We start from the raw sequence: 56,310 nt of genomic DNA, 5'->3' as shown, positions 1-56,310 counted from the left end.
AAGATCGACACCATCGTCAGCCTGAGCAAGCGCCGTGGCTTCGTATTCCCCTGTAGTGAGATCTACGGCGGTCAGCGCGCCGCTTGGGACTACGGCCCGCTCGGTGTCGAGCTCAAGGAGAACCTCAAGCGCCAGTGGTGGCGCTACATGGTGACGTCGCGCGAGGACGTCGTCGGTATCGACTCGTCCGTGATCCTGGCCCCCGAGGTCTGGGTCGCCTCCGGCCACGTCGCCACCTTCACGGACCCGCTGACCGAGTGCACCTCCTGCCACAAGCGGTTCCGCGCGGACCACCTGGAGGAGGCCTACGAGGCCAAGCACAACCGCCTGCCGGAGAACGGCCTGGCCGACGTCAACTGCCCCAACTGCGGCAACAAGGGCCAGTTCACCGAGCCCAAGCAGTTCTCGGGCCTGCTGTCCACCCACCTCGGCCCCACGCAGGACTCCGGCTCCGTCGCCTACCTGCGCCCCGAGACCGCGCAGGGCATCTTCACCAACTTCTCGCAGGTGCAGACCACCTCGCGCCGCAAGCCGCCGTTCGGCATCGCCCAGATGGGCAAGTCCTTCCGCAACGAGATCACGCCCGGCAACTTCATCTTCCGCACCCGCGAGTTCGAGCAGATGGAGATGGAGTTCTTCGTCAAGCCGGGCGAGGACGAGAAGTGGCAGGAGTACTGGATGGAGCAGCGCTGGAACTGGTACACCGGCCTGGGCCTGCGCGAGGAGAACATGCGGTGGTACGAGCACCCGAAGGAGAAGCTCTCCCACTACTCCAAGCGCACCGCCGACATCGAGTACCGCTTCCAGTTCGGCGGCAGCGAGTGGGGTGAGCTGGAGGGCGTGGCCAACCGCACCGACTACGACCTCGGCGCCCACGCCAAGGCCTCCGGCCAGGACCTCACCTACTTCGACCAGGAGGCCGGCGAGCGCTGGACCCCCTACGTCATCGAGCCCGCGGCCGGTGTCGGCCGCGCGATGCTGGCGTTCCTGCTGGACGCCTACGTCGAGGACGAGGCGCCCAACGCCAAGGGCAAGATGGAGAAGCGCACGGTGCTGCGCCTCGACCACCGCCTCGCCCCGGTGAAGGTCGCCGTGCTGCCGCTGTCCCGCAACCCGGAGCTGTCCCCGAAGGCCAAGGGCCTCGCCCAGGCGCTGCGCCAGCACTGGAACATCGAGTTCGACGACGCCGGCGCCATCGGCCGCCGCTACCGCCGCCAGGACGAGATCGGCACGCCGTTCTGCGTGACCGTCGACTTCGACACGCTCGAGGACAACGCGGTCACCGTCCGCGAGCGTGACTCGATGAAGCAGGAGCGCGTCTCCCTCGACCAGATCGAGGGCTACCTGGCGGCCCGCCTGGTCGGCTGCTGACCGCTTTCTTCGCCCACGACGGTGCCGGGTCCCTCCCAGGGGGCCCGGCACCGTCGCGTTGTGGCGAGTGGTCCCCCAACGGCGGTTGCGAATGGTCCTGTTGCCGCCGGGCCGGTGACGCGAGGGTGGGGGCCATGAGCATCGCCTTCCTGCTGACCACCCTGATCGTCGTCGCCACGCCGGGCACCGGCGTCGTCCACACCCTCGCCGCCGCGCTCTCCCGGGGCCGCCGCGCCGGTGTCGTCGCGGCCGTCGGCTGCACCCTCGGGATCGTGCCGCATCTGCTGGCCACGGTCAGCGGCGTGGCCGCCCTGCTGCACGCCAGCGCGACCGCCTTCCAGGTGCTGAAGTACGCCGGCGTCGCGTACCTGCTCCACATGGCCTGGGCCACCCTGCGCGACAAGGACGCCCTCGTGGCCGGGGAGGGGGAGACCGCGCCGGTCTCCGCGCGGCAGGTGATCGTGCGGGGCGTGCTGATCAACATCCTCAACCCGAAGCTGACGATCTTCTTCTTCGCGTTCCTGCCGCAGTTCGTGAGCCCGGCCGAGCCGCACGCGGTGGTGCGGATGGCCGCGCTCGGCGGGGTGTTCATGGTGGCCACCTTCCTGGTGTTCGCCGCGTACGGGCTGCTGGCCGCGTCGGTGCGCGGCCAGGTGCTGGGCCGGCCGCGGGTGATGGCGTGGCTGCGCCGGGGATTCGCCGGGTCGTTCGTGGCGCTGGGCGCGAAGCTGGCGGTCACGGCCCGGTGAGCCATGCCAGGCGGCTGACAAATATTGAATGACAGATATTGAAATCTGTCAGCTGTCATGTCATCGTGGAGGGCATGACGATGCGAACGCGCTCCCTCGGAACCACCGGCCCCCAGGTCTCCGCCCTCGGTCTCGGCTGCATGGGCATGTCCGCCCTGTACGGCGAGGCGGACCGGGCGGAGTCCGTCGCGACGATCCACGCGGCGCTCGAAGCGGGCGTCACCCTGCTCGACACCGGCGACTTCTACGGCATGGGCCACAACGAGCTGCTGATCGGCGAGGCCCTGCGCACGGCCCCCGCCGCCCGGCGTGAACAGGCCCTGGTCAGCGTCAAGTTCGGCGCCCTGCGCGGCCCGGACGGCAGCTGGGCGGGCTACGACGGGCGGCCCGCCGCGGTGAAGAACTTCGCCGCGTACTCCCTGCAGCGGCTCGGTGTCGATCACATCGACGTCTACCGCATCGCCCGGCTCGACCCGGACGTGCCGGTCGAGGAGACGGTCGGCGCGATCGCGGAACTGGTCGAGGCCGGTTACGTACGGCACATCGGACTCAGCGAGGTCGGCGCCGCCACCGTCCGCCGGGCCGCCGCCACCGCGCCGGTCTCCGACCTCCAGATCGAGTACTCCCTGATCTCCCGCGGCATCGAGGCCGAGATCCTGCCCACCACCCGTGAGCTGGGCATCGGCGTCACCGCCTACGGGGTGCTCTCGCGCGGTCTGATCTCCGGCCACTTCACGGCCGACCGGCAGCTCGGCCCGGGCGACTTCCGGGCCCTGTCGCCGCGCTTCCAGGGCGACAACCTCACACACAACCTGGGTCTCGTCGAGGCGCTGCGGAAGATCGCCGAGCAGAAGGGCGTCACCGTCGCGCAGATCGCCATCGCCTGGGTGCTCAGCCGCGGCGAGGACATCGTGCCGCTGGTCGGCGCCCGCCGCCGCGACCGTCTCACCGAGGCGCTCGGCGCCCTGGACGTGACGCTGGACGAGACCGACCTCGCCGCGATCGAGGAGGCCGTGCCGGCCGGGGCCGCCGCGGGCGACCGCTACCCGGCGGCGCAGATGGCGCACCTCGAAGCGTGAACCGGGCTCCGGGTACGGTCAGGGCATGGCACCGACCAGCGAGACACTGACCGCCGAGCGCATCCTCGAAGCCACCGAGGAGGTGCTGCGCCGCCACGGCCCGGCCAAGGCCACCGTGGTGGACGTGGCCCGCGCGCTCGGCGTCAGCCACGGCAGCGTCTACCGGCACTTCCGGACGAAGGCGGCGCTGCGCGAGGCGGTCACCAAGCGCTGGCTGGACCGCACCTCCGGCGAGCTGTCCGGGATCGCCGCCGGCGACGGCCCCCCGGAGGCCCGGCTGCGCGACTGGCTCGCCGCGCTGTTCGCCGCCAAGCGCCGCAAGGCGGGCGCGGATCCGGAGCTGTTCGCCACCTACACGGTGCTCACGGGCGAGAACGGCACGGTGGTGAGCGAGCACATCGACGACCTGACCGCCCAGTTGACCCGCATCGTCCGGGCCGGCGTGGAGACCGGCGACTTCGCCGCCGCCGACCCGGAGGCCACGGCCCGCGCGGTCTTCCAGGCCACGGGCCGCTTCCACGACCCCTGTTACGCCCGTGAGTGGGAGGAAACGGGGGCGGAGGCGGACTTCACGGCGGTCGTCGACGTGCTGGTGCGGGGGCTCAGGGCTTGACGGCAGCCGCCCGCGCGGGCCGGTCCCCTCGCGGCGCCGTCGGGTCCACCGTCGCCTGATGGGCCTGGGCCAAGTGCTCCTCCGCCTTCAGCCAGGGCAGGAACTGGGCGCGTCTGCGCCAGCCGCAGGTGTCGCACCTGATCGTGCGCTGCACGCCCGTGCGCCGCACCCGCACCACGTGTTCGCGGCCGTGCTGGTCCCAGCGGCGGACCTTGCTCGTGTCGTTGTGCGCCATGACGCCTCCCGCGTTCGAGAACCCGGCCGGTCCGGTCCGCTCACCACCAGCAGTGTGCGGCAGGACCGACATCAACGGGGTTACCCCGGGATCCCGTTGTCAGGCCGTGGGCGACGCGGCCATCCGAGCCCCCCGGCCCGTCGACCGCCGGATCGGCGGTGCCGTCGAGCACATGGGCGCCCGGCGGGCCGTAGAGCACATGGGGGCGCGGCGCCCCGTACCTCCCCCCGAGCGGCTCGGCCGGCGCCGGCGGGCTGCGGCCGTCGTCCTCCGGACCGACGCGGTCCGGCAGTTGCCCGGCGGTCGCCTGCATGGGGTCCGCGGCGGCCTGTGCGGCGCACCCCGGTGGCAGCGCGGCTGACCCGCGGTCAGGCCCGCTCCGCGGTCACCGCCACGTCCCGCACCTCCGGCGACGACAGCCTCTCGGCCGTGCGCTCGGCGGTCCCCCGGGCCCAGCGTCCACTGGTCACGGCCCCGAGCACCAGCACCGCGAACCCGCACGCGGCCAGGATCCACCAGCCCGGCCGCGCGGCGGACACGAACGCCTCCCGGTACGAGGACGCGCCCACGCCCGACGCGAGCACCGCCCCCACCACCGCGACCCCCAGCGTCTGCCCGAGCTGCCGGCTCGTCGAGGCGACCGCCGCCGCCACGCCCGCCTGGGCGCGCGGCATGCCGGAGACCGCCGTGTTGGTGATGGGCGCGTTGACGAAGCCGAAGCCGACGCCGAACAGGACGTAGCCGAGGAAGAGCGTGACGTTCGACGTCTCGGCCTCGAACGCGGCGAAGAGGACACCGCTCGCCGTCATCGCCAGGCCCGCGATCACCAGGGACAGCCGGGGTCCGCGCGTGCCGACCAGGCGGCCGGACAGCGGCGCGCACAGGAACGTGGGCACGGCCATGGGCAGCATCCACAGACCCGCCTCCAGGGCGTCCAGACCCCGCACGTTCTGCAGGTACAGCGTCGACAGGAACAGGAAGCCGCCGAGCGCCGCGAACGCGCTGACGGCGACGACCGTCGCCCCGCTGAACGGAGCCGAGCGGAAGAAGCGCAGGTCGATCAGGGGCTCCGCGCGGCGCGGTTCGTACAGCAGCAGGGCGGCGAGGGCCGCGGCGGCCAGCACCACGAGCGGGGCCAGGGACGTGAAGGGCGTGCTCGGCGCCTCGATGATCGCGTACGTCAGCGAACCGAACAGCGCGATCACCAGCACCTGCCCGACCGGGTCCGGGCGGCGGGCCCGGGGCGCGCGGGACTCGGGGACGAAGCGCAGGGTGAGCAGCAGGGCGGCCAGCCCGACCGGCAGGTTGATCCAGAAGATCGAGCGCCAGCCGACCGACTCCACCAGCAGGCCCCCGACCAGCGGGCCGGCGGCCATGGAGATGCCGACGACCGCGCCCCACGCGCCGATCGCCCGGGCCCGTTCGCGCGGATTCGTGAAGGTGTTGGTGATGATCGACATGGCGACCGGGTTCAGCATCGAGCCGCCCACCGCCTGGACCATCCGGAAGGCGACCAGCGCCTGGAGGTTCGGCGCGAGGGAGCACAGGACCGAGCCGAGGGTGAAGACGACCAGACCCGCCATGAAGACCCGCCTGCGGCCGATCCGGTCGGCGGTGGAGCCCGCGAGCATCAGCAGCGACGCCAGGACCAGCGTGTAGGCGTCGATCGTCCACTGCAGGCCCGAGGTACTGGCGTGCAGGTCCCGCTGCATGGACGGCAGGGCGACGTTCAGGACCGTGTTGTCCAGGCTCACGATCAGCAGGCTCATGCAGCAGATCGCGAGCACCAGCATGCGGCGGCGGGGGCTGGGCTCGGGCATGCGTTTCATCGTACGCCGACTTCGATAGTGTGGCTAACTAATGAATTTTGCCATTTCATTGCACGGCACAATGGAGGCATGTCCACGCCCCTGCAGATCGGCCCGCACACCGTCCAGCCGCCCGTCGTCCTGGCTCCCATGGCCGGGATCACCAACGCGCCCTTCCGCACCCTGTGCAGGGAGTTCAGTGGCGGCAAGGGACTGTTCGTCAGCGAGATGATCACCACCAGGGCGCTGGTCGAACGCAACGAGAAGACCATGCAGCTCATCCACTTCGACGCGAGTGAGCGGCCCCGGTCGATCCAGCTCTACGGTGTGGACCCGGTCACCGTCGGCAAGGCCGTCCGCATGATCGCCGAGGAGGACCTCGCCGACCACATCGACCTGAACTTCGGCTGCCCGGTGCCGAAGGTCACCAGGAAGGGCGGCGGCTCCGCGCTGCCGTACAAGCGGAACCTGCTGCGGGCGATCCTGCGCGAGGCCGTCAGCGGCGCCGGTGAGCTGCCCGTGACCATGAAGATGCGCAAGGGCATCGACGACGACCACATCACCTACCTCGACGCCGGCCGCATCGCCGTCGAGGAGGGCGTCACCGCCATCGCGCTGCACGGCCGCACCGCCGCCCAGCACTACGGCGGCACCGCCGACTGGGACGCCATCGCCCGGCTCAAGGAGCACGTCCCGGAGATCCCGGTCCTCGGCAACGGCGACATCTGGTCGGCCGAGGACGCCCTGCGGATGGTGCGCGAGACCGGCTGCGACGGCGTCGTCGTGGGCCGTGGCTGCCTCGGGCGGCCGTGGCTGTTCGCGGACCTGGTCGCCGCCTTCGAGGGCCGCACCGAGGACATCGCCCGCCCCACCCTGCGCGAGGTCGCCGACGTGATGGTCCGGCACGCCACGCTGCTCGGGGAGTGGATCGGCGACGAGTCCCGGGGCGTGATCGACTTCCGCAAGCACGTCGCCTGGTACCTCAAGGGCTTCGCGGTCGGCTCCGAGATGCGCAAGCGTCTCGCGATCACCTCGTCGTTGGAGGAGCTGCGCTCCGGCCTGGACGAGCTGGACCTCGACCAGCCCTGGCCGGCCGGCGCCGACGGGCCCCGCGGCCGCACCTCCGGCAACAACCGGGTGGTGCTCCCGGACGGCTGGCTGAAGGACCCCTACGACTGCGCCGGCGTGGGCGAGGACGCCGAACTCGACACCTCCGGCGGCTGATCAGCCCTTGGAGGGGTGCGGTGTCGAGCCGTACGCCTTCAGGAAGCGGTCGCGGAAGGAGTCCATCCGCCACACCGGCGCGCCGGAGGCGGGCCTGAGGCCCTCCGTCCAGTTCCAGTCGGCGACCTTGTCCAGGACCTTCCGGTCCCTGGCGACGATCGACACCGGTACGTCGCGGGAGGCGCGGGCGCCGCTGACCCGGGCGATGGGCTGGTGGTCGCCGAGGAAGACCAGCACGGTGTCGTCGGTGCCGTAGCGCCGCAGCCACTGGGTCAGGCTGGTGACCGAGTACTGGATCGACTTCCCGTACTCCTCGCGGGACTTGGTGGTGTCGGTGAGGACGTCCGAGGCCCTGTTCCCGGCCTTCTGGATCGCGTCGAAGACCGAGCCGTCGCCGAGTTCGTCCCAGCCGACCATCCTCGGCAGGGGTGCCCAGGGCTGGTGACTGGAGGTCAGGATGACGAACGACATCAGCGGCTTGTCGCGCTTCCTGCCGTGCACCAGGCGCTGGAACGCCTCCAGCGCGTACTGGTCGGGCATGGTCGACCAGCTGAACTTCGGCCCCCGGTAGCCCAGGTCCCGGGAGTCGTAGAGCTTGTCGAGGCCGTACCACTCCTCCTCCGGCCAGCCCTTCTGGACGCCCGGCATGACGCCGACCGTGTCCCAGGCGCCCGTCTTCTGGAACGCCTTGGTGAGGGTCAGGTGATCGCCCGCGGTGACCGTGCGGTAGCGCCGCTGGTTGTCGATCCACAGGCCGGACATGGTCGTGGAGTGGCCGAGCCAGCTGCTGCCGCCGAAGGTCGCCGAGGTCAGCCAGCCGCTGCGGGCGTGGAATCCGGCCTTCGCCAGGGCCTCGGTGCCGGTGTCGAGGGTCCGGCCGACGCCGGGGGCCATGACCGGGTCCGCAAGCGCGCTGCGGCCGTAGCTCTCGATGAACGTGAAGATCACGTCCTTGCCGCGCAGGTCGGGCAGGAGCTGACCGGGCGGGGTGGCGCCGAAGCTGTCCGCCTTCGCCTGCCGCACGAAGGCCGCCTCGTCCCGCAGCGAGTCCACGGTGCGCTGGGCGTGCACGCGCAGGGCGCCGGCCGCCCGTTCGGAGGCGACCGGCCCGCCGAACAGCGTGAGCCCGAGGGCGGAGCAGGTGACCCAGACGGTGCCGGCGGCCAGGGCGCCCCGGGTCGCCCGGACCCGGTGGCGCGCCAGCGTCTCCGCGAGCCGGACCGCCGCCGCGACCAGGACGGCGGCGAGCAGCAGGATCAGCACGACCGCGCCGACGGCGGCCGCGGTCGCGACGGTTCCGCCCAGCGTGTCCGCCACGTACGCCTGGGCGTCGGGCAGCAGGTCCCAGTCGAGCGCGGCGTTGAAGCCCCGGCCCAGGTACTCGTTGAAGCCCATGTCGAGCAGGTTCACGGCCGTCAGCGCGGTGAGGCCGAGCCCGTAGAGCACCGCCGCGGCCAGCCGGGGCCGGCGCGGCAGCGCCAGCACGACGACGGCGCCGATCACCGCCTCCGCGGGGATGCGCGTGAAGCTGACCGGTGCCAGCGCGGGGAGCGAGTTGGGCAGCAGCAGGGCACCGACGACCAGGACGGCCGCCAGGGCGGTGGTGGTCAGGCGCAGGGCGCGGGCGGCCCGGGGGTGACGGGTGCGCCAGGCGCGCAGGTGCGCGAGCCGCAACCCGGGGGCGGCTCGGCCCGCCTCCGCCGTGAGGACGTCCTCCTCGAGGGGCTCCGCCGGCGGCGACTGGCGCAGGCGTGTGAAGACAGGCACCCGGAGGTCCTTCCCGTACGAAGCCGGTGAGACGGCGGACCCGCGTGGGGGGACGGGTCCGCCTCCGTTCCGTACGGGACGGCCACCGGTTGCGTTCAGCCCGCCGGGCCGGCGCTCGGCGAACTCCCGGCAAACGAACGGCCAACCGGCCTCTCAGGCGCCGCCGACCGCCGTGAGCAGCGCCAACGGGGCCGACGCCGACCGGGATTCGCGCACACAGGCGTGCGGGTACGGCACCGGCTCCGGATGGGTGTCACGGCCGTACCCGGCGAGCACCTCCGGCAGCCGGTGCCCGGTCACGGCCGCCGCGTCGACCAGGCCGTGGGCGACCGCGCGGGCCTCGTCGTGCAGTCCGTAGCGGGCCAGGCCCAGGGCGATCAGCGCGTTGTCGTGCGGCCAGACCGAACCGCGGTGGTAGGACAGCGGGTGGTACGCCGGCTGCCCGGCGGCCAGGGTGCGCACGCCCCAGCCGGAGAAGAAGTCCGGCTGCAGCAGGCGCCGCCCGACCTGTTCGCCGTACTCCTTGTCCAGCAGGCCCGACCACAGCAGGTGCCCGGCGTCGGAGGCGAGCGCGTCCACCCGGGCGCCCCGGCCGTCGAGCGCGAGCGCCGGGAAGGAGTGCTCCGGCATCCAGAAGTCCCGCTGGAACCGGTCGCGCAGATCACCGGCCGCCTGCTGCAGCAGGTCCGCGTAGGTCCCGTCCTGCCAGACCGTGCGCGCGAGCCACGCCGTGCGGCGCAGCGCGTCGTAGGCGTAGCCCTGGGCGCCCGCCGCCGTGACCGGGCCGTGTGGGCGGGTGCCGTCGGCGGAGCAGATGGCGCCGGGGGAGTCCTTCCAGTTCTGGTTGGCGAGGCCGCCCCGGTCGGCGCGGTAGACCAGGTAGCCGCGCGAGGTGAGGCCGCCGTGGTCGAGCATCCAGCCGACGGCCGCACGGGCGTGGGGCTCCAGGCGGCGGGCCAGGGCCGTCTCGCCGGTGTGCTCGGTGTACGCGCCGAGCAGGACGAGGAAGAGCGGGGTGGCGTCGACCGATCCGTAGTAGCGGCGGTAGGGGACCTGGCCGAAGTGGGCCAGCTCGCCGTGGCGCACCTCGTGCACGATCTTCCCCGGCTGGGCGACCTCGTCGGCACCGGCCCGGGTGGCCTGGGCCGCGGCGAGCGCGGGCAGGGTGGCGGCGGCCAGGCCCGGCCGGTAGGGCAGCGCGAACAGGGAGGTCAGCAGGGCGTCCCGGCCCAGCAGGGTGAGGAACCAGGGGGCACCGGCGGCCGGGACGCGCAGTTCCTCGCCGTCCGGGCCGGTCGCCGGGACCTGGAGCGCGGCCAGGTCCGCCAGGCCCCGCGCGCAGGCCGCGGCCAGCTCCGGCCAGCCGCTCGGGAACGCCACTCCCTCCATGAACGCGCCCTCCCGGGCGATGAGGTGCCGCTGGACGGCGGCGGGGGAGCGGGGCACGCGCAGGGCGCGCCGGTCACCGTGCGGACGGGCGATGACCCGCAGCACCAGCTCGGCGGTGCCGTGCGGGGCGAGGTCCACGCTCCACACCAGGCGGCGGGCGCCGGTGCCGGTCTCCTCCACGGTGTCCGGCCGGGGCTCGGCCGTCACGCTGGTCACCGAGCGCCACTCGCCGCGCCGGTAGACGAACTCCACGCCGTGGCCGAGGACCTGGCGGGAGCGGACGGCACCGGCCTTGGTGTAGGTGCGGTGGTCGGAGCGCAGCTCGAACTGGTCGGTGAAGTCGGCGTCGGCCGTGACGGCCAGGCGGACCGTCGTCGGCACCGGGCGGTTGCTGGTGACGCGCAGCGACTCCACGAACGAGGCGTCCGCGACGGCCTGTTCGCGGAAGAGCGTGTACGCGGGCGGCTCGTCACGGCCGCCGCGCGGGACGAGGACACAGCGCGCGGTGTCCCCGTCGGCCACCGGCGTCAGCGTCTCCGGCACGGCACCGTCGACGGTGAGCTGCCACCGGCTCAGGTGCCGCGCGTCCCGTACGAACAGGCCGTCCGGTGCGCTGCCGCCCCGGTAGCCGCTGATGTCGCCGCGATCGCCCACGGCGGCGAACGTCTGGCCGTGCACGAGCAGATGATGCCGGTCCGTCATCCCCGGTCCCCTCCCTTGATCGCCGTGAGGCCGTTCCGGTCCCCTGTGGGACGGTCGTGCAGCAGGTCGAGCGTGAGCGCGGCGGTCCAGCCGAAGCCGGTGGCGCCGCAGGACTGTCCCGTGTACGGGTCGACGTACTCCGCGAAGCCGGAGGCCCCGGCGGTGTGCAGGATGCCCCTGCGCAGGGCGTCGGCCCGGCCGTGCTCGCCGTGCAGCCGCAGCCCGCGCTCCAGCAGCCAGTTGGTGTTGAACCAGGCCGGGCCGCGCCAGTAGCGGTGCGCGTCGAAGGCCTCGTCGAGCAGGTCGTGGCTCGGGACCAGGCGGGTGGTGGAGCCGAGGCCGAAGTGCGGGCCGCAGACCGTGCGCACCAGGGCGGCCGCGAGGTCGCGCGGCAGGTCCGGCAGCAGCAGCGGGATCAGCCCGGAGACCCCGCGTGCGGGGATCAGCTCCCCGGCGCGCACGTCCCGGCACAGGAACATCCCGGCGGCCGGCTCCCACAGCCGCTCCACCAGCGCCGCCGTCAGCCGCGCGGCACGGGCGGCCGGCTCCCGGCCGGATGCGCCCAGCTCGTCGGCGATCCGGGCCAGGGCGTACTCGGAGGCGATGAGCAGCGCGTTGAAGGCGGGGTCCTCCACGGCGAACTCGCCCCGGCCGTCGGCGTATCCGCCGTCCCGGTAGTCCGCCGCCAGCCGCACGTAGCGCCCGTAGTCCAGGTCCGTCGGCCGGTCCTCGGGCGCGCCGTGGGCCAGGTCGGCGCGGCGGAAGGAGCCGGCCGGGGCCGGAGTGACCCGGGACAGCGGGCGGTCCCAGCAGGGGCTGTTGTCCATACCCTGTTCCCAGGGGTGCACGACGGACACCAGGCCGCCGCCGCCCAGGTCGCGCCGGTGCAGCAGGTACCGGTGCCAGGCGGCGAGCCGGGGACGGGCCCGGCGCAGGAAGCCGCGCGCTCTCGACAGGCCCGGGTCGGCGAGGTGCACCAGCCACACGGCCAGCGCGTGGACCGGTGGCTGCACGATGCCGGAGGTCTGTACGGTGCGCGGGGCCCCGGCGGAGCGCCCCGCGGCCGACGAGCGCCAGAAGTCGGGGCTCGGGAAGTACGCGTCGAGCGGGACGGAGGGGTTGAAGACGATGTGCGGGATCCGCCCGTCGCCCCACTGCGCCGCGAGCAGCGTCTCCAGCTCCGTCTGGGCGCGTAACGGCGACAGGTGCCGCAGGCCGATCGCGATGAACGCCGAGTCCCACGACCACTGGTGCGGATACAGGCCCCGGGAGGGCACGGTGGACCGGCCCGTCCAGTTGCCCTCCAGCACCCGCGCGGCCCCGGCCGGTAAGGAGGGCGGCGCGGCGGCCGGGCCGTACGCGATCTCGCGCCCGGTGGCACGCGTGGCGAGCCGGGCGATGCGCTCCACTCGGGGCTCTCCCAAAGACGTACTCCTGACCAGGATCGACAGGGCTACCGTAGAGTTACGTCTATTTAACACGCAAAACCCAATATGTATTGCAGAGTTGGGAAACACAAGGGGGTGCGCATGACGGGACGTGTTCAGGCCAGCGCCGGCGATCTGCTCGAACTGGTGCGCAGCCGCCGCGCCACGACCCGCGGTGCGCTGCAGCAGGCGACCGGACTGTCCCGGGCGACCGTCGGGCAGCGCCTGGACCGGCTCTTCCGCGCGGGCTGGCTGCGCGAGGGGGCCGGCGGGCCGGTGGACTCCCCGCTGGGCGGACGGCCCTCCATCACGCTGGAGTTCGACGACGAGCACGCGGTGGTGCTGGCCGCCGACCTGGACACGCGGCACGCCCGGGCGGCCGTGCTGTCGCTGAGCGGCGAGATCCTCGCCGAGCACTCCGGCACCCTCGTCGTCGAGGACGGGCCGGACGCGGTGCTCGGCGAACTGGGGCGCTGGTTCGCCGAGTTGCTGGAGAAGGCCGGCCACGGGGCGCAGGCCGTGTGCGGGATCGGCCTCGCGGTGCCCGGGCCGGTCGACAGCGAGACCGGCCGCGTCGTGCAGCCGCCGATCATGCCCGGCTGGGACGGCTACGACATAAGGGGCCGGACGGCCCGCGCCCTCACCGAGCACACGGGCGCGGGCCCGGTGCCGGTCCTGGTGGACAACGACGCCAACCTCATGGCGTACGGCGAGCAGCGCGCCGGCTATCCCGACTGCTCCGCCCTGGTGCTGGTCAAGGTCTCCACCGGCATCGGCGCCGGGGTCGTGGTCGACGGCTCGGTGTTCCGGGGCGTCGACGGCGGAGCCGGGGACATCGGGCACATCAGGGTGCCCGAGGGCGCCCAGGCGCTGTGCCGCTGCGGCTCCTACGGCTGTCTGGCCGCCGTCGCGAGCGGCGGCGCGGTCGCGCGGCGGCTCTCGGAGGCCGGGGTGCCGGCCGCCTCCGGTTCGGACGTGCGCGACCTGCTGGCAGCGGGGCACCCGGAGGCGGTCGGACTCGCCAGGGAGGCCGGACGGCGCGTCGGGGACGTCCTCGCGACCGTCGTGACCCTGCTCAATCCGGGCGTGCTGATGATCGCCGGAGATCTGGCCGGAACCCCTTTCCTCACGGGCGTGCGCGAGCTGCTCTACCAGCGGGCGCTGCCCCGCTCCACCGCCCGCCTCGACGTCGTCACCGCGCGGCTGGGCGAGCGGGCCGGGCTGGTGGGGGCCGGTGCGATGGTCGTGGAGCACCTCTACGCGCCCGAGCGGGTCGAGGAGCGGCTGCGCGCGCTCGGGGTGTGACGAGCGGGTTTCGGTCCGAGGACGCGTCCGCATGGTGAAATCCGGTCGGCTGTGGCAGCGTGATTCTCGCCACCCTTGATATGGGTCGCGCTCAGATGAGCGGATCTTGAGCGGCTGCACTTCTCCAAAGGGTGGCACTGAGTGCCACCCTTTGATCGTTCATCGAGCGAAATCAAATGTGCGGAAACTCCGCTCACATGAGCGCTTGATGGAATGCGAGGAGGTTCTTGCGTTCAAGAAGTGAAAACATGCGGCTGTGATCGCTTGCCGAGCCTTGACTTTCGATCCGCTGGCGGACGAGTGGTTACGGGCGCATGACGCGCGAGTGGACCTCCCCAGACGCCTTTGATCTGGGTATGTTCCTCGCCGTCAGGGCAGCCACCGCGTCCTCGAGGAGTCGAGACCCGTGTCGGAAAACAAAGATCCCCACGTAGCTGAGCACGGTAAGAGTGTTGAGGGCGTGAAGTTCGTCTACGACTTCACCGAGGGCAACAAGGACCTCAAGGACCTCCTCGGCGGCAAGGGCGCGAACCTCGCCGAGATGACGAACCTGGGCCTTCCGGTCCCGCCCGGCTTCACCATCACCACCGAGGCATGCAAGGTCTACCTGGACAGCGGCGAGGAGCCGGCGGCACTGCGTGACGAGGTGAGTGCGCACCTCGACGCGCTTGAGGCCCGCATGGGCAAGAAGCTCGGGCAGCCGGACGACCCGCTGCTGGTCTCGGTGCGGTCGGGCGCCAAGTTCTCCATGCCCGGCATGATGGACACCGTCCTCAACATCGGGCTCTCCGACAAGTCCGTGCAGGGCCTGGCCGAGCAGGCCGGCGACGAGCGCTTCGCGTGGGACTCCTACCGCCGCCTCATCCAGATGTTCGGCAAGACCGTCCTGGGCGTCGACGGTGAGCTGTTCGAGGACGCGCTGGAGGCGGCGAAGGCGGCCAAGAAGGTCACGGACGACACCGAGCTGGAGGCCGCCGACCTCAAGAAGCTCGTCACCAAGTTCAAGAAGATCGTCAAGACCGAGGCCGGCCGGGACTTCCCGCAGGACCCGCGCGAGCAGATGGACCTCGCCATCAAGGCCGTCTTCGACTCCTGGAACGGCGAGAGGGCCAAGCTCTACCGCCGCCAGGAGCGCATCCCGCACGACCTGGGCACGGCCGTCAACGTCTGCTCCATGGTCTTCGGCAACCTCGGCCCCGACTCCGGCACCGGCGTCGCCTTCACCCGCGACCCCGCCTCCGGCCACCAGGGCGTCTACGGCGACTACCTGCAGAACGCCCAGGGCGAGGACGTCGTGGCGGGCATCCGCAACACCGTGCCGCTCGCCGAGCTGGAGCGCATCGACAAGAAGTCGTACGACCAGCTCATGCAGATCATGCAGACCCTGGAGAACCACTACAAGGATCTCTGCGACATCGAGTTCACCATCGAGCGCGGTGTGCTGTGGATGCTGCAGACCCGCGTCGGCAAGCGCACCGCGGGCGCGGCCTTCCGTATCGCGACCCAGCTGGTGGACCAGGGCCTGATCGACGAGGCCGAGGCGCTCACCCGCGTCAACGGCGCCCAGCTCGCGCAGCTGATGTTCCCGCGCTTCGACGAGAGCGCCAAGGTCGCGCAGGTCGGCCGGGGCATCGCCGCCTCGCCCGGCGCCGCCGTCGGCAAGGCCGTCTTCGACTCCTACACGGCCGTCAAGTGGTCCCGCTCGGGCGAGAAGGTCATCCTGATCCGCCGCGAGACCAACCCCGACGACCTGGACGGCATGATCGCCGCCGAGGGCATCCTGACCTCGCGCGGCGGCAAGACCTCCCACGCGGCCGTCGTCGCCCGCGGCATGGGCAAGACCTGTGTCTGCGGCGCCGAGGAGCTGGAGGTCGACACCAAGCGCCGCCGGATGACCGTCCCCGGCGGGCACGTCGTCGAGGAGGGCGACGTCGTCTCCATCGACGGCTCCACCGGCAAGGTCTACCTCGGCGAGGTACCGGTCGTGCCCTCCCCGGTCGTGGAGTACTTCGAGGGCCGGATGCACCCGGGCGCCGACGACGCCGACGAGCTGGTCGAGGCCGTGCACCGCATGATGGCCTTCGCCGACCGCAAGCGCCGCCTGCGCGTGCGCGCCAACGCCGACAACGCCGAGGACGCGCTGCGCGCCCGCCGCTTCGGCGCCCAGGGCATCGGCCTGTGCCGTACCGAGCACATGTTCCTCGGGGACCGGCGCGAGCTGGTGGAGCGGCTGATCCTGGCCGACACGGACGCCGAGCGCGAGGAGTCCCTCAAGCAGCTGCTGCCGCTGCAGAAGCAGGACTTCGTGCAGCTCTTCGAGTCGATGGACGGCCTGCCGGTCACCGTCCGCCTCCTGGACCCGCCGCTGCACGAGTTCCTGCCGGACATCACCGAGCTGTCCGTCCGCGTGGCCCTGGCCGAGTCCCGCCAGGAGCCGCACGAGAACGAGCTGCGCCTGCTCCAGGCCGTGCACCGGCTGCACGAGCAGAACCCGATGCTCGGCCTGCGCGGTGTCCGCCTCGGCCTGGTCATCCCCGGCCTGTTCACCATGCAGGTCCGCGCGATCGCCGAGGCCGCGGCCGAGCGCAAGGCCGCCAAGGGCGACCCGCGCGCCGAGATCATGATCCCGCTCGTCGGCACGGTCCAGGAGCTGGAGATCGTCCGCGAGGAGGCCGACAAGGTCATCGCCGAGGTCGAGGCGGCCTCGGGCGCCGAGCTGAAGCTGTCCATCGGCACGATGATCGAACTGCCGCGCGCCGCGCTGACCGCCGGTCAGATCGCCGAGGCGGCCGAGTTCTTCTCCTTCGGCACGAACGACCTCACCCAGACGGTGTGGGGCTTCTCCCGCGACGACGTCGAGGCGAGCTTCTTCACCGCCTACCTGGAGAAGGGCATCTTCGGTGTCTCCCCGTTCGAGACGATCGACAAGGACGGCGTCGGCTCCCTGGTGAAGCTGGCCGCCAAGGCCGGCCGCGAGACCCGGCCCGACCTCAAGCTCGGCGTCTGCGGAGAGCACGGCGGCGACCCGGAGTCGGTCCACTTCTTCCACGAGGTCGGGCTCGACTACGTCTCCTGCTCCCCGTTCCGCATCCCGGTCGCCCGCCTGGAAGCGGGCCGGGCGGCCGTCCAGTCCCAGGGCAGCGACCACCGCTAGCCCGGGGCACCGACCCGGAGCCGCCGACGGTCCCCGACCCTCACCGATCGCGGCGGCTCCGGTCCACGAAGGGAGCGGGTCCCACCTGGTGCGGAGGTGGGGCCCGCTCTCGCGTTCCGTTCGGGTGGGCGTGGGTTCCCCACCGCACGCCGGGCGATCCGGTCGTCACGGCATTGGAACGCGCCGCGCATCCGCTGCGCACCGCCGAGCCTGGCGGGGACGCACGTGACCTGGGCCCGGTCGGCGGGGGCGTCCGGGACGCCGTCGTGGTGGGGACGGGGGAGGCGACGCACGGCTCGCACGACTTCCGCGTGTGCCCGCCGACGACGGCGGGTCGAGGGTGAGGGACAGCGCGAGGGCCGCCAGGGCGGCCGCGAGGCGGCGCACGGGAGTCACCGCGGCGTGCCTTCCCGCAGCTGCACGACGGTGCCGGTCAGGGCCGCGGTGTGCAGGGCGGTGAGGGAGGGCAGCGGGGGCAGCAGGGCGGTGCAGCCGAGCTCGTCGAGGGCGAACAGGCCGTGGTCGTCGTGCTCGCCGCTGCGCCGGACGGCGGGGGCGGCGGGGAGGCGGCCGCCGTAGTAGTAGAAGTCGATCACCGGCCCGGTGCCCTTCACGTCGGCCCGGTGGTCGTAGCCGATGAGCCGGGGGGTGCCGTCCAGCACGATCCCGGTCTCCTCGTGCACCTCCCGGCAGGCGGCGCCGAGCGGGTCCTCGCCGTGGTCGAGCATGCCGCCCGGCAGTCCCCAGAGTCCGGCACCGGGCTGGCCGGCGGCGTAGCGCAGCAGCAGGATCCGGTCCTCCGGGTCGAGCAGCAGGACGCAGGACGCGACGACGGTCTGCGGCAGCGTCTTGATCCACTCGGCGCGCGGCAGCACACGCGGTACGTCGGTGGCGGGCGCGGTCGTGTCCACGGTGATGTCCCTTCCGTCGGCAGGACAGCCCGGACGAGCTGCCCAAACGGAGGAACGGCCGAACCCGCCGATGGTCACCGGCGCGTCCGGCTCAGGTGTCGCAGGCGACCCCGTCGCCGTCCCGGTCCAGGTGGGAGGCGTAGCCCGGCTCGCCCCTGCGGATGGGAGCGGCGCCGGCGGCCCGGACCTCGCCGCAGTTGGCGTAGTACACGTCCGCGCCGCCGCCCGCGTCGGCGTCGCTCCCGCCGTCGTCGGAGCCGCCGGCCGCCGGGCGGGCGGTGACGGTGGTGGTGGCCCGGACGGTCTTCGTCGCGGTGACGGTGGGGGCGGCCTCCGGCTTCCCGGCGGGCGGGGTCACGGTGGCCGTGGCCGTAGCGGTGACCGTGACGGCCGGCCGCGGCGGCGCCGACGCGGGTTTCGCGGCCGTGCCGCTCTCCCCGTCGCCGGCGCCGATCCCGACGCCCGCGAACAGGGCCAGGGCGAGGGCGGGCAGCACATAGCGCCGGCGGGCCCAGCGGGGCGCCGGCCGGCCCGGCCGCGGAGCGGGGTGCGGACCGCCCTGCGGCGGGCCGGTGTACGGATGGGTCATGGTCGTCCCCCCAGTGGTGGTACGTGAGGGGACGACCGTAGGGCCGGGTGGCCCGGGATGAGGGAGAGGTGACCATTCTGTGATGGCCATGTGAAGCCGGGTGGGGTGGGGTTACGCGCGGAACGGGCCCCGAACCTCGTACGTGATGCCGCCCGAGGAACTGCCGCTGGTGCCCCGCTGGCTGGAGAAGTACAGGCGGGTGCCGTCCGGGGAGAAGGCCGGGCCCGTGATCTCCGAGCCGGACTGGCCGTCGACGCGCAGGAAGGGGGCGACCACGTCGGTGGGGGTGATGACGCAGATCTCCATGGTGCCGCCGTCCTCGGCGACGAAGAGGTCGCCGGAGGCCGAGCCGGTGACGTTGTCCACGCCGGTGAGCGGGGCCGTGCCGGACGTGACCAGGGAGTCGTCATAGGCGAGTTCGATGGTCTGCGCGGCGGCGTTGTACTGCCAGACGCGGTTGTCGCCCTTGGTGGTGAACCAGCAGGTGTCGTCGGCGTAGTAGCAGCCCTCACCGCCGTTGAAGCGCTTGGCGCCGGAGACCTGGTTGCGGGTGGCGGTGGCGCCGGTCGGGTCGGGCACGCGCGCCCAGGTGACCGGGCCGCTCGTGCCGCTGCCCGCCACCATCACCTCCAGGGTGCCGGAGGAGAGGTCGCCCCAGGTCGTGGGCCGGAAGCGGTAGAAGCAGCCGTCGGTGACGTCCTCGGTCAGGTAGACGACCCGGCGCACCGGGTCGGCGGCCGCCGCCTCGTGCTTGAAGCGGCCCATCGCGTCACGGCGCACGGCCGCCTTCACGCCCCAGGGGTCCGTCTCGTAGACGTAGCCGCGGTCGACCTCCTCGCAGGACAGCCAGGTGTTCCACGGGGTCTTGCCGCCCGCGCAGTTGGTGCGGGTGTTCGACAGGATGCGGTACGCGCCGGTGATCGCGCCGGTCGACGAGAACTTCACCGCGCTCGCGCCGCCCGAGGGGTTGATCTCGGAGTTGGAGACATAGATCCAGCCGGTGCCGTCGGCGTAACAGGCGCCGCCGTCCGGGGCGTCGTGCCAGATGTACGACGTGCTGCCGACCCGCTGGCCGGAGCGGGCGATCACCCGGCTCGTGAAGCCGCCGGGGAGTCTGATGCCGTTGGCGTCCGGGGCGCCCAGCGCCCCGTAGGGGCCTGCGCCGGGCTGGGCCGGGGCCGCGTACGCGGCGCCGCGCCACAGGGTTCCGCCCAGCGCGGCGGACGTACCGCCGAGGACGGCCGCACGCAGGAGGCTACGACGTTCCACTCTCACTCCAGAGGTGCCGTACCGCCCTGCCGCCGGTCGACGGCAGGGTCGTGCGTGGGGGGAGGCGGAACGGGACGCTAGAGGAGCCAAGTTGACGGAGCATGGACAACCAGTGGCCGGGGGGCGGCATGCTGTGAGCCGCCCGTGGCCGCGTGAGGTGCCGGTGCCTCCGGGGGAGGGAGAACCGCGGTGGCCTACCGGGGCACGGCCACCGCGTTGAACGTAGTCTCGGGTGCCTGCGGGCTGGTGAAGCGGGCGTTGACGAGGTAGAGGCGGTCACCCCAGCGGGCGGCCGTCGTCGGCACGTCGAAACGCGGGTCGGTGATCGTCCGGGTGAGCGTGGCGGTGGTGGCGTGCCGGTCGAGGCTCCAGACGGTGACCTTGTTCAGGCGGTTCTGCACGACGTACAGCGTGCGGCCGACGCGGACCAGGCCGTCGCCGTTGGTCACGTCGGCCGCCCCCTCCAGCGCGATCACGGTGGCGTGGCCGGTCCGGAGGGACACGCGGTACAGACGGCCCGCGTTGACGACGATCAGCGCGCTCCCGTCGGGGGCGGCGACCAGCCCGTTGGCGCTGTTGGTCCCGGCGGGCGCCTGCACCCACTCGCCGCCGATCGGCAGGGCGCGGACCCGGCCCGCGCGCCCGCGCGGGACGCCGTGCAGGACCGCGGCGCGGGAGTCGGTGAACCAGGCGCGGTCCTCGTGCAGCACCACGTCGTTGACGAAGGGCGCGGCGTCGTCGGTGAGCCGGTGGGTGGCGAGCAGCTCGCCGGTGCGCGCGTCGACGATCCGCGCGGTGCCGCCGCCACCCCCGGCCACGTACAGCAGCCCGTCGCGGTCCAGCTTCAGCCCGATGGACGCGAGCCCGGTGCCGCCCGCGTGCAGCACCTCGCCCCGGCCGGTGCGCAGGTCGGCGCGGTACACGGCGCCGTTCGCGCGGGAGCCCAGATACGCGTAGGGCCTGCCGCCGATCGTGATGCCCTCGGGCAGCCAGCCGTCGGGCAGCGGGAACTCGGTGGGCCAGCCGCTCCCGTGAGCGGCCTGCGCGGTGCCGGCGGCCGTGGCGAGCGCGGCGACGGCGCCGCCGAGCACGGTACGCCGGGACGGCCGGGGGTGGTTCCGGGTCATGGTCGTGCCTCCGTGGAAGGTGGGGGTGTGACGCGACGCATCCGATGAAACGCGACGCACCCCCGGAGGCGGACCGGGTCGGCGGAACTCGACAGCAACTCGACAGCGTGCGCGACGAGTCGGCCCCGGCCGCTACGCGGTCCGCACCTCGTACGCCGTCACCCGTACCGTCTCGTCGTCCAGGCACTGGCCGGAGGCCAGGTCGAAGCGCTGCTTCAGCAGGGGGGAGGCGACGAAGGGGCGGCCCCGGTGGGTGCCCGTCAGGCCGCGGGAGAGGACGGCCGCGCCGGTGAAGGGGTCGCGGTTGTCGACGGCGAACAGCTCGCCGGTGCGGTCGCGGAAGATCGCGGCCTGCCGGCCGTCGGGCAGCAGGGCCGCCACCCCGCGGCCGGGGAGCAGCGCGCTCAGGTCGCAGACCGTGAACCAGTCGCCGTCCAGGGAGAGCTGGACCTTCAGGTCGGTGGTCTCGGGTGCCAGGGTCATCGCTGGGCGCTTCCTTCCAGAACGTCGGCGGGTCGCATGCCGATGGACAGCAGCGGCAGGTCGGGCTTCATCTGGTCGCGCTCGGGCACGAACGCGACGACCGGGTCGGGGGTGTCCGGCGCGTTCACGAACGACACGAACCGGGCGAGCTTCTCGGGGTCGTTGATCGTCTCGGACCACTCGTCGCGGTAGTGCGCGACATGCGCCCGCATCAGCTGCTCCAGCTCGTCGCAGATGCCGAGCGAGTCGTGCACGACGACGTCCCGCACGTGGTCCAGGCCGCCCGGGATCCGCTCCAGCCAGGTCGAGGTGCGCTCCAGGCGGTCGGCCGTACGGATGTAGAACATCAGGAACCGGTCGATCAGGCGGACCAGTTCGGCGTCCGACAGGTCCTGCGCGAGCAGGTCGGCGTGGCGCGGGGTCGCGCCGCCGTTGCCGCCGACGTACAGGTTCCAGCCGTTGGCCGTGGCGATCACGCCGAAGTCCTTCGACTGGGCCTCGGCGCACTCGCGCTGGCAGCCGGAGACGGCCGACTTCAGCTTGTGCGGGGAGCGCAGGCCCCGGTAGCGCAGCTCCAGGTCGATCGCCATCTTCACCGAGTCCTGGACACCGTAGCGGCACCAGGTGGAGCCGACGCAGGACTTCACCGTGCGCAGCGACTTGCCGTAGGCGTGGCCGGACTCGAAGCCGGCGTCCACCAGACGGGCCCAGATCAGCGGCAGCTGCTCGACGCGCGCGCCGAACATGTCGATCCGCTGACCGCCGGTGATCTTCGTGTAGAGGCCGAAGTCGCGGGCGATCTCACCGATCACGATCAGCTTCTCCGGGGCGATCTCGCCGCCGGGGATCCGGGGCACGACCGAGTACGAGCCGTTCTTCTGCAGGTTGGCCAGGAAGTGGTCGTTGGTGTCCTGCAGCGCGGCCTGCTCGCCGTCCAGGACGTAGCCGCTCGCGCCGATCGTCGGGGCGAGGGAGGCGATGATCGAGCCGACGGTCGGCTTGCAGACCTCGCAGCCGTCGCCGCCCCGGGCCTCCTCACGGCCGTGCCGGTCCAGCAGGTCCTGGTAGGAGGCGATGCGCAGCGCCAGGACGATCTCGTACAGCTCCTCGCGGGTCTGGGAGAAGCAGCCGCACAGGCCCTTGTCGACCTCGACGCCGGACGCCTCCAGCTCGGCGGTGACCAGCTGGCCGAGGACCTTGACGCAACTGCCGCAAGTGGTGCCGGCCTTGGTGCACTTCTTCACCTCGGGCACGGTGGTGCACCTGTGCTCGGTGACCGCGCCGCGGATCGTGCCCTTGGTGACGTTGTTGCAGGAGCAGATGATCGCGTCGTCCGGCAGCGCGGTGGGGCCGAGCTGGGCCGGGGCGCCGGCGCCGGCGGGCAGCACCAGCGACTCGGGGGAGACGGGCGGGACGGAGCCGGTGAACGCCTTCAGCGTGCCGTAGGCCTCCGCGTCACCGACCAGGATGCCGCCGAGCAGCGTGCCGTCGCGGCCGATGACCAGCTTCTTGTACAGGCCGGCGCGGGAGTCGGAGTAGACGACGTCCAGGCAGTCCTCGGCGGTGCCGTGCGCGTCACCGAAGGACGCCACGTCCACGCCGAGCAGCTTCAGCTTGGTGGACAGGTCCGCGCCGGTGAACTCCGCCTCGTCCCGGGCGATCGTCGCGGCGGCGGTCTCCGCCTGCTCGTAGCCGGGCGCGACCAGGCCGTACACCCGGCCGTCCGCCGCCAGCGCGCACTCGCCGATCGCGAACACGTGCGGGTCGCAGACCGTGCGGCACTGCGCGTCGACCGCGATGCCGCCGCGCTCGCCGACGGTCAGACCGCAGTCGCGGGCCAGCTGGTCGCGGGGGCGGACACCGGCGGAGAACACCACCATGTCGGTGGCGAGTTCGGAGCCGTCGGACAGCTTCATGCCGGTGACGGCGCCGTCCTCGCCGACCACGATCTCCTGCGTGCCGACGCCGGTGTGGACGCTCAGGCCCATCTCCTCGATGGTGCGCAGCAGCGCCGCGCCACCGCCCTCGTCCACCTGGACGGGCATCAGCCGGGGTGCGAACTCCACGATGTGCGCGTCGAGTCCGAGTCCCTTCAGCGCCCCCGCGGCCTCCAGGCCGAGCAGACCGCCGCCGACCACGGCACCGGTGGTGGCCCGGCTCGCGGCGTACTCCTCGATCGCGAGCAGGTCCTCGATCGTGCGGTAGACGAAGCAGCCCTCGGCGTCCTTGTTCGGCACCGGCGGCACGAACGGGTAGGAGCCGGTGGCCAGGACCAGCACGTCGTAGTCGACGACCAGCCCGTTGCGGGAGGTGACCCGCCGGGCCTCCCGGTCGATCGTCTCGGCCGGGTCGCCGATGTGCAGCTCGATGGCGTGGTCCTCGATGAACCTCAGGTCCGTCATGGACAGGTCCTCCGGGGTCCGGCCCGAGAAGTACGAGGTGAGCTGGACCCGGTCGTAGGCCGGACGCGGCTCCTCACAGAGCACGACCACGCGGTGCGTGGCGGTCAGGCCGCGCTCGGCGAGCGCTTCGAGGAAGCGCTGGCCGACCATGCCGTGGCCGACGAGCACGATCGTGGGGGTAGCCCCGGGGGTGGCCGTCATCAGGAGCCTCCATCGTTGGTGAGCAGGTGGAGCAGCGGGCCGCCGTCGGAGGGGAGCGGCTCTGCTCCCTCCCAGGCGCGGGCGAGCGCGCCGACGGTGCCGAGTTCGCCGACGAGGACCCCGCCGACCAGGCGGTCGTCGCGGACGACGACCTTGCGGTAGGTGCCGCGGGTGGCGTCGGCGAGCTGCACGACGTCGTCGCCCGGGAGCGCCTCGGTCTCGCCGAACGCGGCGAGGTCGAAGGGACTGTCGTGCCCGTTCAGCGTGAGCCGGGTCAGGGAGCGGGTGCCGGTGTAGCGGGCGCTCGCGTCGCCGGCGAGCAGTTCCGCGAGGGCGTCGGCCTGTTCCAGCGCGGGGGTGGCGAGCCCGTACAGGACGCCCTCGTGCTGGGCGCAGTCGCCGATCGCGTGGATGTACGGGTCGGAGGTGCGCAGTTCGTCGTCGACGACCACGCCCTTGCGGACCTCCAGGCCGGCGGCCTGCGCGAGACCGGCCCGGGGGTGGACCCCGCAGGCGACGACCACCAGGTCGGCGTCGAGGGCGTACCCGTCGGCCAGCTCCACGGAGCGGACCGCGCCGCCGACGCAGCGCACGTCCCGCACCCGGCACTCGGTGTGCACCTCCACGCCGAGGTCGGTCAGGTGCCGCTTCACCAGCCGCGAGGCGGCCGGGTCGAGCTGGCGCTCCATCAGCCGCTCGGACTGCTGGGCGAGCACCACCTGGGCGCCGCGCAGGGCGAGCGCCCGGGCCGCGGAGACCCCGAGCAGCCCCCCGCCGATGACGACCGCCTTCACACCCGGCCGGACCGCCTTGGACAGGCCCAGGCAGTCGTCCATGGTGCGGAACGCGTGGACGCCCTCGGGCAGCTCGCGGTCCTCGGTGAACAGCCCGCGCAGCGGCGGCAGCACCGGGTTGGAGCCGGTCGCCAGGACCAGCCGGTCGTATGCGATCACCGAACCGTCCGCGCAGGCGACGCTGCGCCGCTCGCGGTCGATGCCGGTGACCCGTGCGCGCACCACCTGCGCGGGCGCCGGCAGGGCGATCACCTCGGGGCTGTACCGTCCGGCCAGCACCTCGGCGAGCAGCACCCGGTTGTACGGCCGGTGCTCCTCCTCGCCGATCAGGGTCGCGGGCGTGCCGAGCTCACCGAGCCGCCGGGCGAGCCGTACGCCCGCGAGGCCGGTGCCGATCACCACCACACGCTCATTCGAGGTCATGTCATCGAGCGTGCGATGCCGGTGTTACCCGGCAGCATCACCTCTGTTTCCCACGGGGAACGCTGCCCTCAGCGGGTGCGGGGGGTGGGTGTGAGGGTTCCGGGATGCGGGCGGCCGGGGACTGTGAGGGGCGCTTCGCATAAGGTCCCGATCATGCCCGACATATCGCTGACCATGATCGTCCTGCTCTGTCTGGCGGCCCTCGCCGCCGGCTGGATCGACGCCGTGGTCGGCGGCGGGGGCCTGTTGCTGCTGCCGGTGCTGCTGCTCGGCCTGCCGTCGCACACGCCCGCCGCGCACGCGCTGGGCACGAACAAGGCGGTCGCCATCGTCGGCACGACGGGCGCGGCGGTGACGTACGCCCGCAAGGCCCCGGTCGACGTGGGGACCGCCGTGCGCATCGGACTGGCGGCCCTGGCCGGCTCCTCGGGCGGGGCGTTCTTCGCCGCCGGGATGAGCACCGACGTCCTCAAGCCGGTGATCATGGTGGTGCTGCTCGGCGTCGCCGCGTTCGTGATCCTGCGGCCCGCCTTCGGCACGGCCCCCGCCACCGGCCCGGCCACCCGCCGCCAGATCCTCGCCGCGATCGGCCTGGCGGGCCTCGGCATCGGCTTCTACGACGGCCTCATCGGCCCCGGCACCGGCACGTTCCTGGTCCTCGCCCTCACCGCCGTCCTCCACCTCGACCTGGTCACCGCCTCCGCCACGGCCAAGATCGTCAACTGCTGCACCAACGCCGGCGCCCTGGCCACCTTCGCCTGGCAGGGGGCGGTCCTGTGGCAGCTGGCCGCCCTGATGGCGGTCTTCAACCTCGCGGGCGGCACCCTCGGCGCCCGCACGGCCCTGAAGAAGGGCAGCGGCTTCGTCCGGGTCGTGCTGCTGACGGTGGTGTTCGCGCTGGTGGCGAACCTCGCGTACGAGCAGTGGCTCGCCTAGCCACGCCTGCGCAGGTCCAGCAGCTCGATCATCCCCGTCCCGTCCTCGTTCCCGTGCCCCTGCGCCACCCGCCTGCGCATCAGCTCCAGGTACGGCGTCAGCAGCTCGGGGCTGACACGCTGTTCCTCGGCCGTGCGCAGGAACGTGGGGACGCCCGCCGCCTGCATCGCCAGGCTGGACACGACGCCCTTGGTGTAGTCGCCGCTGTGCAACTGCTCGGCGGTCTGGTGGACGGCCGGGGCCATCGCGGTCAGCCAGTCGGCGAGCAGGGGCGCGAAGTCGTTCGGGGCGATGTCCTCCGGGCGGACCAGGGCGAAGGCGTGCAGCATGCCGGCGAACATGCCGTTCATGGCGCTCAGCAGCGCCACGTCGTGCAGGGCGGCGAATCCCGGGTCGGTCCCGACCCAGCGGGTGCCGGCCGGGACGGCCAGGGTGTCGCGGTGCTCGTCGAACAGGGCGCGCGAACCGCTGTAGAAGACGTAGCCGCCGGACTCCGGCACCCCGATCATCGGCGGTACGGCCATGATCCCGCCGTCCACGAACCGCGCGCCGCGCGCCTCGGCCCAGGCGGCGCGCGCACGGCCCTCGCCCGGGGTGCCGGTGGTCAGGTTCACCAGGTCCCGCCCGGTGAGGTCGGCCCCGTCGAGGGCCTCGCCCACCGAGGCGTCGTCCAGCAGGCAGGCGATCACCAGCCGGCCGGCGGCGACGGCCGCGGCGGCGCTCGGGGCGACGACCGCGCCCTCGGCGGCGAGGGCCTCGGCCCGGGCGGGGGTGCGGTTCCAGACGGTCACCGGATGCCCGGCGGCGAGCCAGGCCCGGGCCAGGGCGGTGCCCATGGCGCCGGCGCCGAGAAGGGTGACGGGGGTACGGGAGGCAACGGTGCTGTCGGTCATGGCGTTTAGGCTCGTCGCGGGGAACCGCCTGCTCAAGTACGCACTTGGAAGTGGGTGGTTACCCGGTGGGAAGGATCCAGGCAGCGGCACCGGGAGGAGCGCGGGTATGGGCACGACGGGACGGCGGCCGGGGGCGTACGTGTGCGGGATCGACGCCGCGATGGACGTGATCGGCGGCAAGTGGAAGGTGCTCGTGCTGTGGGCGCTGCACGAGCGGCCGTGCCGCTTCGGCGAGCTGCGCCGGGAGCTGCCGGGCATCACCGAGAAGGTGCTCGCCTCGCATCTGCGCGAGATGGAGGCCGACGGGCTGGTGCACCGCGAGGCGTACGACGAGGTGCCGCCGCGCGTGGAGTACTCCCTCACGCCCCGGGGCCTGTCCCTGAACGAGGCGCTGGAACCGCTCGGTGCGTGGGGCAAGGCCCATGTCCTGGGCGGGTCACCGGCTCCCGGTCAGGTGCGCGAAGACGACGACGTTCCCCTGGTAGCCGGTGGCGCGTGAGTAGCCGCCCCCGCAGGTGATGACCCGCAGCTCGGGGCGGCGGGCGGCGCCGTAGACCCGCGCGTCGGGGAAGTCCTTCGCGGCGTACGCCTCGACGGCGTCCACGGTGAACACCGCGACACTGCCGTCGCGCCGGTCCACCTCGATCGTGCTGCCCTTCTTCAGGGCGCCGAGGCCGTAGAAGACGGCGGGGCCGTCGGCGTTGTCGACGTGGCCCGCGACGATCGCCGTGCCCCGCTCGCCCGGGGTGGTGCCGGCCTCGTACCAGCCGGCGAGGTTCTCGTGCGCGGCCGGTGGTACGTCGAGGCTGCCGCTCTCGGTCAGCCCGAGCCCGGTCAGCGGCGCGTCCACCCGGATCGCCGGGATGCGGATGCGGTCGGGCGGCGAGGGCGGCAGCGCCGGCGCGGCGGGCCGCCCGGACTCGCCGGCCCGGCCGTCCAGACCGCCCTGGCCCGCCCGACCGTCCTGTCCGGCACGGGCCTGCGCGGCGGACGGCTGCGGCGGGGCGTGCGTCCCGGCGCCGTCGCGCAGCAGCCACACCCCGGAGCACAGGGCGAACACCGTCACGGCCGCCATGGCAGCGTTCGCCGGGTTGCCCACCGGGCCGCCGGACCTGCGGAACCTGCGCATACCCACCCTTTCCTGATCTCCCGCCCCGTGCCCCCCTCCGGGCCGCGAGGGGCGTCGGACCCGGAGGGGGAGGGGACCTGCGGTACCGGCGACGGACAGCGGAGGGTGTCCGTCACATCCCGTCGCCTCTCGCCCGGCGATGCAGGAGCCAGGTACCGCCCGCGGCGGCGGCGGCGAGGGCCGCCACACCGGCCGCGGTCTGCACGGGATCGGGGCCCAGGGCGCCGCCGACCCCCGTCTTCACACTCCCCCGGGGATACACCTGCTCGTGCCCGGCCGTCAGCGTGACCACCAGGTCGCCGGTGACCCGCCGGCCGCTCCCGGCGCACGTCGCGGTGATCTCGTACGTCCCGGGCTGCGCGCTCGGCGGCACCCTGAACCGCCCGCTCGCCGCCGTCTCGTTCCGGTCCGGCGCCAGCGTGAACGCGCCGGCCCCGACCGCGCTGGCGTCACCCGCCGCCGTGCCGGCCTGCCCGCAGGCGGAGGTGCGCACCGTGACGTGCGCGCCGGGTTCGACCGAGGCGGGGGAGACCCGGAGGTCACCGGCCGGGGCGCCGTGCGCGGGGGCCGCGGCGAGCGCGGCGGCGGCGACGGCGAGCGCGGTGGCGGTCAGCGGCCGGGCGGTACGTCGCATCGGTGCTCCTTCGAGCTGTTCGGTCGTGCACCTGCCCTTCCGAGGTAACGGCGGGCGCGGCCGGCGCGCTTTCTGAGAGCCCGTCAGAATTGGGGTGAACGGGTGTCGGGGAGACTGGCCCGACGGTCCGTCAGGAGAAGTTTCACGAGGTCACGGGCCGTGCGCCGACCGGGGGCGGAAATTCGCGGCCGGCGCGGGTGAACGGGTGACCCGCGGGCGCGGGGCCGTGCTTGACCTGAACCATGGTTGAGGTATGAGGCTGTTCCGTATGAAGACAACCGCTGACGCACCCACCGCCGAGCAGACCGACGCCCTCCGGGTGACCCTGGTCGTCGGCAGCAACCGCCACGGCCGCTTCGGCCCGGTCGTCGCCGACTGGCTCCTGGACCGGCTGCGGGGCCGCGACGACCTGGTCGCCGAGGTCGTCGACGTCGCCGACGCCGAGCTGCCGACGTCCCTCGAACCGACGCCCGAGGCGACCGCCGTGCTGTCCGGCATCACCCCGAAGCTGGCCCGCGCGGACGCCTTCGTCGTCCTCACCCCCGAGTACAACCACTCCTTCCCGGCCGGCCTGAAGAACCTCGTCGACTGGCACTACGGCGAGTGGCGGGCCAAGCCGGTCGCCCTCGTCTCCTACGGCGGGCTGGCCGGCGGCCTGCGGGCCGCGGAGCACCTCCGCCAGGTCTTCGCGGAACTGCACGCCGTGACGGTCCGCGACACCGTCTCCTTCCACAACGCCGGCGCGTCCTTCGACGACCGCGGCACCCTGCGCGACCCGTCCGGCCCGGACGCGGCGGCGAAGACCATGCTGGACCAACTGGTGTGGTGGGGCCGCGCCTTGAAGGAGGCCAGGGCGAAACGCCCGTACACACCCTGACCGGCCCCGGTCAGAAAGCCGGAGCACGGCAACAAGCCCCGTCAGGGGCGCGGGGAACGGCGCGAGCGCGCCCCGCCGGCCCGCAGCCGATGTCAGCCGGGCGCCGGCGCGGTTTCAGGGGCGCGGGGAACGGCGCGAGCAACCACCACCGGCCAGCACCCGGCCCACGATCCGCGCCCGATCAGGGGCGCGGGGAACGGCGCGAGCGCGAGCGCGCCCCGCCGGCCCGCAGCCGATGTCAGCCGGGCGCCGGCGCGGTTTCAGGGGCGCGGGGAACGGCGCGAGCAACTACCACCGGCCAGCACCCGGCCCACGATCCGCGCCCGATCAGGGGCGCGGGGAACTGCGCGAGCGCGCCCCACCGGCCCGCAGCCGATGTCAGCCCGGCGCCGGCGCGGTTTCAGGGGCGCGGGGAACGGCGCGAGCAACCACAACGGACCCGCACCCGGCCCACGATCCGCGCCCCCGGCCCTCACCCCGGGTCGGGCCGCCGCCCCCGCCACTCCCCACCCTCGACCCGCCGCCCGGCATCCCTCAGCCGCGCGGCCACCCCCTGCCCCGCGACATACACCCAAGCCCGCACAGCGGCCTCATCGGCCTCCCGGAGGACCTTCCGCTCCACCCGCACGTACAGGCTGCGCGGATCCCCCGGCACGTACTCCTCCAGCCGGTCCAACTCCGCGAGCAGCACCCCGTACGCCTCAGGCAGCGCCGTCACCAGCTCCCCGCGCACCACGCCACCGCCCGGCTCCTCCACCGCGTACGGATAGCCCGGCCCCTCGTACAGCACCGCGTCCGCGAGCACCCCGGGTTCCTCGGAGCGGACGCGGCCGCGCAGGAAGAGGTCGTGGTTGACCTCACCGGGACGCAGGGTGCCGTAGACGAAGAAGGGCAGGGTCACAGGACCGATTCTGCACCCCCGCACACCTCCACAGCCGGGCTGCGGACACGCCAGGTCGCGGCCATGGCCTGGCGCGCGGCCGGCGTCAGCCGGCCCGCTCCCGTCCGACCGTCTCCAGCCGCACCGCGCACGCCTTGAACTCCGGCATCCGCGAGGTCGGGTCGAGCGCGGGGTTGGTCAGCGTGTTGGCGCGGCCCTCGCCCGGCCAGTGGAACGGCATGAACACGGTGTCGGGCCGGATCGCGGTGGTGATCCTCGCGGGCGCCACGGCCCGGCCCCGCCGGGACACCACGGCCACCGGATCGCCCTCGGACGCCCCGAGCCGGGCCGCCAGCCGGGGGTGGATCTCCACGAACGGCCCGGGCGCGGCGGCGTTCAGCTCCGCCACGCGCCTGGTCTGCGCCCCGGACTGGTACTGGGCCACGACCCGCCCGGTGGTGAGCAGCACCGGGTACTCGTCGTCGGGCTCCTCGGCGATCGCCCGGTGCGAGACCGGCACGAACCGGGCGCGGCCGTCGGGCGTGGCGAAACGGTCGAGGAAGAGGCGGGGCGTGCCCGGGTGCGCGCCGGGTGTCCGCGCGGCGGGCGTCTCCCGGGCGGGGTCGTCGGGCAGCGGCGCGTCGAGCAGGGCGTCCTCGCCCTCCTCCACCGCCTGCTCCACCGCCTCCTCCACGGCCGGGCAGGGCCAGAACACCCCGTTCTCCTCCGCCAGCCTGCGGTAGGTGATCCCCGAGTAGTCCGCCGGGCCGCCCGCGCTCGCCCGGCGCAGTTCCTCGAAGACCTCCTCCGGATCCGTCGGGAAGCCCTTCTCCACACCCAGCCGGGCGGCGAGTTCGTGGAGGACCTCCAGGTCGCTGCGGACCCCGTCCGGCGGGCTGATCGCCCGGCGGCGCAGCAGGACCCTGCCTTCCAGGTTGGTCGTCGTGCCCGTCTCCTCCGCCCACTGCGTGACCGGCAGGACGACGTCCGCGAGCGCCGCCGTCTCCGACAGCACCACGTCGCACACCGCCAGGAAGTCCAGCGACCTGATGCGCTCCTCGATGTGCGCGGCACGCGGCGCCGACACCACCGGGTTGGACGCCATCAGCAGCAGCGACCTGATGTCCGTGCCCAGCGCGTCCAGCAGCTCGTACGCGCTGCGCCCCGGCCCGGGCAGGCTGTCCGGGCCGACGCCCCACACCTCGGCGACGTGCGCCCGCGCCGCCGGGTCGTCCAGCTTGCGGTAGCCCGGCAGCTGGTCGGCCTTCTGCCCGTGCTCGCGCCCGCCCTGCCCGTTGCCCTGCCCGGTCAGGCAGCCGTAGCCCGACAGCGGGCGGCCCGCCCGGCCGGTCGCCAGGCACAGGTTGATCCAGGCGCCGACGGTGTCGGTGCCCTTGGACTGCTGCTCGGGACCGCGCGCCGTGAGGACCATCGCCGACTCCGGCTCACAGAACAGCCGCACGGTCTCCCGGAGTTCGGGAACGGACACCCCCGTGATCCGCTCCACGTACTCCGGCCAGTGCGCCATCGCGGCGGCCCGGGCGTCCTCCCAGCCGGACGTGCGCTCGCCGACGTACTCCTCGTCCACCCGCCCCTCGGCGATCACCAGGTGCAGCAGGCCCAGGGCGAGGGCCAGGTCCGTGCCCGGGCGCGGCGCGAGGTGCAGATCGGCCTGCTCGGCGGTCCTGGTGCGCCGCGGGTCGATGACGATCAGCGTGCCGCCGTTCTCCTTCAGCTCGGTGAAGAACCGCAGCGACGGCGGCATGGTCTCCGCCAGGTTGGAGCCGACGAGGATCACACAGCCCGACTTCGGGATGTCCTCCAGCGGGAACGGCAGCCCGCGGTCCAGCCCGAACGCCTTGATGCCGGCGGCGGCCGCCGACGACATGCAGAAGCGGCCGTTGTAGTCGATCTGGGAGGTGCCGAGCACGACCCGGGCGAACTTGCCGAGCGTGTACGCCTTCTCGTTCGTCAGGCCGCCCCCGCCGAACACCCCGACCGCGTCCGGCCCGTGCGCCTCACGCGTCCGGCGCAGCTCCCCGGCGATCCGGTCCAGGGCCTCGTCCCAGGAGGCGGGCACCAGCGCGCCGCCCTCGTCGCGCACCAGCGGCGAGGTCAGGCGGACGTTCCTGGCGAGCACCGCGGGAGCGGTGCGGCCCTTGCCGCACAGCGCGCCCCGGTTCACCGGGAAGTCCGCGCGCTCACTCACCTCGACGGTCCCGTCCGGTGTGGGCGTCAGGTTCATCCCGCACTGCAGGGCGCAGTACGGGCAGTGCGTGGGCGTGGCGGTGTTCTGCATGCCGTCCAGCGTGCTTCGGCCGTGTTACGCCCGGGACGGCTCCCTGTTACACGGCCGGGACGGGGACCTCCCCGCCGCCGCCCGGCCCCCGTGAGGCACCGGTTACCGGGCTCGGCCCAGCGCCCGCTCCACTCCCGGCTCCCGCGGCCCGAGGAACCGCGGGTCGGGCCGGAACACCGCGTCCAGGGCCGCCTTGCCGGCGGCGAGGATCTCCCGCGCGCCCCCGTAGTACCAGGTGGCGTCGTGCACGGCGTCTACCCCGACCCCGTACGACTCGACCCCCGCCGCCCGGCACAGCGCCACCGCCCGCCGGATGTGGAAGCCCTGGCTGATCAGCACCGCCTCGTCCACCCCGAAGATCTTCTTCGCCCGCACGCAGGAGTCCCACGTGTCGAACCCCGCGTAGTCACTGACGATCCGCCCGTCGGGCACCCCGTGCCGGGTCAGGTAACCGCGCATGGCGTCCGGCTCGTCGTAGTCCTCGCGGCTGTTGTCCCCGGTGACCAGCACCACCTCGACCCGCCCCCGCCGGTACAGCTCCGCCGCCGCGTCCAGCCGGTGCGCGAGATACGGCGAGGGCTCCCCGTCCCACAGTCCGGCCCCGAACACCACGGCCACGTCGGTGCGCGGCACCTCGGCCGCCGTCCGCAGCCGGTCCTCCGCGACGGTGTACATCCAGGCCGACGGGGACAGCGCGAGCACACACCCGGCCATCACGGCCTGCACCAGCCGCCGCTGCCCCCGGCGGGTACGCGGCCACCGCGGTCTGCGCGACGTCGTACGACGCATGGAACGTCCCTCCCCAGGTCGGCCCTCGACAGTCAGGGACGCCCCGCCGGACCGCCCGGTTCATGCCGCGGCGCGTGAGCAGCTTCACTCCCTCGATGGAAACCGCAGGTCACGACCGCTCACACACCCCCTGCCCCGGACCGTGAACCGCTGGTAAACACCCGTGACGCCCCCGCAACGGGGAGGCAACGTGGCGCCGCGACCATCGACGCATGCCCAGTCAGCTCAGCCTCGTCCCGCCGCCCGCCACGCGCCGCCCGGCCCCGCCCGCCCTCGTCGTCGTGGCCCACGGCAGCCGCGACCCGCGCGCGCTGAGCACCGTCCGCGCGCTCCTGGACCGCGTCCGCGCGCTGCGCCCCGACGTGCCGGTGCACCTGGGCCACGTCGAGCTCAACGCGCCGCTGCTCCCCGGCACCCTCGCCGCCCTGGCAGACACCGAGGCCGTCCTGGTCCCCCTCCTGCTCAGCCGCGGCTACCACGTCAAGCGGGACATCCCCGAGATGGCGGCCGCCTCCCCGGCCCGCACCCGGGTGGCCGCCCCCCTGGGCCCGCACCCGCTGCTGGTCGACGCCCTCCAGGACCGCCTCACGGAGGCCGGCTGGGGCGCGACCCCCCGCCGCGACAGCGCCGTCGTCCTCGCCGCCGCGGGCTCCCGCGACCCCGACGCGAGGACGGACACCGCCCGCACCGCCCACCTGCTGGCGGCCCGCCTCGGCGTCCCGGTCCTCCCCGCCTACGCCTCGGCGGCGACCCCGACGGTCCAGCAGGCCGTGCGCACCCTCCTCGCCAGGGGCCGCCACCACATCGCCCTGGCGTCCTACTTCACGGCCCCCGGCCGCTTCGCCACGGAGTGCGCCCAGGCGGCGCCGTGGATCGCGGCGGCCCCCCTCGGCACGCACCCGTCGACGGCCCACCTCGTCCTGCACCGCTACGACGAGGCCCTGCGGACGTCGCCCTCGCTGCCGCTGCCGGCCTCGGCCTGACGCCCCAGGGGCGCGGGGACTGCGCGACAAGCCACGACGGTCCCGCACCCGCCGGACAACCGCACCCGGCAGACGCTCAGGCACGCCGCACACCCCTACCCGTACTGTCGACCCATGCCAGGCACCACGACGAACCCCACGGCCTACGACCCGACGTCAGCCGAACGCTGGGCCCCCGAACCCGACAAGCGCCCCGGCCGCACCGCCTTCCAGCGCGACCGCGCCCGGGTCCTGCACAGCGCCGCCCTGCGCAGGCTCGCCGGCAAGACCCAGGTGGTCACGCCCGGCACCCTCGGCCCCGCCTGGGACGCCAGCCCCCGCACCCGCCTCACCCACTCCCTGGAGTGCGCCCAGGTCGGCCGCGAGCTGGGCGCCGCCCTCGGCTGCGACCCCGACCTCGTCGAAGCCGCCTGCCTCTCGCACGACCTCGGCCACCCGCCCTTCGGCCACAACGGCGAACAGGCCCTCAACGAGTTCGCGGCCGACTGCGGCGGCTTCGAGGGCAACGCCCAGTCCCTCCGGCTCCTCACCCGCATCGAGCCCAAACGGTTCACCCCCGAGGGTTCCGTCGGCCTCAACCTCACCCGCGCCGCCCTCGACGCCGCCACCAAGTACCCCTGGCCCCGCGGCGCCCACCCCACCGACCCGGCCTCGCCCAAGTTCGGCGTCTACGACGACGACCGCCCCGTCTTCGACTGGGTCCGCAAGGACGCCCCCGGCACCCGCACCTGCTTCGAGGCGCAGGTCATGGACTGGTCCGACGACGTGGCCTACTCGGTGCACGACGTGGAGGACGGCCTGCACGCCGGGCACATCGACCCCAACTGCCTGCACGCCGAACCCGAACGGCAGGACGTCTTCCGGGTCGCCGTCGGCCGCTACGTGCCGCCCGGCACCGACCCCGCCGAACTCGCCGAGGCCCTCGACCGGCTCCTCGCCCAGGAGTGGTGGCCGCACGGCTACGACGGCACCGCCGTGGCCCAGGCCCGTCTGAAGGACGCCACCAGCCAGCTCATCGGCCGCTTCTGCCTGGCCGCCGAGACCGCCACCCGCGCCGCCTGGGGGACCGGCCGGCTCACCCGGTACACCGCCGAACTGGTCGTCCCGCGCGAGGCCCGCATGGAGTGCGCCGTCCTGAAGGCCGTCGCCGACCTCTACGTCATGCAGCGCGCCGAACAGGAGCGGCTCCGCGCCGACCAGCGGATCGTCGTCGCCGAACTGGCCGAGGCGCTCACCGCCCGCGCCCCCGACGGCCTGGACCCGCAGTTCCGCGCGCTGTTCGACCAGGCGCCGGACGACCGCGCCCGCAAGCGGGTGATCGTCGACCAGATCGCCTCCCTCACCGACACCTCCGCCCGGTCGCTCCACGCCCGTCTGACGGGGCACGCGTGAGACTGACGGGAGACCAGGGATTCCAGCACGCCCGAATGTGACCCTCCGTGGCCTGATCGGGTCACTCCCTCTTCCCGCATCACGCTCCGTGCGGGACGCTCGCAAGTGGCGACACCCGGACGAGGAGGCATCACGTGGTCGACGCGGATCAGACATTCGTCATCGTCGGAGGCGGCCTGGCCGGCGCCAAGGCGGCCGAGACGCTCCGCGCGGAGGGCTTCACCGGCCGGGTGATACTGATCTGCGACGAACGCGACCACCCCTACGAGCGTCCGCCCCTGTCCAAGGGTTACCTCCTCGGCAAGGAGGAACGCGACAGCGTCTTCGTGCACGAGCCGTCCTGGTACGCGGCGAACGACATCGAGCTGCACCTCGGCCAGACGGTCGACGCGATCGACCGCTCGGCGAAGACGGTCCGCTTCGGCGACGACGGAACCGCCGTCCGCTACGACAAGCTGCTCCTGGCCACCGGCGCCGAGCCCCGCCGCCTCGACATCCCGGGCACGGACCTGGCCGGTGTCCACCACCTGCGCCGCCTCGCCCACGCCGAGCGGCTCAAGCACGTCCTGACCAACCTCGGCCGCGACAACGGCCACCTCGTGATCGCCGGCGCCGGCTGGATCGGCCTGGAGGTGGCGGCGGCGGCCCGCGAGTACGGCGCGGAGGTCACCGTGGTCCACCGCGGGCCCACCCCGCTGCACTCCGTCCTCGGCCCCGAGCTGGGTCAGCTCTTCACCGAGCTGCACCGCGAGCACGGCGTCCGCTTCCACTTCGGCGCCCGGCTCACCGAGATCACCGGCCAGGACGGCATGGTCCTCGCCGCCCGCACCGACGACGGCGAGGAGCACCCGGCGCACGACGTGCTGGCCGCGATCGGCGCGGCCCCCCGCACCCACCTCGCCGAGGCCGCCGGCCTGGAGATCGCCGACCCGGCGCACGGCGGCGGCATCGTCGTCGACGAGCGGCTGCGCACCTCCGACCCGGACATCCACGCGGCCGGCGACGTCGTCTCCTTCCCGCACCGCCTGTTCGACACCCGGCTGCGGGTCGAGCACTGGGCCAACGCCCTCAACGGCGGCCCGGCGGCGGCGCGCGCCATGCTGGGCCGGGACGTGACGTACGACCGGGTGCCCTACTTCTTCTCCGACCAGTACGACCTGGGCATGGAGTACTCGGGCTGGGCACCGCCGGGCAGCTACGACCAGGTGGTCGTCCGGGGCGACGCGGGCAAGCGCGAGTTCATCGCCTTCTGGGTGAAGGAGGGCCGGGTGCTGGCCGGGATGAACGTGAACGTGTGGAACGTCACGGACAAGATCCAGCGTCTGATCCGCGGCAAGGCCCGGGTGAACACGGAGAACCTCGCGGACCCGCACATTCCGCTCGAAAACCTCGCACCCTGAGTGTCAGTCCACCCCCGTAGACTTCACGCGTGGCAGGACGGATCAACGACGAGGACGTGAAGGCGGTACGGGACGCGGTCCCGATCGACGCCGTGGTGTCCGAGTACCTCCAGCTGCGAAGCGCGGGCGGCGGCAACCTCAAGGGCCTGTGCCCGTTCCACGACGAGAAGTCTCCCTCCTTCCAGGTCAGCCCCGCCAAGGGCCTGTTCCACTGCTTCGGCTGCCAGGAGGGCGGCGACACCATCACGTTCGTGATGAAGATCGACCACCTCACCTTCTCGGAGGCGGTCGAGCGCCTGGCCGGCCAGGCGGGCATCACCCTGCGCTACGAGGAGGGCGGGTACAACCCCTCCCACCAGCGCGGCGAGCGGATCCGCCTGGTCGAGGCCCACAAGATCGCCGCCGAGTGGTACGCGGAACAGCTCGCGACGAGCCCGGAGGCCGACACCGGCCGTCAGTTCCTCGCCGAGCGCGGCTTCGACCAGGCCGCCGCCGAGCACTTCTCCGTCGGCTACAGCCCCCAGGGCTGGGACCACCTCACGCGCTACCTGCGCGGCAAGGGCTTCACCGACAAGGAGCTGCTGCTCTCCGGGCTCTCCCAGGAGGGCCGCCGCGGCCCCATCGACCGCTTCCGCGGCCGCCTGATGTGGCCCATCCGCGACATCGGCGGCGACGTCGTCGGCTTCGGCGCCCGCAAGCTCTACGAGGCGGACAACGGCCCCAAGTACCTCAACACGCCCGACACGGCGATCTACCGCAAGTCCCAGGTGCTCTACGGCATCGACCTCGCGAAGAAGGACATCGCCAAGGCGTCCCGCGCGGTCGTCGTCGAGGGCTACACCGACGTCATGGCCTGCCACCTCGCCGGTGTGACGACCGCCATCGCCACCTGCGGCACCGCCTTCGGCGGCGACCACATCAAGATCCTCCGCCGGCTGCTCATGGACAACGGCTCGGCCCGCGTCATCTTCACCTTCGACGGCGACGCCGCCGGCCAGAAGGCCGCCCTGCGTGCCTTCGAGGACGACCAGAAGTTCGCCGCCGAGACGTACATCGCCATCGCCCCCGACGGCATGGACCCCTGCGACCTGCGCCTCGCCAAGGGCGACGAGGCCGTCGCCGACCTGGTCGAACCCCGCACCCCGCTCTTCGAGTTCGCCCTGCGCCAGATCGTCGGCCGCTACGACCTCGACACCCCGGCCGGCCGCGCCGCCGCCCTGGACGAGGCCGCCCCGATCGTCGCCCGCATCAAGAACAGCGGCGCCCAGCACGAGGTCGCCGTGCAGCTCGCCGGCATGCTCGGCATCCTCGACACCCAGTTCGTGGTCAAGCGCGTGGCCCAACTCGCCCGCTGGGCCCGCGACCGCGGCGGCAAAGGCCCCGCCCCCGACCGGCACACCTCCCAGCAGTACACCGCCGCCCAGCCGCCCGCCGCCCCCCGCGGCCCGGCCCTGAACCTCCGCAACCCCGTCTACGCCACCGAACGCGAGCTGCTCAAACTCGCCCTGCAGCGCCCCGAGCTGGTCTCCCCGGCCTTCGACGCGTACGGCATCGACGAGTTCACCGCCCCGCCCTACGCCGCCGTACGCCAGGCCATCCTGGACGCGGGCGGCGCCGCACTGGGCGTCGCGGACCCCCAGGACTACCTGGTCCGGGTCCGCGAGGCCGCCCCCGACGACGCGGTCCGCGCGATGGTCACGGAACTGGCCGTCGAGGCGATCATGCTGCACAAGGGCGTGAAGGGCGTCGACGAGAACTACGCGGGCGCCCAGCTGGTCACGGTCCGCCGCCGGGCCGTGGAGCGCCGCATCCGTGACATCACCGGGCAGCTCACCCGCCTGGGCACCCACGGCGACCCGGCCCAGTTGGCCGCCGTCCAGAACGAGCTGTGGGTGCTCCAGCAGTACGACCAGGCCCTGCGCGAGCACGGCGCCGCCGCGCTCTGACGTCGCTCAGTCCTCCTCGAAGGCCGGTGCCACCGCCCGCACCAGCCGCTCGGCGACGCCCGCTCGTCGTCCCGGAACTGCGGATACTCGGTGACGAAGTGGTTCCACTCCACGTACCCGGCCGACCGTCCGCCCGCAGCCGCGCCGCCACCTCCCGCACCCGCGCCGCCTCGTCGGCGGCTGGTCCCGCATCCGGCCTCTGGCCAGCACGATGTGCGTGAGCTTGAACCCGTCCGCGGCCGCCCAGCGGACCTGCCGCGCCGACTCATCGGGCCGGAGCAGCGGACCGTCACGTGCGACTCCTACAGATCGGCGGACATCGGCCGGTCGTCGCAGACCAGTGGCGGGTGAGGCGTCCGGGTTCCTGACGAGGGGCGAGCGCGCGGTCACGGACCGGAAGCAAAAAGTCACCGCACGCCCCTCGTGGCGACGATGTGTCTTCCCCCACACTGGGTTCCGGTGCCTGAGTCCTCGGAGCGCGGCCGGTCCGTCACCGACGGGTCCCAGATCCCCGCGGTTCCGCTCATCGCGTACGGGACGGAAAGCGGCAAGGCCGTCGACTCCGCCCCCGAAGTACCGCTGCCGCCCCCCCTGGCAGCGATCATCCTGGAGGTCGCCCCCGTGCAGACCCGGACCCTCACCCAGACCGACGTCCGCGGTGCCCTCGGTGCCGTCGGCGCGGCGCCGGAAGCGGAGACCGACGCCCGGTCCGCGGTCCCGGCGCAGAGCCGCGTCGCGCACCACCCGGAGCCGGAGACGGAGGCGGAGCCGGAGGAGCCGCCCGCCGAGGTCATCGCGACGGCCGAGGCCGTCGAACCGCCCCCGGCCCGTGCCGACACCGGCGCCGGCCCCTCCTCGGACCTGTTCCGCCAGTACCTGCGGGAGATCGGCCGCATCCCCCTGCTGACCGCGGCCGAGGAGGTCGAACTCGCCCGCCGCGTCGAGGCCGGGCTCTTCGCCGAGGAGAAACTGGGCAACACCCCTGACCTGGACAGCCGGTTGGCACTGGATCTGGACCGGCTCGTCGTCATGGGGCGGATGGCCAAGCGCCGCCTCATCGAGGCCAACCTGCGCCTCGTCGTCTCCGTCGCCAAGCGCTACGTCGGCCGCGGCCTGACCATGCTCGACCTCGTCCAGGAGGGCAACCTCGGACTCATCCGCGCCGTCGAGAAGTTCGACTACGCCCGCGGCTACAAGTTCTCCACGTACGCGACCTGGTGGATCCGCCAGGCCATGTCCCGAGCCCTGGCCGACCAGGCCCGCACGATACGGGTCCCGGTGCACGTCGTGGAGCTCATCAACCGGGTCGTCCGGGTCCAGCGCCGCATGCTCCAGGAGCGCGGCTACGAGCCGACGGCCGAGGAGGTCGCGGCCCACCTGGACCTGCCGCCCGAGCGGGTCGGCGAGGTGCTGCGCCTCGCCCAGGAGCCGGTGTCGCTGCACGCGCCCGTGGGCGAGGAGGACGACGTCGCCCTCGGCGACCTCATCGAGGACGGCGACGCGACCTCGCCGGTGGAGTCGGCCGCGTTCCTGCTGCTCAAGGAGCACCTGGTAGTGGTGTTGTCGACGCTGGGCGAGCGGGAGCGGAAGGTGGTCCAGCTGCGCTACGGCCTGGCGGACGGCCGCCCCCGCACCCTGGAGGAGATCGGCCGCATCTTCGGCGTGACCCGGGAGCGGATACGGCAGATCGAGTCCAAGACCCTCAACAAGCTGCGGGACCATGCCTTCGCGGACCAGCTGAGGGGCTATCTGGACTGATGCCGTCCGCAGGCCGGCGCCCTCAGGGGCGCGGGGAACTGCGAGACCGTCCCCCCACCGGCCCGCAGCCCCCCGCGACCTCACTCGGCACCCCGGACCGCGACTCAGTCCACCTCGGCCACCGCCTGCGCGAACTGCGCCTTGTACAGCCGCGCGTAAGCCCCGCCGGCCGCCAGCAGCTCGTTGTGCGCGCCCTGCTCCACGATCGAGCCGTCCTCCATGACGAGGATCGTGTCCGCGTCCCGGATCGTGGAGAGCCGGTGCGCGATGACGAACGAGGTCCGCCCGTGCGCCAGTTTGGCCATCGCCTTCTGGATGAGCACCTCCGTGCGCGTGTCGACCGAGCTCGTCGCCTCGTCCAGCACCAGGATCACCGGGTCGGACAGGAACGCCCGGGCGATGGTGACGAGCTGCTTCTCACCGGCGCTGACGCCCGTGCCCTCGTCGTCGATCACGGTGTCGTACCCGTCCGGCAGCGTCCGGATGAACCGGTCCGCGTGCGCGGCCCGGGCCGCCTCCTCGATCTCCCCGCGGGTCACCTTCCGGGACGCCCCGTAGGCGATGTTCTCCGCGATCGTGCCGCCGAACAGCCAGGTGTCCTGCAGCACCATGCCGATGCCGGCCCGCAGTTCGTCCCGCGACATCCGGGCGATGTCCACGCCGTCGAGGGTGATGCGCCCGCCGGTGACCTCGTAGAACCGCATGAGCAGGTTGACCAGGGTCGTCTTGCCCGCGCCGGTCGGGCCGACGATGGCCACCGTCTGCCCCGGCTCGACCTTCAGCGACAGGTCCTCGATGAGCGGCTTGTCGGGGTCGTAGCGGAACGACACGTGCTCCAGCGCCACCTGCCCGCGCAGCCGCTCGGGCCGTACGCCCGGCACCGGGTCGGCGCCCTGCTCCTCGGCGTCGAGCAGTTCGAAGACCCGCTCCGCCGAGGCCACACCCGACTGCACCAGGTTCGCCATGGACGCGACCTGCGTCAGCGGCATGGAGAACTGCCGCGAGTACTGGATGAACGCCTGCACGTCACCGATGGACAGCGAGCCGGAGGCGACCCGCAGCCCGCCGACGACCGCGACGAGCACGTAGTTGAGGTTCGACACGAACATCATCAGCGGCTGCATGACCCCGCTGTTGAACTGCGCCCGGAACTCCGCCTCGTACAGCGCGTCGTTCTGCTCGGCGAACTGCTCGGCCGACTCGTCCTGGCGCCCGAACACCTTCACCAGGGTGTGCCCGGTGTACATCTCCTCGATGTGGGCGTTGAGCGTGCCCGTGGTGCGCCACTGCTGCACGAAGTGCGGCTGCGACCGCTTGCCCACGCGCGTGGCCACCACGAAAGACAGCGGCACCGTCACCAGCGCGACCAGCGCCAGGATCCAGGAGACGTAGAACATCATCGCGAGCACGCCGATGATCGTCAGCACCGAGTTGATGAGCTGCCCCATCGACTGCTGCAGCGTCTGCCCGATGTTGTCGATGTCGTTCGTCGCCCGCGAGAGCACCTCACCGCGCTGGCGCTTGTCGAAGTACGACAGCGGCAGCCGCGACAGCTTGGTCTGCACGTCCTCGCGCAGCCGGAACATCGTCCGGTTCACGGCCCGGTTCACCAGCCGTGTCGCCACCGCCATCAACAGCCCGGCCACCGTGAACACGCCCAGCGCGAGCAGCAGCACGTGCCCGACGGCCGTGAAGTCGATGCCCTCGCCCGGGGTGAAGTCGGTGCTGCGCAGCATGTCGGCGGCATCACCGTCCCCGCGCTGCCGCATCTGCTCCAGGACCTGCTCCTTGCTGGCCCCCTCGGGCATGTCCCGTCCGACGATGCCCGCGAAGACCAGGTCGGTGGCCTTGCCGAGGATCTTCGGCCCGACGACGTTGAGGCCGACGCTGAGCACCACGCACAGCAGCAGCACCCAGATGGTCCCGCGCTCGGGCCGGAACCGGGCGACGAGCCGTTTGCCCGATCCCTTGAAGTCCAGCGAGCGCTGGTCGGGGCCGCCCCCGGCCATCATCCGCCCCATGGGCCCCGCCATCAGGCCGCCTCCGCTTCCGTGAGCTGGGAGAGCACGATCTCCCGGTAGGTCTCGTTGTCCGCCATCAGCTCGTGGTGCCGCCCGGTGCCGACGACCCGGCCCTCGTCGAGGACGACGATCCGGTCGGCGTCCCGGATGGTCGCCACCCGCTGGGCGACGATCACGACGGTCGCCTCGGCGGTCTCCTGCGCCAGGGCGGCCCGCAGCGCGGCGTCCGTGGCGTAGTCGAGCGCGGAGAAGGAGTCGTCGAAGAGGTAGATCTCCGGGCGCTGCACCAGCGTCCGGGCGATCGCGAGCCGCTGCCGCTGACCGCCGGAGACGTTGGTCCCGCCCTGCGCGATGGGGGAGTCGAGCCCGCCCTCCAGCCGCTCCACGAACTCCCTGGCCTGCGCCACCTCCAGCGCGTGCCACAGTTCCTCGTCGGTGGCGTCGGGATTGCCGTAGCGCAGGTTGGTCGCCACCGTGCCCGCGAACAGGTACGGCTTCTGCGGCACCAGCCCGACGGTCCGCGCCAGCAATCGCGGGTCGATCTCCGCCACCTCGACCCCGTCGACGAGCACCTGCCCCTCGGTCGCGTCGAACAGCCGCGGCACCAGCCCCAGCAGGGTCGACTTGCCGCTGCCGGTGGAGCCGATGACGGCGGTCGTCTCGCCCGGCCGGGCCACCAGGTCCACGGCCCGCAGCACCGGCTCCTCGGCACCCGGATAGCGGAAGCCCGCCCCGCGCAGCTCCAGATGCCCGTGCCGGCGCAGCTCGCGCACCGGTGCCGCCGGCGGCACCACGCTGGAGGAGGTGTCCAGCACCTCCTGGATGCGCTCGGCGCACACCTCCGCGCGCGGCACCATCATGAACATGAAGGTGGCCATCATCACGGACATCACGATCTGCATCAGGTAGGCGAGGAACGCGGTCAGGTCACCGATCTGCATCCCGCCGCTGTCGATGCGGTGCGCGCCGAACCACACCACGGCGATCGACGACAGGTTCACCACCGTCATCACGATCGGGAACATCAGCGCGAGCAGGTTGCCGGTGCCCAGCGCGACATCGGTGAGGTCGGCGTTGGCCTTGCGGAAGCGCTGCTGCTCGTACTCGTCCCGGACGAAGGCCCGGATCACGCGGTTGCCGGTGATCTGCTCGCGCAGCACCCGGTTGACCGTGTCCAGGCGCTCCTGCATCGACCGGAACAGCGGCCGCAGCCGCCGCACGATCAGCGTCACGCAGATGCCCAGCACCGGCACGACCGCCACCAGCACGCCCGACAACGGCACGTCCAGGCCCAGCGCCAGCACGATGCCGCCGACGCACATGATGGGCGCCGACACCATCAGCGTGAACGTCATCAGCGCGAGCATCTGCACCTGCTGGACGTCGTTGGTCGTCCGCGTGATCAGCGATGGCGCCCCGAAGTGACCCACCTCACGCGCGGAGAACGACTGCACCCGGTCGAACACGGCCGCCCGCACGTCCCGTCCGAGCGCCGACGCCGTACGGGCGCCGTAGTAGACGGCGCCGATGTTGCACACGACCTGGATCAGGGAGATGCCGATCATCAGGGCGCCGTAGCCCATGATGTAGCCGGTGTCACCGTTGACGACGCCCTGGTCGATGATGTCCGCGTTGAGTGTGGGCAGGTAGAGCGTGGCGCAGGTCTGCAGGAACTGCAGCAGCACCAGCAGGACGATGGGTCTCTTGTAGGGCCTGAGGTAGGTCCGCAGAAGTCGTATGAGCACGCTGCTTCTCTCGGGGTGGTCGACGGGGCGGTTGGTTGCCCCTGGCCCCTATCGTCGAACACTCCACCCGCGTTACCTCAACCGAATTAACCCAACAGGCGGTCAAGCCGTCAGAAGGCCCCGGGGTGCGCCTGCTCCCGCACCGACACGAACTGCTGCCGCACCGCCTGCCCCACGGCCAGCTCCTCCCCGGGCTCCAGCACCTGCGCGACCGCGCCCTGCCACAGCGGCGGCATGCGGGTGTCGAGGGTGCCCTGCGACACCCCGAGCGCCCAGGCCGCCTGCCGGGCGGCGCCGATCGCCGCGTAGTCCGCGGGCTGCGGCACGACGACCTGCGTCCCGAACAGCATGGGTGCCGCGGCCTGCACGGCGGGCAGCTCGGCGGCCGGTCCGAGCAGGAAGACCCGCCGCACCTCCACGCCCCGGCCGCGCAGCACGTCCAGCGCGTCCGCGAGCCCGCACAGCATGCCCTCGAACGCGGCCCGCGCCAGGTGCTCCGCCTTCATCGACTCCCGCCTCAGCCCCGCCAGGGTCCCGGCGACGTGGGGCAGGTTCGGCGTCCGCTCGCCCTCCAGATAGGGCAGCAGCACCAGCCCGTGCGCCCCCGGCGTCGACTTCATCGCCAGGTCGGACAGGCTCTCCAGATCGGGCAGCCCCAGCAGTTCCGCGGTCCCGCGCAGCGTCCGCACGGCGTTCAGCGTGGTGACGACGGGCAGGTGCATGCCGGTCGCGTCGGCGAGCGCGGTGATCATCCCCGAGCCGTCGACCAGCGCCTCGGGGTGCACGGCCATCACGGACCCGGACGCCCCGAGCGAGACGACCGCGTCCCCGAGGCCGATGCCCAGACCGAACGCCGCGGCCATGGTCTCGCCCGTGCCCACGGAGATCAGCAGCCCCTCCGGCGTGGTCCCGGCCGCGTCCGCCGGGCCGATCACCTCCGGCAGCATCGCCTGGTGCCCGAGCGCCAGCTCGACCAGGTCGGTGCGGTAGGTGCCGGTGGCGGCCGACCAGTAGCCGGTGCCGGACGCCCCGCCCCGGTCGGTCGTCCTCCTGACGGGCCGGCCCAGCAGCTGCCAGACCAGCCAGTCGTGCGCCTGCAGCAGGATCGCCGTGCGCTGCGCGTTCTCCGGCTCGGTCCGCGCCAGCCAGCGCAGCTTCGTCACCGGCTGCGGGGCCTGCGGAACACAGCCCACGGCCTGCGCCCACGCCTCGCGCCCCCCGAGCGCGTCGACCAGATCGGCCGCGGCGACCTGGGTGCGCTTGTCGCCGCCGACCATCGCCGGGCGCACGGTGTTGCCCTGCGCGTCCAGTGGCACGAGCGCGTTCTGCTGCGCGGAGACGCCGATCGCCTGCACGCCCTCCAGCAGCCCGCCGCCCGCGGCCTCGCCCAGGGACAGCAGCCAGGCCTGCGGGTCGACGTCGGACGGCCGGCCGCCGTCGGGGCTCTCCACCGGATGGGGCGCATACCCCTGCCTGAGCACGGCTCCGGTGTCCCCGTCGCAGACGACGATGCGAGTGAAATCGGGTGAACTGTCCAACCCGGCGACTATCCCCATGGCCAAAATTCTGCCGTACGGCTGCGCCGGGCTGGGCCATGGGCGCCGTAGGGGTCAGTGCCGGGTGGGGACTGCGGGTCTCGTCGTGGCCGGTCGCGCAGTTCCCCGCGCCCCTGAGGGCGGGGCCGCACCGGCCTCAGGAAGAACCGCTCAGGTATTGCTCGTGCCCCAGTCGTCCTGGCCGCCGTTGTGGGTGGCGCGCTCCTTGAGCTGGCGGACGCGGTCGGCGACCGAGTCCGGGACGCGGTCGCCGACCTTGTCGCTGACCACGTGGTAGGCCTTGCCCGCGAACTCGCGCCCCTGCTGGGCCGCCGACTCCGCGGTGTTGCGGACGGCGGGGTTCTGCGCGAACTGCCGGGCTGACTTCTTCAGCTGTTCGTAGCGCTCGCGTCCGGCCCTCGTGCCCAGCACGTAACCCAGGACGACTCCGGCGACGAACGTGAGCCGGTAACGCATGGCTGCCACCCTTCTCTTGCGTGAGTCTCCGGTGCGGCGTCGGCGCCGGGGAGTACCGATTGGCGGAGCACCCCCCTGCTTGCGCTAATGTATGTGTCGCAGCGAGCGCGCGCCCCCTGGCGAATACCCAGGTAGGTACGTTCGATGCAACGAGACCTTCCTCGGTAGCTCAATTGGCAGAGCAGCCGGCTGTTAACCGGCAGGTTACTGGTTCGAGTCCAGTCCGGGGAGCTCGGTCCTCCGTAGCTCAATTGGCAGAGCAGCCGGCTGTTAACCGGCAGGTTACTGGTTCGAGTCCAGTCGGGGGAGCACGGTGAACGAGGGCCCCTCAGGGGTCCTTTTTCATGTCCGGTGGAACCGTCCGGCCCGGGGCGGAGTCATCAAGGTCACGAACGCCGTGGCCGAGCCGACCATCCGAAGCAGGAGATCGTATGAGCGGCTATGCTGCGGCAGACGGCGCGCACACGTGTACGCGACACGCCGTTATGGGGCGGTAGCTCAGCCGGTTAGAGCAGCGGACTCATAATCCGTCGGCCGTGGGTTCGAGTCCCACCCGCCCCACTGCGCGCTTCCCGCGCAGAACCGTTTCCAGCCGTCGCTCAGGCGGTGGCGGCCGTGTCGATGCGCCGGATCAGGTCCTCGGCCGTCAGGCCGCCCGGTTCCCGGCGCAGCAGCACACTCTCCCGCGCGGCGGCCACCAGGGCCGCGTTCACCGGCGTGGGCACGCCGTGCGCACGGCCGAGCAGGACGATCTCGCCGTTGAGGTAGTCCGTCTCGATCGAGCCCGCGCCCCGCGCCAGGCTCTGCCAGGTCGAGCTGCGTGTGGGCTCGCCGGGGAGCGGCTGCACGTCGACCGTGCCGCTGCGCAGCTCGGTGATCTCCGCCCCGCTCGCGTACGCGATGCCCGCGGCGTCCAGGACGGCGGTGCCCTCGGCCTTCGCCCGGGCGATCAGGTCCCCGGCGGCGGCGTCCGCGGCGGAGCCGCACACGGCCTCGACGGCGTTGGCGAGGTTGCCGAGGAGCTTGCCGTACTTCCAGCGCATCACGTCCGTCACCACCGGGGCCAGGAAGCAGGACTTCTCCAGGTCCTCGGCGATACGCCGGGCCTTGTCGTCCGCGCCCGTCCCGTACCGGCCGAGGACCAGGGCGCCGGTGTACGGGCCGCAGGGCGCCACGACCTCACCCGGGGTCAGATGACTGCTGGGCAGGACGACGCACATGCCGTACACCTCGCCGAAGCGGCGCAGGGCCAGGCGCTCGTTCTCCACGCCGTTCTGCGCGCACACCACGGGCAGGCGCTCGCCCGCCGTGCCGCCGCCCGCCACCGGCCGTGCGGCCCAGGCGTCCAGGGCGGCCACGCTGTCCTGGGTCTTCACCGCGAGGAGGAGCACGTCGTCCTCGCGCAGTTCGACGTCCTCAGGGCCGGACGCGACGGGCACGTCGAGGGTGAGCGTGCCGGTGGGGACCGTGAGCCGCAGCCCCTCGGCGCGCAGCGCGTCGGCGTGCGCGCCGCGGGCGACCAGGACGACCGGCCGGCCGCTCCCGTGCAGCCGGCCCCCCATCGAACCGCCGACCGCTCCCGACCCGATGACGATGTAGCGCATGTGGCTCCCGGCTCCCCGCTGGTTCGGTCCGCTGTCAGTCGGAGGCGCGCGGCCTCCTGATCGTCGGCCCCGGTCAGCGCGTAACTCGCCACGTGGACAACGGACTTCTGCCCTCCCCGGCACGCCGTGCCCACCGTACCCCCCAGGCGTTCCAGCGTGCCCGCCGATGCACCGCCAACGCCGCCCGTGGGTACGGCCCTCGCCGGACTCGAGCCGGACCGTACAGTCGGCCTCCGACGGAGGTGCCATCTTGAAGGGGCCGTTGAGCGATCCGTGACCGGGACACCTCGACCCCCAGACAGAGGAAGCAATGGACGACGGTCATGGACACCGGCATCCGCCCGCTGCGGAACTCGCCGCGCGTCGCGGGTCCCGCCTACACCGTGCGGTGCGAGCCCGGCGACAACCTGATGCTGCACGCCGCCATCTACCGGGCCGAACCGGGTGCGGTCAAATCCCGACCCCCGGCACCAGGAAGAATATCGGCGCGCTCGGTGAACCGGCCCGGGTCGGCGGGGTGCTGGTCCACCCCGGCGACATCGCGGTCGCCGACGAGGAGGGCATCGTCGTCACCCCCGCCGCCCGCCAGGAGGAGATCCTCACGGCGGCCCGCGCGAAGCTGGCCGACGAGACCGAGGAATCCCTCGACGCATGGGAGGCCGACGACCGTGCCCGCATCGACGAGGCGCTGAGCGAGGGCGGGTTCACCGGCTGACCCGGCTCCCCCGGGGGCCTCGCGGCAGCGGCGGTGCGCGGTTGCCCAGGGGCAGCCCTCGGGGGGCCGGTGGTCGTCGTCGCCGGCCGCCGGAGTTCCGGCTGCGGGCCGGGCCGGCGGGGCGGGACGGTGTGACACCGCCTGCCCCGCCGGTGGGCGAGGCGCCTACAGGGACAGCGGGTTCGGGCTCTCGGCGCCCAGGCGGCGCTGGCGGTGGGTGTAGGCCGTGACGGCCTGCCACAGGTGACGGCGGTCGGTGTCGGGCCACAGCCCGGGCGTGAAGTGCAGCTCCGCGTAGGCCGAGTGCCAGGGCAGGAAGTTGGACGTGCGCTGCTCGTTGCCGGTGCGCCAGAGCAGGTCCACGTCGGGCATGTCCGGGTGGGGCAGATGGCGGGCGAAGTCCTCGTCCGTGATCCGGTCGGGGTCCAGCTGCCCCGCCCGCGCCCGGCGGGCCAGCGCGGCCGCGGTACGGGTGATCTCGTCCCGGCCGCCGTAGTCGACGCACATCGTCAGTGTCAGCCCGGTCCGGTCGCGTGTGGTGCGCTCGCGCAGGTGCAGCAGATCGGTGAGGTCGGGGGGCAGCCGCCCGGCGCGGCCGTGCCAGCGCATGTGGACGTCGAGGTCCTGGAAGGGGTTCTCGGCCACCTCGTCGCGCAGCAGGCCCAGGATCGCGTCGACCTCCTCCGTGTCGCGGCTCCAGTTCTCGGTGGAGAACGTGTACAGCGTCAGGTGCCGCAGCCCCAGTTCCAAGGCGCCGTGCACCACCTCGCGCACCGCCCGTGCCCCGGCCCGGTGTCCCTCGTACCGGGGCAGGCCGCGCTGCTGCGCCCAGCGGCCGTTGCCGTCCATGATCACGGCGACGTGCGTGGGGAGGTGGGCGGCCGGGATGGCGGGGGGCCGCTCGCCGCTCGGGTGCGGGGGCGGGCGGCGGAAGGCTCGGGCGGCGGCCGGCCGGAGGGGCGCGGGGACCGGCTGCGGGTCGCCCGGCGACCGGGACGGCGGCAGCGTGAGGGGGGTCAGGGACCAGGCCAGGGCCGCGCGGGCGCGGGCCGGGGCGAGGATGCGGGCCCGGGTGCGCAGTGCGGGGCGGGGCCGGGTGCGCAGCAGGGCCGGGCCGGCGGCGTCGACGGCGTCGAGCTGGGCGTGCAGCAGGGCGGCCATCGTGTGCAGGACGGTCGCGGGGCCGGGGTGCATGCCGCGGGTGAGGGTCTCCTGGCCGACCCACCGGCGGGCCAGGCCCGTCAGGTCGGTGACCAGGGCCGACACGGCCGGGCTCCAGCGCAGCCGGGCCAGGTCGTCCGCCGAGCCCGGGTGCCTGTCGAGGGCCTCCTCGGGCAGCAGGAGGTCGCCCTGAACCAGGTCGGCGGACAGGTCGGTGAGGATGTCCGTGAGCCGGACGCCGTCGAGGAACTCCTCGTAGGACTCCCGGGTGTCCAGGCGCAGGGCCACGGGGACGCCCGCGCGGTCGAGGACCGCGCGGACCTGGGCGAACCAGGGCAGCAGGTTCTCCCGGCCCCAGGCACGCCACTCGGCCCAGTCGGCGAAGCGCCGGCCGTCGGTGTCGTCCCGGACCTGGGTCATGGCGGCCTGCAGTTCGGACAGGTCCAGGCGCCAGCGCCCGGCGGTGTCGACCAGGGCGTGGCGGATCGGGTCCGGGCTGGAGCCGGTGGGCAGTTCCCGGTGCAGGGCGGCGATCCACGCCTCCACGCGGGCGGCCCGTTCGGCGGCCGGGGCGGTGCGGTCGTCGCCGAGGTCGTCCAGGGCGTTGGCCGCGGCCCACAGGGCGTGCAGCGCCGGGCGCAGGGGGGCGGGGACCAGCTGGATGAGTGCGTACTCCGCCGGGTCCTGGGTCCTCGTCCGGCGTCGGCACAGTCGGTAGGCGGCCCGCAGGGCCGGGTCGGCAGGCGCATCGCTCACACCGAGGACATTACGTCCCGCCCGTACGGTGGTCCGAGCACCCGGGGCGGGGCCGCGCCGTACGGTGTCCGCCGCCGGGACCACGGCCCGTCCCCCGCGGCGGCTCACGCGCTCACCACCGCGGCCGGAGCGGCGGTGGTGCACGGGGTGGGAGGCCTCGGCGGGCGGACGGGCGCCGCCGCGCCGGACGCCGGGAGCGCGTGGCGGCCTCGTGGGCCGGGTTCGCGGAGCCCATCGGCGTGTCCGCCTGCCCCGGGGGCCGGGCCCGCGTCCGTCATGCCGTGTCGTCCTCCTCGGGCTCCGTGTCGTCGCGGTCGCCCTCCGCCTGGGACGGGGTCGGGGTCGGCGTCGGGGGCGTGTCCTGGTCGTCCTCGCGGTCGCCTTCGGCCTGGGACGGGGTCTGGTCGGTCATGGTGTGTCTCCTTATGCCGGTGCTGGCTGCCGGGTACCCCGGTGGGGCCGGAGTGATCGGCCCTGTGCGCGGTACCACTGGGACGCCAGCAGCAGGGCCAGGGCGATCTCCACCGCGTCACCGCCGTAGTACATGAGCTGCGAGGCGAGGTGCAGGTCGGCGGGGGCGTGGGCGGTGCCGGGCGGGCCCGCCGCCCACAGGCTCTTCGCCAGGACGGCGTGGGCCGCGGCGGCCGCCAGGAGGGTGCCCGCCCGCACGGCGAAGCCCGGCCGGTGGCGCACCGGGTCCACGGCGAGCAGGGCGAACGTGAGGAGCAGACCGGCCAGGAAGAGGTGCAGGAGCAGCAGGGGATGGTGGTGCAGGGAGGGCGGCAGGGGACCCCGGTAGAGGAGCCACAGGCCGCCGATGTCCAGGGCCGCGGCCACCGGGGGGAAGACCAGCGCCGTGACGAGGCGGGAGCGGGTCAGCAGGACCAGGGCGCGGCGGGCGGGCAGGGGGAGGGCGCGCAGGGCCAGGGTGACGGGCCGGGCGAGGACCAGCGGCAGCGGAGCCGCCATGCCGGCCATGACGTGTGCGGCCGTGTGCGCGGAGAACGGGGGCAGCCACTCCTGCCACGGCACCGCGAACGCGGCCACCAGCATGCCCCCGCCCAGCCAGCACCCCGCGTCCCGGCCCACCGGCCAGCGGTCCCCGCGGCGGCGCAGCCGGACGGCGCCGGCCGTGTACAGCAGGCAGCACAGCAGGACGGCGACCGGCAGGGGAGCGGGGGTCGTCATCGCGGTCCCCCGCGCGCTGCGCGCCGGGCCCGCCGCCACAGCAGCAGACCGGCCAGCAGGAACAGGGCCGCGACCACGTTCCAGGTCCAGTCGTACGGCCGCGGGTCGACCTCGTAGCGGATCTGGTGCAGGCGCAGCAGCTTGTGCTGGACGGTGCCGTCGTAGAGCTGGAAGCCGCCCAGGCCCAGGCAGACGCCGGACCACCAGGCCGGGCGCAGCGGGCCGCCCCTGCGGCGCAGGTCCGCGTAGACGAACAGGCCCGCCACCATGGCGAGCCACCCCCCGGCGTGGAACAGGCCGTCGGAGACCAGTCCCACGTCGGGCGTGGACCTGTCGTAGAAGTGGTGCCAGTGGAGCAGCTGGTGGAAGACGACCTCGTCGACGAACGCGGCGATGCCGACTCCCGACAGCGCCCCACCGGCCAGCGAGCGGCGGTACGTCACCCGTCCTTGCCCATGGCCTTGCGGACGGCGTCCCGGGTGCGGTCGACCAGGGCCGCGAGGGGGCCGACGGCGAGGTTCTTCGCCGCGGACTCCGTACCGGGGTGCGGACGGGTCGGGGCCATGGCCTCGGCCGCCTTCAGGGCCGAGGCCATCGACGCCAGGCGGCCCTGGTCCGCGTGGCGGCGGATGTGGTTGAACTCGTAGCGCTCCTCCGCCCGGGCGTGCGCCATCACGTCCAGGCGCAGGGCGAGCAGCTCCGGCAGGAACTTCGGGTCGTCGGTGTCCATGCCGTCCAGCCGCGACAGGAGTTCCTTCGCCTCCCGCTCCTCGTTCAGGCGGTCCTCGACGACCTGCTCGCCGCCCGGCACGTTCGCCCGGGTGAAGGGCCGCACGACCTCCTCCTCGGCCGTCTCGTGCACGGCCAGCAGCCGGACCAGATCGCGGAACGCGGCGCGGCGCTCGTCACCGGCCGTCCGCTCCACCTCGTCGAACAGGTTGCGGATGTCGCCGTGCTGGCGCATCAGCAGCGCCACGACGTCGGTGTCACTCGCTGCGATCCCTGCCATGTCAGTGCCCCTCCCGGAGGGCGGGGTCCGGGTGCTCGCCGTCGGTCTCCATGCGGTACTCGCGGCCGAACATCTCGTCGTGCTGGACCATCACGCGCTCACTGGGCGGCTCCTCGCCGCCGTGGATCTGCTCCTGCAGCTTCTCGAACCGCTCGTGCGCGTCCCGGACGTAGCCGGTGCCGAGCGTGGTCAGGTCGATCTGCGTGTCGAGCAGGTTGCGCACGAACGTCTTGTTCTCCTCGAACGTCAGGACGTTCGGCAGCTCCGGCGCGAGGATCTCCTGCGGCTCCCGGCCGTCGTGACGGCGCATCAGGTCGCAGGCGATGCGCAGGTGTTCCAGCTCCATGTTCAGGTGCAGCTCCCAGATGGCCCGCACCTTCGGGTCCGGTTCCTGCTCCATGAAGGAGTGGTAGAGGTAGCACTCGTTGTACTCGTGGTTGACCAGCTGCTCCCACCACGTCTCGCCCGGGTCGACCAGGGACTCGTAGTGGGTGACGTGCTCCTCCTCGATCAGGCCGATCTCCTGGTAGAGCTGACGGGCGATCGGCTCCATGTACTGCGGGCCGACGTTCATGTAGAAGTTCATGGTCTGCTGCTCCGCCGACATGATCGTCAGCGCGTGCAGCTTGGACAGCGGGTTCACGGTCGAGCGGTCGTACGGCTCCCGGACGTTGTCGGCCGGGTGGCGGTGGTGGTACTTGGTGGGCCGGCCCGGCATCACCTCGGTCAGTCCGTCGACGATCGACTCCGCCTTGCGGTGCTCGATCATCTCGTAGAGGTTGGCGTAGCGGTACAGGTGGTCGAAGTCCTCCAGGACGCCGAACTCGTAGGCCTGCTTCAGGTACGGGTCGGGTTCGTGGCGGGCCACCCAGCCGGTGAGGTCCACGGCCACCTGCTCGTAGGCGATCGTGGTCTCCAGGACCGAAGCGAGGCCGGGCAGCAGCCAGTTGACCGCCTTCTGCTGCTGGTGCTCGATGTAGCGGACCTCGGCCAGCTGCCGTTTGACGTCCGGGTCGGGGCAGCGGCGGGCGAGCTGGTGGCTGAAGAGGATCGCCTCGACCTCGATGCCGTTCATCGTGATGATGCGACAGCGGGTGTACGGATCGGCGTGGTCGGGGTCGATCGGCTCGACGTCCAGCTCGCGCCAGCTGCGCAGCTGGCGGTCCAGCGGGATGCCTTGGTGCTCGAGGGGGTTGAAACCCATGGGGTTCTCCTCGCCTGAGGGCGGAGCGGGCCGCCGCCGGGTACCCGGGCACCCTCGCCGCGAAACCGCCCGGCCTCGGGGGCGCGGGGACCGCGCGCCCCGGCCGCGTCCGGCCCGCACCGCGTCCGGGCGTCGGCGGACGTCAGCCCCTGTTCCGCCTCGCGATCGCCCGCTGCAGCGCCGTACGCAGCTCGGCCGGCGGGGCAGGGCCGTCCCCCTCGGCGCTCGCCGTCACCGCCGCCGCCACGTCCCGCAGCTTCGTGTTCGACAGCTGGGACGTCTCGCGCAGGATGTGCCAGGCCTGGTCGGACGTGCAGCCGTGCGTGGCCATGAGGATGCCGCGGGCCTGGTCGATGACCGGGCGGGACGCGATGGCCTGGCGCAACTGCTCGACCTCCTCCTGCAGCACGTGCAGACGCTCCGCGCGTTCCTGGGCGACCGCCGAGGTCGTCAGGGCCGGGCCGGTGGTGGCCGTGCCTGTGGTGGCCGTGCCCGTGGTGGCCGTGCCCGTGGTGTCCGGGCCGGCCAGCGGGTCGGCCGTGTCCAGGCCCGCGAGCTCCAGGATGCGGCGCGGCTGGCCGTTCCAGTTCGTCACCGTGACGGTCAGCGACCGACGGCGGCGGAAGTCCCCCAGCACGTCCAGGAACTGCAGCCCGGCCGTGTCCATGAAGTGCACGTCCGCCATGTCCAGCTCGACCCGGGTGATGCCCGCCGGCAGCTCGGCCAGCGTCCGGGCCAGGACGTCGGCGCAGCCGTGGACGAGCTCGCCGCACGGGGTGAGCTCGGCACGGTCCGCGTCGACGCGGCCGCGGATGACCAGGGTGTTCAGCCCTCCTGTCAGATGTGGTGATGCCGCAGAGGTCATGTCACCGCCTTGTCGGTCCTCGTCGGTCGGGTCCGTCTCGCCGGACTGCACCACGTCCACTCGCCCCCGTCGACGTCGGTGTGAGATGCGCCTGCCCGCCGCACGGCTTAGTACACGCGGTTGGGGGGAATGAGCCTCCAGCGCGCGGGTACGTGCGCTGTGGTCGAGGAGTGTGGGGAGAGGGGCGTGAACACTCGGTATCAGGTACCGGCCGTCGAGGCCCACGGGCCTTCGCCGGGCCTGGCGGTGTTCCCGCTGACCGGCGGTCGGGGAGTCCGGGCGGCCGGGGAGGTCGGACTGACCACCCGGGCGATCTGGGAAGGTGTACTCGAACAAGCCGTTCGTGAAGGCGAGGACGTGTACCACCTGGAGCTGTCCGACGTGACGTTCGTCGACGTGGCGGGCGCCGGTGCGCTCGCGGCCGCCGCCGGGCGACTGCGGGACGGGCGGCGGTTCGTGGTGTGCCGGCCGCCGGCGGCGCTGCGGCGCACGCTGGACCTGCTGTGGCCCGACCAAGAGGGGATCGAGGTGACCGTGTCATGACCACTGCCGTGGCGGACCCCTTCGGGCCCCTCGAGCCCTTCGTCCATCCCGCGTTCTTCTACCGGGACGAGCAGGACTACCTCGACGTGACGGTGCCCTTCGTACGGGACGGCCTGGCGGCCGGCGAGCCGGTGGCGGTCGCGGTGCCCGGCAAGAACCTCGCCCTCGTCCGGGACGCCCTGGGCGACGACGCCGGCGCGGTGCGGCTGCTGGACATGGAGGAGGCCGGACGCAACCCGGGGCGGATCATCCCCGGCGTGCTGCGCGCCTTCGCCGACGCCCAGCCGGCCGGCCGCCGGGTGCGGATCATCGGCGAGCCCATCTGGGCCGGGCGGTCCGACACCGAATACCCCGCCTGCGCCCAGCACGAGGCGCTCATCAACGCCGCCTTCCAGGGCAGCACGGCGACCATCCTGTGCCCGTACGACACCCGGACGCTCCCCGAGCGCGTGCTCGCCGACGCCCACGCGACCCACCCCGTCGTCATCCCCGAGGGCTCCAGGACGGCGGAGGACAGCGCCGCCTACGCCCCCGGGGACGTCGTCGACC

At 73.2% G+C, this 56,310-nt stretch carries 47 protein-coding genes, 3 tRNA genes and 1 pseudogene (2 of these 51 cut by a window edge); 21 read left to right on the top strand and 30 right to left on the bottom strand.

Annotated elements, in window-relative coordinates:
- The 4 genes from ABTZ58_RS10960 to ABTZ58_RS10945 all read left to right on the top strand — a co-directional run.
- A protein-coding gene (locus ABTZ58_RS10960; RefSeq protein ID WP_351353470.1) for a glycine--tRNA ligase crosses the window boundary here: on the top strand, window positions 1-1,371 show its 3' portion. 12 nt of this gene lie to the left of the window's left edge; only the last 1,371 of its 1,383 coding nucleotides appear in the window; the start codon falls outside the window, past its left edge; its stop codon occupies window positions 1,369-1,371.
- A 134-nt stretch (window positions 1,372-1,505) separates the two neighbouring features.
- Window positions 1,506-2,120: a LysE family translocator gene (locus ABTZ58_RS10955; protein ID WP_351353467.1), complete on the top strand. Its 615-nt coding sequence runs from the start codon at window positions 1,506-1,508 to the stop codon at window positions 2,118-2,120.
- A 74-nt stretch (window positions 2,121-2,194) separates the two neighbouring features.
- Entirely contained in the window at window positions 2,195-3,199 is a 1,005-nt protein-coding gene (locus tag ABTZ58_RS10950; protein ID WP_351353464.1) for an aldo/keto reductase, read from the top strand.
- 25 nt (window positions 3,200-3,224) lie between these two features.
- A complete protein-coding gene (locus ABTZ58_RS10945; protein WP_351353461.1) occupies window positions 3,225-3,812 on the top strand; it encodes a TetR/AcrR family transcriptional regulator in 588 nt (195 codons plus the stop codon).
- Here ABTZ58_RS10945 and ABTZ58_RS10940 read toward each other — a convergent pair.
- Both ABTZ58_RS10940 and ABTZ58_RS10935 read right to left on the bottom strand, forming a co-directional pair.
- Window positions 3,802-4,047, bottom strand: a complete 246-nt coding sequence (locus ABTZ58_RS10940; RefSeq protein WP_351353459.1) for a hypothetical protein — start codon at window positions 4,045-4,047, stop codon at window positions 3,802-3,804. The two genes, ABTZ58_RS10945 and ABTZ58_RS10940, sit on opposite strands and share 11 nt — an antisense overlap.
- Before the next feature lie 368 nt (window positions 4,048-4,415).
- A complete protein-coding gene (locus tag ABTZ58_RS10935; protein WP_351353456.1) occupies window positions 4,416-5,867 on the bottom strand; it encodes an MFS transporter in 1,452 nt (483 codons plus the stop codon).
- Between the two features lie 78 nt (window positions 5,868-5,945).
- Here ABTZ58_RS10935 and dusB point away from each other — a divergent pair, with 78 nt between their 5' ends.
- A complete protein-coding gene (gene dusB / locus ABTZ58_RS10930) occupies window positions 5,946-7,079 on the top strand; it encodes a tRNA dihydrouridine synthase DusB (RefSeq protein WP_351353453.1) in 1,134 nt (377 codons plus the stop codon).
- Here dusB and ABTZ58_RS10925 read toward each other — a convergent pair whose 3' ends face one another.
- The 3 genes from ABTZ58_RS10925 to ABTZ58_RS40155 form a co-directional block, all read right to left on the bottom strand.
- The gene (locus ABTZ58_RS10925) at window positions 7,080-8,846 is read right to left on the bottom strand and encodes a sulfatase-like hydrolase/transferase (protein WP_351353451.1); all 1,767 of its coding nucleotides are present in this window, start codon (window positions 8,844-8,846) and stop codon (window positions 7,080-7,082) included.
- Between the two features lie 153 nt (window positions 8,847-8,999).
- A complete protein-coding gene (locus ABTZ58_RS40160) occupies window positions 9,000-10,937 on the bottom strand; it encodes an amylo-alpha-1,6-glucosidase (RefSeq protein ID WP_502996044.1) in 1,938 nt (645 codons plus the stop codon).
- Window positions 10,934-12,346, bottom strand: a complete 1,413-nt coding sequence (locus ABTZ58_RS40155) for an MGH1-like glycoside hydrolase domain-containing protein (protein WP_502996049.1) — start codon at window positions 12,344-12,346, stop codon at window positions 10,934-10,936. The genes ABTZ58_RS40160 and ABTZ58_RS40155 overlap by 4 nt, the downstream gene beginning before the upstream one ends.
- Before the next feature lie 120 nt (window positions 12,347-12,466).
- Between ABTZ58_RS40155 and ABTZ58_RS10915 the strand changes: the two genes are divergently transcribed.
- Together ABTZ58_RS10915 and ppdK are read left to right on the top strand one after the other, a co-directional pair.
- Entirely contained in the window at window positions 12,467-13,669 is a 1,203-nt protein-coding gene (locus tag ABTZ58_RS10915) for an ROK family protein (protein WP_351353448.1), read from the top strand.
- 406 nt (window positions 13,670-14,075) lie between these two features.
- Window positions 14,076-16,823, top strand: coding sequence for a pyruvate, phosphate dikinase (gene ppdK, locus ABTZ58_RS10910; protein ID WP_502996043.1), 2,748 nt, complete (start codon window positions 14,076-14,078; stop codon window positions 16,821-16,823).
- A gap of 392 nt (window positions 16,824-17,215) precedes the next feature.
- Here the strand turns inward: ppdK and ABTZ58_RS10905 are convergent, their stop codons facing one another.
- The 7 genes from ABTZ58_RS10905 to ABTZ58_RS10875 form a co-directional block, all read right to left on the bottom strand.
- On the bottom strand, window positions 17,216-17,734 hold the full coding sequence (locus tag ABTZ58_RS10905; RefSeq protein ID WP_351353442.1) for an NUDIX hydrolase: 519 nt from the start codon (window positions 17,732-17,734) through the stop codon (window positions 17,216-17,218).
- A gap of 91 nt (window positions 17,735-17,825) precedes the next feature.
- Entirely contained in the window at window positions 17,826-18,323 is a 498-nt protein-coding gene (locus tag ABTZ58_RS10900; RefSeq protein WP_351353439.1) for an excalibur calcium-binding domain-containing protein, read from the bottom strand.
- 111 nt (window positions 18,324-18,434) lie between these two features.
- Window positions 18,435-19,592: an alkaline phosphatase PhoX gene (locus tag ABTZ58_RS10895; RefSeq protein ID WP_351353436.1), complete on the bottom strand. Its 1,158-nt coding sequence runs from the start codon at window positions 19,590-19,592 to the stop codon at window positions 18,435-18,437.
- A 194-nt stretch (window positions 19,593-19,786) separates the two neighbouring features.
- Window positions 19,787-20,719 carry an SMP-30/gluconolactonase/LRE family protein gene (locus ABTZ58_RS10890; RefSeq protein ID WP_351353433.1) on the bottom strand — a complete coding sequence of 311 codons (933 nt, stop codon included), beginning with the start codon at window positions 20,717-20,719 and terminating at the stop codon, window positions 19,787-19,789.
- Window positions 20,720-20,851: 132 nt separating this feature from the next.
- Window positions 20,852-21,202, bottom strand: a complete 351-nt coding sequence (nirD, locus tag ABTZ58_RS10885) for a nitrite reductase small subunit NirD (RefSeq protein WP_351353430.1) — start codon at window positions 21,200-21,202, stop codon at window positions 20,852-20,854.
- A complete protein-coding gene (gene nirB / locus ABTZ58_RS10880; protein ID WP_351353427.1) occupies window positions 21,199-23,805 on the bottom strand; it encodes a nitrite reductase large subunit NirB in 2,607 nt (868 codons plus the stop codon). The genes nirD and nirB overlap by 4 nt, the downstream gene beginning before the upstream one ends.
- Window positions 23,805-25,022, bottom strand: a complete 1,218-nt coding sequence (locus tag ABTZ58_RS10875; RefSeq protein ID WP_351353424.1) for an NAD(P)/FAD-dependent oxidoreductase — start codon at window positions 25,020-25,022, stop codon at window positions 23,805-23,807. Before ABTZ58_RS10875 ends, nirB begins: the two co-directional genes overlap by 1 nt.
- Window positions 25,023-25,175: 153 nt before the next feature.
- On the opposite strand from ABTZ58_RS10875, the gene ABTZ58_RS10870 reads away from it, so the two are divergent.
- Window positions 25,176-25,958 carry a sulfite exporter TauE/SafE family protein gene (locus ABTZ58_RS10870; protein ID WP_351353421.1) on the top strand — a complete coding sequence of 261 codons (783 nt, stop codon included), beginning with the start codon at window positions 25,176-25,178 and terminating at the stop codon, window positions 25,956-25,958.
- Here ABTZ58_RS10870 and ABTZ58_RS10865 read toward each other — a convergent pair.
- On the bottom strand, window positions 25,955-26,851 hold the full coding sequence (locus ABTZ58_RS10865) for an NAD(P)-dependent oxidoreductase (RefSeq protein WP_351353418.1): 897 nt from the start codon (window positions 26,849-26,851) through the stop codon (window positions 25,955-25,957). The two genes, ABTZ58_RS10870 and ABTZ58_RS10865, sit on opposite strands and share 4 nt — an antisense overlap.
- 106 nt (window positions 26,852-26,957) lie before the next feature.
- On the opposite strand from ABTZ58_RS10865, the gene ABTZ58_RS10860 reads away from it, so the two are divergent.
- Window positions 26,958-27,350: a winged helix-turn-helix transcriptional regulator gene (locus tag ABTZ58_RS10860; RefSeq protein WP_351353415.1), complete on the top strand. Its 393-nt coding sequence runs from the start codon at window positions 26,958-26,960 to the stop codon at window positions 27,348-27,350.
- Here the strand turns inward: ABTZ58_RS10860 and ABTZ58_RS10855 are convergent.
- Window positions 27,288-27,980, bottom strand: a complete 693-nt coding sequence (locus ABTZ58_RS10855) for a class F sortase (RefSeq protein ID WP_351353412.1) — start codon at window positions 27,978-27,980, stop codon at window positions 27,288-27,290. The genes ABTZ58_RS10860 and ABTZ58_RS10855 overlap by 63 nt on opposite strands.
- 112 nt (window positions 27,981-28,092) lie before the next feature.
- Window positions 28,093-28,614: a GVDTG sorting domain-containing protein gene (locus tag ABTZ58_RS10850; protein ID WP_351353409.1), complete on the bottom strand. Its 522-nt coding sequence runs from the start codon at window positions 28,612-28,614 to the stop codon at window positions 28,093-28,095.
- A 268-nt stretch (window positions 28,615-28,882) separates the two neighbouring features.
- Here ABTZ58_RS10850 and ABTZ58_RS10845 point away from each other — a divergent pair, with 268 nt between their 5' ends.
- Complete coding sequence (locus ABTZ58_RS10845) at window positions 28,883-29,491, top strand: NADPH-dependent FMN reductase (protein WP_351353406.1); 609 nt, start codon at window positions 28,883-28,885, stop codon at window positions 29,489-29,491.
- 472 nt (window positions 29,492-29,963) lie between these two features.
- Here ABTZ58_RS10845 and ABTZ58_RS10840 read toward each other — a convergent pair whose 3' ends face one another.
- From ABTZ58_RS10840 to ABTZ58_RS10830, 3 genes are all read right to left on the bottom strand, one after another.
- On the bottom strand, window positions 29,964-30,392 hold the full coding sequence (locus ABTZ58_RS10840) for a gamma-glutamylcyclotransferase family protein (protein ID WP_351353403.1): 429 nt from the start codon (window positions 30,390-30,392) through the stop codon (window positions 29,964-29,966).
- An 85-nt stretch (window positions 30,393-30,477) separates the two neighbouring features.
- Window positions 30,478-32,670, bottom strand: a complete 2,193-nt coding sequence (locus tag ABTZ58_RS10835) for a molybdopterin oxidoreductase family protein (protein WP_351353400.1) — start codon at window positions 32,668-32,670, stop codon at window positions 30,478-30,480.
- Window positions 32,671-32,772: 102 nt separating this feature from the next.
- A complete protein-coding gene (locus ABTZ58_RS10830) occupies window positions 32,773-33,459 on the bottom strand; it encodes a SanA/YdcF family protein (protein ID WP_351353397.1) in 687 nt (228 codons plus the stop codon).
- A 212-nt stretch (window positions 33,460-33,671) separates the two neighbouring features.
- Between ABTZ58_RS10830 and ABTZ58_RS10825 the strand changes: the two genes are divergently transcribed.
- The 5 genes from ABTZ58_RS10825 to ABTZ58_RS10805 all read left to right on the top strand — a co-directional run bounded on the left by ABTZ58_RS10825 (window position 33,672) and on the right by ABTZ58_RS10805 (window position 40,938).
- On the top strand, window positions 33,672-34,442 hold the full coding sequence (locus tag ABTZ58_RS10825; RefSeq protein WP_351353394.1) for a sirohydrochlorin chelatase: 771 nt from the start codon (window positions 33,672-33,674) through the stop codon (window positions 34,440-34,442).
- A 114-nt stretch (window positions 34,443-34,556) separates the two neighbouring features.
- Complete coding sequence (locus tag ABTZ58_RS10820; protein WP_351353392.1) at window positions 34,557-35,834, top strand: deoxyguanosinetriphosphate triphosphohydrolase; 1,278 nt, start codon at window positions 34,557-34,559, stop codon at window positions 35,832-35,834.
- A gap of 134 nt (window positions 35,835-35,968) precedes the next feature.
- Complete coding sequence (locus ABTZ58_RS10815; RefSeq protein ID WP_351353389.1) at window positions 35,969-37,234, top strand: NAD(P)/FAD-dependent oxidoreductase; 1,266 nt, start codon at window positions 35,969-35,971, stop codon at window positions 37,232-37,234.
- Window positions 37,235-37,263: 29 nt separating this feature from the next.
- The gene (gene dnaG, locus ABTZ58_RS10810) at window positions 37,264-39,180 is read left to right on the top strand and encodes a DNA primase (protein WP_351353386.1); all 1,917 of its coding nucleotides are present in this window, start codon (window positions 37,264-37,266) and stop codon (window positions 39,178-39,180) included.
- 459 nt (window positions 39,181-39,639) lie between these two features.
- Window positions 39,640-40,938, top strand: a complete 1,299-nt coding sequence (locus ABTZ58_RS10805) for an RNA polymerase sigma factor (protein WP_351353383.1) — start codon at window positions 39,640-39,642, stop codon at window positions 40,936-40,938.
- A 104-nt stretch (window positions 40,939-41,042) separates the two neighbouring features.
- On the opposite strand, the gene ABTZ58_RS10800 is transcribed toward ABTZ58_RS10805, so the two are convergent.
- The 4 genes from ABTZ58_RS10800 to ABTZ58_RS10785 all read right to left on the bottom strand — a co-directional run bounded on the left by ABTZ58_RS10800 (window position 41,043) and on the right by ABTZ58_RS10785 (window position 46,716).
- Window positions 41,043-42,971 carry an ABC transporter ATP-binding protein gene (locus ABTZ58_RS10800; protein ID WP_351353380.1) on the bottom strand — a complete coding sequence of 643 codons (1,929 nt, stop codon included), beginning with the start codon at window positions 42,969-42,971 and terminating at the stop codon, window positions 41,043-41,045.
- Window positions 42,971-44,704 carry an ABC transporter ATP-binding protein gene (locus ABTZ58_RS10795; protein WP_351353378.1) on the bottom strand — a complete coding sequence of 578 codons (1,734 nt, stop codon included), beginning with the start codon at window positions 44,702-44,704 and terminating at the stop codon, window positions 42,971-42,973. Before ABTZ58_RS10795 ends, ABTZ58_RS10800 begins: the two co-directional genes overlap by 1 nt.
- Window positions 44,705-44,814: 110 nt before the next feature.
- Window positions 44,815-46,260: an FGGY family carbohydrate kinase gene (locus ABTZ58_RS10790; protein WP_351353375.1), complete on the bottom strand. Its 1,446-nt coding sequence runs from the start codon at window positions 46,258-46,260 to the stop codon at window positions 44,815-44,817.
- 150 nt (window positions 46,261-46,410) lie between these two features.
- Window positions 46,411-46,716 (bottom strand): YtxH domain-containing protein, encoded by a 306-nt coding sequence (locus ABTZ58_RS10785; protein ID WP_309093461.1) that lies wholly within the window; start codon window positions 46,714-46,716, stop codon window positions 46,411-46,413.
- Window positions 46,717-46,874: 158 nt separating this feature from the next.
- Between ABTZ58_RS10785 and ABTZ58_RS10780 the strand changes: the two genes are divergently transcribed.
- From ABTZ58_RS10780 to ABTZ58_RS10770, 3 genes are all read left to right on the top strand, one after another.
- A tRNA-Asn gene (locus tag ABTZ58_RS10780) sits at window positions 46,875-46,947 on the top strand.
- A gap of 5 nt (window positions 46,948-46,952) precedes the next feature.
- Window positions 46,953-47,025: transfer RNA gene (locus ABTZ58_RS10775), tRNA-Asn, on the top strand.
- Window positions 47,026-47,203: 178 nt separating this feature from the next.
- Window positions 47,204-47,277: transfer RNA gene (locus tag ABTZ58_RS10770), tRNA-Ile, on the top strand.
- Window positions 47,278-47,315: 38 nt separating this feature from the next.
- Here ABTZ58_RS10770 and ABTZ58_RS10765 read toward each other — a convergent pair.
- Window positions 47,316-48,320 (bottom strand): ketopantoate reductase family protein, encoded by a 1,005-nt coding sequence (locus ABTZ58_RS10765; protein ID WP_351353372.1) that lies wholly within the window; start codon window positions 48,318-48,320, stop codon window positions 47,316-47,318.
- Between the two features lie 269 nt (window positions 48,321-48,589).
- Here ABTZ58_RS10765 and ABTZ58_RS10760 point away from each other — a divergent pair.
- Window positions 48,590-49,035: pseudogene (locus ABTZ58_RS10760) on the top strand (RraA family protein).
- A gap of 165 nt (window positions 49,036-49,200) precedes the next feature.
- Here the strand turns inward: ABTZ58_RS10760 and uppS are convergent.
- The 7 genes from uppS to ABTZ58_RS10725 form a co-directional block, all read right to left on the bottom strand.
- Window positions 49,201-50,952, bottom strand: a complete 1,752-nt coding sequence (gene uppS / locus ABTZ58_RS10755; RefSeq protein WP_351353369.1) for a polyprenyl diphosphate synthase — start codon at window positions 50,950-50,952, stop codon at window positions 49,201-49,203.
- 274 nt (window positions 50,953-51,226) lie between these two features.
- Window positions 51,227-51,364, bottom strand: a complete 138-nt coding sequence (locus ABTZ58_RS10750; RefSeq protein WP_309093464.1) for a hypothetical protein — start codon at window positions 51,362-51,364, stop codon at window positions 51,227-51,229.
- A gap of 11 nt (window positions 51,365-51,375) precedes the next feature.
- Window positions 51,376-52,140: a cytochrome c oxidase assembly protein gene (locus ABTZ58_RS10745; protein WP_351353365.1), complete on the bottom strand. Its 765-nt coding sequence runs from the start codon at window positions 52,138-52,140 to the stop codon at window positions 51,376-51,378.
- Window positions 52,137-52,583 carry a DUF2243 domain-containing protein gene (locus ABTZ58_RS10740; RefSeq protein ID WP_309093466.1) on the bottom strand — a complete coding sequence of 149 codons (447 nt, stop codon included), beginning with the start codon at window positions 52,581-52,583 and terminating at the stop codon, window positions 52,137-52,139. Before ABTZ58_RS10740 ends, ABTZ58_RS10745 begins: the two co-directional genes overlap by 4 nt.
- Complete coding sequence (locus ABTZ58_RS10735) at window positions 52,580-53,149, bottom strand: hemerythrin domain-containing protein (protein WP_309093467.1); 570 nt, start codon at window positions 53,147-53,149, stop codon at window positions 52,580-52,582. Before ABTZ58_RS10735 ends, ABTZ58_RS10740 begins: the two co-directional genes overlap by 4 nt.
- Window position 53,150: 1 nt before the next feature.
- Window positions 53,151-54,353 (bottom strand): hypothetical protein, encoded by a 1,203-nt coding sequence (locus ABTZ58_RS10730; RefSeq protein ID WP_351353361.1) that lies wholly within the window; start codon window positions 54,351-54,353, stop codon window positions 53,151-53,153.
- A gap of 142 nt (window positions 54,354-54,495) precedes the next feature.
- A complete protein-coding gene (locus ABTZ58_RS10725; protein ID WP_351353358.1) occupies window positions 54,496-55,218 on the bottom strand; it encodes an ANTAR domain-containing protein in 723 nt (240 codons plus the stop codon).
- Between the two features lie 186 nt (window positions 55,219-55,404).
- Between ABTZ58_RS10725 and ABTZ58_RS10720 the strand changes: the two genes are divergently transcribed.
- Together ABTZ58_RS10720 and ABTZ58_RS10715 are read left to right on the top strand one after the other, a co-directional pair.
- Window positions 55,405-55,761, top strand: a complete 357-nt coding sequence (locus ABTZ58_RS10720) for an STAS domain-containing protein (protein WP_351353355.1) — start codon at window positions 55,405-55,407, stop codon at window positions 55,759-55,761.
- Window positions 55,758-56,310: the 5' portion of an anti-sigma factor RsbA family regulatory protein gene (locus ABTZ58_RS10715; protein WP_351353352.1), read on the top strand. The gene runs 401 nt beyond the window's last position; the window shows 553 of its 954 coding nt (coding positions 1-553); the start codon lies at window positions 55,758-55,760; the stop codon falls past the right edge of the window. Before ABTZ58_RS10720 ends, ABTZ58_RS10715 begins: the two co-directional genes overlap by 4 nt.

Source organism: Streptomyces sp. NPDC094143 (assembly GCF_040303825.1).
Taxonomy (GTDB): domain Bacteria; phylum Actinomycetota; class Actinomycetes; order Streptomycetales; family Streptomycetaceae; genus Streptomyces.
Note: the sequence above shows the minus strand (reverse complement) of the source record. Positions and strands in the feature narration are given on the sequence as shown.

What these genes read in the sequence shown, in the direction of transcription:
- ABTZ58_RS10955 (WP_351353467.1), top strand. Translation starts at nt 1,506, where the DNA reads ATGAGCATCGCCTTCCTGCTGACCACCCTGATCGTCGTCGCCACGCCG.
- ABTZ58_RS10950 (WP_351353464.1), top strand. Translation starts at nt 2,195, where the DNA reads ATGACGATGCGAACGCGCTCCCTCGGAACCACCGGCCCCCAGGTCTCC.
- ABTZ58_RS10945 (WP_351353461.1), top strand. Translation starts at nt 3,225, where the DNA reads ATGGCACCGACCAGCGAGACACTGACCGCCGAGCGCATCCTCGAAGCC.
- ABTZ58_RS10940 (WP_351353459.1), bottom strand. Translation starts at nt 4,047, where the DNA reads ATGGCGCACAACGACACGAGCAAGGTCCGCCGCTGGGACCAGCACGGC.
- ABTZ58_RS10935 (WP_351353456.1), bottom strand. Translation starts at nt 5,867, where the DNA reads ATGCCCGAGCCCAGCCCCCGCCGCCGCATGCTGGTGCTCGCGATCTGC.
- dusB (WP_351353453.1), top strand. Translation starts at nt 5,946, where the DNA reads ATGTCCACGCCCCTGCAGATCGGCCCGCACACCGTCCAGCCGCCCGTC.
- ABTZ58_RS40160 (WP_502996044.1), bottom strand. Translation starts at nt 10,937, where the DNA reads ATGACGGACCGGCATCATCTGCTCGTGCACGGCCAGACGTTCGCCGCC.
- ABTZ58_RS10915 (WP_351353448.1), top strand. Translation starts at nt 12,467, where the DNA reads ATGACGGGACGTGTTCAGGCCAGCGCCGGCGATCTGCTCGAACTGGTG.
- ABTZ58_RS10900 (WP_351353439.1), bottom strand. Translation starts at nt 18,323, where the DNA reads ATGACCCATCCGTACACCGGCCCGCCGCAGGGCGGTCCGCACCCCGCT.
- ABTZ58_RS10890 (WP_351353433.1), bottom strand. Translation starts at nt 20,719, where the DNA reads ATGACCCGGAACCACCCCCGGCCGTCCCGGCGTACCGTGCTCGGCGGC.
- nirD (WP_351353430.1), bottom strand. Translation starts at nt 21,202, where the DNA reads ATGACCCTGGCACCCGAGACCACCGACCTGAAGGTCCAGCTCTCCCTG.
- nirB (WP_351353427.1), bottom strand. Translation starts at nt 23,805, where the DNA reads ATGACGGCCACCCCCGGGGCTACCCCCACGATCGTGCTCGTCGGCCAC.
- ABTZ58_RS10875 (WP_351353424.1), bottom strand. Translation starts at nt 25,022, where the DNA reads ATGACCTCGAATGAGCGTGTGGTGGTGATCGGCACCGGCCTCGCGGGC.
- ABTZ58_RS10870 (WP_351353421.1), top strand. Translation starts at nt 25,176, where the DNA reads ATGCCCGACATATCGCTGACCATGATCGTCCTGCTCTGTCTGGCGGCC.
- ABTZ58_RS10865 (WP_351353418.1), bottom strand. Translation starts at nt 26,851, where the DNA reads ATGACCGACAGCACCGTTGCCTCCCGTACCCCCGTCACCCTTCTCGGC.
- ABTZ58_RS10860 (WP_351353415.1), top strand. Translation starts at nt 26,958, where the DNA reads ATGGGCACGACGGGACGGCGGCCGGGGGCGTACGTGTGCGGGATCGAC.
- ABTZ58_RS10855 (WP_351353412.1), bottom strand. Translation starts at nt 27,980, where the DNA reads ATGCGCAGGTTCCGCAGGTCCGGCGGCCCGGTGGGCAACCCGGCGAAC.
- ABTZ58_RS10850 (WP_351353409.1), bottom strand. Translation starts at nt 28,614, where the DNA reads ATGCGACGTACCGCCCGGCCGCTGACCGCCACCGCGCTCGCCGTCGCC.
- ABTZ58_RS10845 (WP_351353406.1), top strand. Translation starts at nt 28,883, where the DNA reads ATGAAGACAACCGCTGACGCACCCACCGCCGAGCAGACCGACGCCCTC.
- ABTZ58_RS10835 (WP_351353400.1), bottom strand. Translation starts at nt 32,670, where the DNA reads ATGCAGAACACCGCCACGCCCACGCACTGCCCGTACTGCGCCCTGCAG.
- ABTZ58_RS10830 (WP_351353397.1), bottom strand. Translation starts at nt 33,459, where the DNA reads ATGCGTCGTACGACGTCGCGCAGACCGCGGTGGCCGCGTACCCGCCGG.
- ABTZ58_RS10825 (WP_351353394.1), top strand. Translation starts at nt 33,672, where the DNA reads ATGCCCAGTCAGCTCAGCCTCGTCCCGCCGCCCGCCACGCGCCGCCCG.
- ABTZ58_RS10820 (WP_351353392.1), top strand. Translation starts at nt 34,557, where the DNA reads ATGCCAGGCACCACGACGAACCCCACGGCCTACGACCCGACGTCAGCC.
- ABTZ58_RS10800 (WP_351353380.1), bottom strand. Translation starts at nt 42,971, where the DNA reads ATGGCGGGGCCCATGGGGCGGATGATGGCCGGGGGCGGCCCCGACCAG.
- ABTZ58_RS10790 (WP_351353375.1), bottom strand. Translation starts at nt 46,260, where the DNA reads ATGGGGATAGTCGCCGGGTTGGACAGTTCACCCGATTTCACTCGCATC.
- ABTZ58_RS10785 (WP_309093461.1), bottom strand. Translation starts at nt 46,716, where the DNA reads ATGCGTTACCGGCTCACGTTCGTCGCCGGAGTCGTCCTGGGTTACGTG.
- ABTZ58_RS10765 (WP_351353372.1), bottom strand. Translation starts at nt 48,320, where the DNA reads ATGCGCTACATCGTCATCGGGTCGGGAGCGGTCGGCGGTTCGATGGGG.
- ABTZ58_RS10750 (WP_309093464.1), bottom strand. Translation starts at nt 51,364, where the DNA reads ATGACCGACCAGACCCCGTCCCAGGCCGAAGGCGACCGCGAGGACGAC.
- ABTZ58_RS10745 (WP_351353365.1), bottom strand. Translation starts at nt 52,140, where the DNA reads ATGACGACCCCCGCTCCCCTGCCGGTCGCCGTCCTGCTGTGCTGCCTG.
- ABTZ58_RS10735 (WP_309093467.1), bottom strand. Translation starts at nt 53,149, where the DNA reads ATGGCAGGGATCGCAGCGAGTGACACCGACGTCGTGGCGCTGCTGATG.
- ABTZ58_RS10730 (WP_351353361.1), bottom strand. Translation starts at nt 54,353, where the DNA reads ATGGGTTTCAACCCCCTCGAGCACCAAGGCATCCCGCTGGACCGCCAG.
- ABTZ58_RS10725 (WP_351353358.1), bottom strand. Translation starts at nt 55,218, where the DNA reads ATGACCTCTGCGGCATCACCACATCTGACAGGAGGGCTGAACACCCTG.